The 55,414-nt window shown below is 65.4% G+C and carries 52 protein-coding genes (1 of these 52 cut by a window edge); 25 read left to right on the forward strand and 27 right to left on the reverse strand.

Annotated elements, in window-relative coordinates; translation table 11 throughout:
- Positions 1–102 precede the first annotated feature (102 nt).
- The 3 genes from gcvPA (at position 103) to SMA01S_RS08290 (ending at position 3,702) form a co-directional block, all read left to right on the forward strand.
- Positions 103–1,461 carry an aminomethyl-transferring glycine dehydrogenase subunit GcvPA gene (gcvPA, locus tag SMA01S_RS08280; protein WP_066820270.1) on the forward strand — a complete coding sequence of 453 codons (1,359 nt, stop codon included), beginning with the start codon at positions 103–105 and terminating at the stop codon, positions 1,459–1,461.
- A gap of 93 nt (positions 1,462–1,554) precedes the next feature.
- On the forward strand, positions 1,555–3,126 hold the full coding sequence (gene gcvPB, locus SMA01S_RS08285) for an aminomethyl-transferring glycine dehydrogenase subunit GcvPB (RefSeq protein WP_066820272.1): 1,572 nt from the start codon (positions 1,555–1,557) through the stop codon (positions 3,124–3,126).
- A gap of 60 nt (positions 3,127–3,186) precedes the next feature.
- On the forward strand, positions 3,187–3,702 hold the full coding sequence (locus SMA01S_RS08290) for a CcdC protein domain-containing protein (protein WP_066820274.1): 516 nt from the start codon (positions 3,187–3,189) through the stop codon (positions 3,700–3,702).
- Here SMA01S_RS08290 and SMA01S_RS08295 read toward each other — a convergent pair.
- Positions 3,699–4,619, reverse strand: coding sequence for a DMT family transporter (locus SMA01S_RS08295; RefSeq protein ID WP_066820459.1), 921 nt, complete (start codon positions 4,617–4,619; stop codon positions 3,699–3,701). The genes SMA01S_RS08290 and SMA01S_RS08295 overlap by 4 nt on opposite strands.
- Before the next feature lie 78 nt (positions 4,620–4,697).
- On the opposite strand from SMA01S_RS08295, the gene SMA01S_RS08300 reads away from it, so the two are divergent.
- From SMA01S_RS08300 to SMA01S_RS08310, 3 genes are all read left to right on the forward strand, one after another.
- Positions 4,698–6,233, forward strand: coding sequence for an aminoacyl--tRNA ligase-related protein (locus SMA01S_RS08300; RefSeq protein ID WP_066820276.1), 1,536 nt, complete (start codon positions 4,698–4,700; stop codon positions 6,231–6,233).
- Between the two features lie 97 nt (positions 6,234–6,330).
- Positions 6,331–6,759 carry a hotdog fold thioesterase gene (locus SMA01S_RS08305; protein ID WP_066820278.1) on the forward strand — a complete coding sequence of 143 codons (429 nt, stop codon included), beginning with the start codon at positions 6,331–6,333 and terminating at the stop codon, positions 6,757–6,759.
- Between the two features lie 58 nt (positions 6,760–6,817).
- Positions 6,818–7,714, forward strand: a complete 897-nt coding sequence (locus SMA01S_RS08310; RefSeq protein ID WP_169804215.1) for an extracellular catalytic domain type 1 short-chain-length polyhydroxyalkanoate depolymerase — start codon at positions 6,818–6,820, stop codon at positions 7,712–7,714.
- A 13-nt stretch (positions 7,715–7,727) separates the two neighbouring features.
- Here the strand turns inward: SMA01S_RS08310 and SMA01S_RS08315 are convergent, their stop codons facing one another.
- The 3 genes from SMA01S_RS08315 to glpD are packed head-to-tail and all read right to left on the reverse strand — an operon-like array spanning position 7,728 to position 10,498.
- The gene (locus SMA01S_RS08315; RefSeq protein ID WP_066820283.1) at positions 7,728–8,039 is read right to left on the reverse strand and encodes a PilZ domain-containing protein; all 312 of its coding nucleotides are present in this window, start codon (positions 8,037–8,039) and stop codon (positions 7,728–7,730) included.
- A gap of 57 nt (positions 8,040–8,096) precedes the next feature.
- Entirely contained in the window at positions 8,097–9,035 is a 939-nt protein-coding gene (gene trhO, locus SMA01S_RS08320; RefSeq protein WP_066820461.1) for an oxygen-dependent tRNA uridine(34) hydroxylase TrhO, read from the reverse strand.
- Complete coding sequence (glpD, locus tag SMA01S_RS08325) at positions 9,032–10,498, reverse strand: glycerol-3-phosphate dehydrogenase (RefSeq protein WP_066820285.1); 1,467 nt, start codon at positions 10,496–10,498, stop codon at positions 9,032–9,034. The genes trhO and glpD overlap by 4 nt, the downstream gene beginning before the upstream one ends.
- Before the next feature lie 116 nt (positions 10,499–10,614).
- Between glpD and SMA01S_RS08330 the strand changes: the two genes are divergently transcribed.
- The 3 genes from SMA01S_RS08330 (at position 10,615) to SMA01S_RS08340 (ending at position 13,610) form a co-directional block, all read left to right on the forward strand.
- Entirely contained in the window at positions 10,615–12,909 is a 2,295-nt protein-coding gene (locus SMA01S_RS08330; protein WP_066820287.1) for a ribonuclease R family protein, read from the forward strand.
- A gap of 105 nt (positions 12,910–13,014) precedes the next feature.
- Positions 13,015–13,260 carry a hypothetical protein gene (locus SMA01S_RS08335; protein WP_066820288.1) on the forward strand — a complete coding sequence of 82 codons (246 nt, stop codon included), beginning with the start codon at positions 13,015–13,017 and terminating at the stop codon, positions 13,258–13,260.
- On the forward strand, positions 13,257–13,610 hold the full coding sequence (locus SMA01S_RS08340) for a hypothetical protein (RefSeq protein ID WP_066820289.1): 354 nt from the start codon (positions 13,257–13,259) through the stop codon (positions 13,608–13,610). Before SMA01S_RS08335 ends, SMA01S_RS08340 begins: the two co-directional genes overlap by 4 nt.
- Positions 13,611–13,651: 41 nt before the next feature.
- Here SMA01S_RS08340 and SMA01S_RS08345 read toward each other — a convergent pair whose 3' ends face one another.
- On the reverse strand, positions 13,652–14,812 hold the full coding sequence (locus SMA01S_RS08345) for a saccharopine dehydrogenase family protein (protein WP_066820290.1): 1,161 nt from the start codon (positions 14,810–14,812) through the stop codon (positions 13,652–13,654).
- Between the two features lie 119 nt (positions 14,813–14,931).
- On the reverse strand, positions 14,932–16,713 hold the full coding sequence (locus tag SMA01S_RS08350; RefSeq protein WP_066820291.1) for an ABC transporter transmembrane domain-containing protein: 1,782 nt from the start codon (positions 16,711–16,713) through the stop codon (positions 14,932–14,934).
- Between the two features lie 191 nt (positions 16,714–16,904).
- Here SMA01S_RS08350 and SMA01S_RS08355 point away from each other — a divergent pair, with 191 nt between their 5' ends.
- Positions 16,905–18,122 (forward strand): polyhydroxyalkanoate depolymerase, encoded by a 1,218-nt coding sequence (locus SMA01S_RS08355; RefSeq protein ID WP_066820463.1) that lies wholly within the window; start codon positions 16,905–16,907, stop codon positions 18,120–18,122.
- A gap of 188 nt (positions 18,123–18,310) precedes the next feature.
- Here the strand turns inward: SMA01S_RS08355 and SMA01S_RS08360 are convergent, their stop codons facing one another.
- From SMA01S_RS08360 to SMA01S_RS08375, 4 genes are all read right to left on the reverse strand, one after another.
- A complete protein-coding gene (locus SMA01S_RS08360) occupies positions 18,311–18,787 on the reverse strand; it encodes a pyridoxamine 5'-phosphate oxidase family protein (protein WP_066820292.1) in 477 nt (158 codons plus the stop codon).
- An 83-nt stretch (positions 18,788–18,870) separates the two neighbouring features.
- Complete coding sequence (locus tag SMA01S_RS08365; protein WP_066820294.1) at positions 18,871–19,431, reverse strand: DUF805 domain-containing protein; 561 nt, start codon at positions 19,429–19,431, stop codon at positions 18,871–18,873.
- Positions 19,432–19,560: 129 nt separating this feature from the next.
- Entirely contained in the window at positions 19,561–20,739 is a 1,179-nt protein-coding gene (locus tag SMA01S_RS08370; RefSeq protein WP_066820296.1) for an acetyl-CoA C-acyltransferase, read from the reverse strand.
- A gap of 151 nt (positions 20,740–20,890) precedes the next feature.
- Positions 20,891–21,355, reverse strand: a complete 465-nt coding sequence (locus SMA01S_RS08375; RefSeq protein WP_066820298.1) for a MaoC family dehydratase — start codon at positions 21,353–21,355, stop codon at positions 20,891–20,893.
- 141 nt (positions 21,356–21,496) lie between these two features.
- Here SMA01S_RS08375 and SMA01S_RS08380 point away from each other — a divergent pair, with 141 nt between their 5' ends.
- On the forward strand, positions 21,497–24,421 hold the full coding sequence (locus SMA01S_RS08380) for an L-glutamate gamma-semialdehyde dehydrogenase (RefSeq protein ID WP_066820304.1): 2,925 nt from the start codon (positions 21,497–21,499) through the stop codon (positions 24,419–24,421).
- Between the two features lie 27 nt (positions 24,422–24,448).
- On the opposite strand, the gene SMA01S_RS08385 is transcribed toward SMA01S_RS08380, so the two are convergent.
- Entirely contained in the window at positions 24,449–25,063 is a 615-nt protein-coding gene (locus SMA01S_RS08385) for a TetR/AcrR family transcriptional regulator (protein WP_066820306.1), read from the reverse strand.
- 99 nt (positions 25,064–25,162) lie between these two features.
- On the opposite strand from SMA01S_RS08385, the gene SMA01S_RS08390 reads away from it, so the two are divergent.
- Complete coding sequence (locus SMA01S_RS08390) at positions 25,163–25,645, forward strand: hypothetical protein (RefSeq protein WP_066820308.1); 483 nt, start codon at positions 25,163–25,165, stop codon at positions 25,643–25,645.
- A gap of 59 nt (positions 25,646–25,704) precedes the next feature.
- Here SMA01S_RS08390 and SMA01S_RS08395 read toward each other — a convergent pair whose 3' ends face one another.
- Together SMA01S_RS08395 and SMA01S_RS08400 are read right to left on the reverse strand one after the other, a co-directional pair.
- Entirely contained in the window at positions 25,705–26,922 is a 1,218-nt protein-coding gene (locus tag SMA01S_RS08395; RefSeq protein ID WP_157093870.1) for a mechanosensitive ion channel family protein, read from the reverse strand.
- An 8-nt stretch (positions 26,923–26,930) separates the two neighbouring features.
- A complete protein-coding gene (locus tag SMA01S_RS08400) occupies positions 26,931–27,932 on the reverse strand; it encodes a DNA topoisomerase IB (protein ID WP_066820310.1) in 1,002 nt (333 codons plus the stop codon).
- 105 nt (positions 27,933–28,037) lie between these two features.
- Here SMA01S_RS08400 and SMA01S_RS08405 point away from each other — a divergent pair, with 105 nt between their 5' ends.
- Positions 28,038–28,589: a type 1 glutamine amidotransferase domain-containing protein gene (locus tag SMA01S_RS08405; RefSeq protein WP_066820312.1), complete on the forward strand. Its 552-nt coding sequence runs from the start codon at positions 28,038–28,040 to the stop codon at positions 28,587–28,589.
- A gap of 10 nt (positions 28,590–28,599) precedes the next feature.
- On the opposite strand, the gene SMA01S_RS08410 is transcribed toward SMA01S_RS08405, so the two are convergent.
- Genes SMA01S_RS08410 through SMA01S_RS25260 form a run of 3 tightly spaced genes read right to left on the reverse strand, consistent with a single transcriptional unit; the run spans position 28,600 to position 31,264 of the window.
- Positions 28,600–29,769: an acyltransferase family protein gene (locus tag SMA01S_RS08410; RefSeq protein ID WP_084250189.1), complete on the reverse strand. Its 1,170-nt coding sequence runs from the start codon at positions 29,767–29,769 to the stop codon at positions 28,600–28,602.
- Complete coding sequence (locus tag SMA01S_RS08415) at positions 29,766–31,139, reverse strand: putative O-glycosylation ligase, exosortase A system-associated (RefSeq protein ID WP_066820465.1); 1,374 nt, start codon at positions 31,137–31,139, stop codon at positions 29,766–29,768. The genes SMA01S_RS08410 and SMA01S_RS08415 overlap by 4 nt, the downstream gene beginning before the upstream one ends.
- Positions 31,139–31,264 (reverse strand): hypothetical protein, encoded by a 126-nt coding sequence (locus tag SMA01S_RS25260; RefSeq protein ID WP_281178807.1) that lies wholly within the window; start codon positions 31,262–31,264, stop codon positions 31,139–31,141. Before SMA01S_RS25260 ends, SMA01S_RS08415 begins: the two co-directional genes overlap by 1 nt.
- Before the next feature lie 126 nt (positions 31,265–31,390).
- Here SMA01S_RS25260 and SMA01S_RS08420 point away from each other — a divergent pair, with 126 nt between their 5' ends.
- Both SMA01S_RS08420 and SMA01S_RS08425 read left to right on the forward strand, forming a co-directional pair.
- Entirely contained in the window at positions 31,391–32,635 is a 1,245-nt protein-coding gene (locus tag SMA01S_RS08420; RefSeq protein WP_066820467.1) for a TIGR04063 family PEP-CTERM/XrtA system glycosyltransferase, read from the forward strand.
- Positions 32,605–33,609 (forward strand): hypothetical protein, encoded by a 1,005-nt coding sequence (locus SMA01S_RS08425; RefSeq protein ID WP_066820314.1) that lies wholly within the window; start codon positions 32,605–32,607, stop codon positions 33,607–33,609. The genes SMA01S_RS08420 and SMA01S_RS08425 overlap by 31 nt, the downstream gene beginning before the upstream one ends.
- A gap of 72 nt (positions 33,610–33,681) precedes the next feature.
- On the opposite strand, the gene SMA01S_RS08430 is transcribed toward SMA01S_RS08425, so the two are convergent.
- The gene (locus SMA01S_RS08430; protein WP_066820316.1) at positions 33,682–33,975 is read right to left on the reverse strand and encodes a hypothetical protein; all 294 of its coding nucleotides are present in this window, start codon (positions 33,973–33,975) and stop codon (positions 33,682–33,684) included.
- Positions 33,972–34,256, reverse strand: coding sequence for a hypothetical protein (locus SMA01S_RS25365; protein ID WP_369405663.1), 285 nt, complete (start codon positions 34,254–34,256; stop codon positions 33,972–33,974). Before SMA01S_RS25365 ends, SMA01S_RS08430 begins: the two co-directional genes overlap by 4 nt.
- On the opposite strand from SMA01S_RS25365, the gene SMA01S_RS08440 reads away from it, so the two are divergent.
- Positions 34,255–34,881 (forward strand): S24 family peptidase, encoded by a 627-nt coding sequence (locus SMA01S_RS08440; RefSeq protein ID WP_066820468.1) that lies wholly within the window; start codon positions 34,255–34,257, stop codon positions 34,879–34,881. The two genes, SMA01S_RS25365 and SMA01S_RS08440, sit on opposite strands and share 2 nt — an antisense overlap.
- Here SMA01S_RS08440 and SMA01S_RS08445 read toward each other — a convergent pair.
- Complete coding sequence (locus SMA01S_RS08445) at positions 34,878–35,060, reverse strand: hypothetical protein (RefSeq protein WP_066820320.1); 183 nt, start codon at positions 35,058–35,060, stop codon at positions 34,878–34,880. The genes SMA01S_RS08440 and SMA01S_RS08445 overlap by 4 nt on opposite strands.
- 178 nt (positions 35,061–35,238) lie before the next feature.
- Between SMA01S_RS08445 and SMA01S_RS08450 the strand changes: the two genes are divergently transcribed.
- The 3 genes from SMA01S_RS08450 to SMA01S_RS08460 all read left to right on the forward strand — a co-directional run bounded on the left by SMA01S_RS08450 (position 35,239) and on the right by SMA01S_RS08460 (position 37,976).
- Complete coding sequence (locus tag SMA01S_RS08450; protein ID WP_066820322.1) at positions 35,239–35,445, forward strand: hypothetical protein; 207 nt, start codon at positions 35,239–35,241, stop codon at positions 35,443–35,445.
- A gap of 87 nt (positions 35,446–35,532) precedes the next feature.
- A complete protein-coding gene (locus SMA01S_RS08455; RefSeq protein WP_066820324.1) occupies positions 35,533–37,308 on the forward strand; it encodes an SLC13 family permease in 1,776 nt (591 codons plus the stop codon).
- A gap of 98 nt (positions 37,309–37,406) precedes the next feature.
- Entirely contained in the window at positions 37,407–37,976 is a 570-nt protein-coding gene (locus SMA01S_RS08460) for a hypothetical protein (protein WP_066820325.1), read from the forward strand.
- Positions 37,977–38,025: 49 nt separating this feature from the next.
- Here SMA01S_RS08460 and SMA01S_RS08465 read toward each other — a convergent pair whose 3' ends face one another.
- Complete coding sequence (locus SMA01S_RS08465) at positions 38,026–39,450, reverse strand: aldehyde dehydrogenase family protein (RefSeq protein ID WP_066820327.1); 1,425 nt, start codon at positions 39,448–39,450, stop codon at positions 38,026–38,028.
- Between the two features lie 122 nt (positions 39,451–39,572).
- Between SMA01S_RS08465 and SMA01S_RS08470 the strand changes: the two genes are divergently transcribed.
- Positions 39,573–40,547, forward strand: a complete 975-nt coding sequence (locus SMA01S_RS08470) for a quinone oxidoreductase family protein (RefSeq protein WP_066820329.1) — start codon at positions 39,573–39,575, stop codon at positions 40,545–40,547.
- Positions 40,548–40,550: 3 nt separating this feature from the next.
- Here SMA01S_RS08470 and SMA01S_RS08475 read toward each other — a convergent pair whose 3' ends face one another.
- Positions 40,551–41,333, reverse strand: coding sequence for a hypothetical protein (locus SMA01S_RS08475; protein WP_066820332.1), 783 nt, complete (start codon positions 41,331–41,333; stop codon positions 40,551–40,553).
- Between the two features lie 235 nt (positions 41,334–41,568).
- Here SMA01S_RS08475 and SMA01S_RS08480 point away from each other — a divergent pair, with 235 nt between their 5' ends.
- The 3 genes from SMA01S_RS08480 to SMA01S_RS08490 all read left to right on the forward strand — a co-directional run bounded on the left by SMA01S_RS08480 (position 41,569) and on the right by SMA01S_RS08490 (position 45,821).
- Positions 41,569–41,952 carry a BlaI/MecI/CopY family transcriptional regulator gene (locus SMA01S_RS08480; RefSeq protein WP_066820334.1) on the forward strand — a complete coding sequence of 128 codons (384 nt, stop codon included), beginning with the start codon at positions 41,569–41,571 and terminating at the stop codon, positions 41,950–41,952.
- Between the two features lie 2 nt (positions 41,953–41,954).
- Positions 41,955–43,574 (forward strand): M56 family metallopeptidase, encoded by a 1,620-nt coding sequence (locus SMA01S_RS08485; protein ID WP_169804217.1) that lies wholly within the window; start codon positions 41,955–41,957, stop codon positions 43,572–43,574.
- 156 nt (positions 43,575–43,730) lie between these two features.
- On the forward strand, positions 43,731–45,821 hold the full coding sequence (locus SMA01S_RS08490) for a TonB-dependent receptor (protein WP_157093871.1): 2,091 nt from the start codon (positions 43,731–43,733) through the stop codon (positions 45,819–45,821).
- Between the two features lie 62 nt (positions 45,822–45,883).
- Here SMA01S_RS08490 and SMA01S_RS08495 read toward each other — a convergent pair whose 3' ends face one another.
- The 4 genes from SMA01S_RS08495 to SMA01S_RS08510 all read right to left on the reverse strand — a co-directional run bounded on the left by SMA01S_RS08495 (position 45,884) and on the right by SMA01S_RS08510 (position 50,456).
- Positions 45,884–47,686: a vWA domain-containing protein gene (locus tag SMA01S_RS08495; RefSeq protein ID WP_066820340.1), complete on the reverse strand. Its 1,803-nt coding sequence runs from the start codon at positions 47,684–47,686 to the stop codon at positions 45,884–45,886.
- 229 nt (positions 47,687–47,915) lie between these two features.
- On the reverse strand, positions 47,916–49,328 hold the full coding sequence (glnA, locus tag SMA01S_RS08500) for a type I glutamate--ammonia ligase (RefSeq protein WP_066820342.1): 1,413 nt from the start codon (positions 49,326–49,328) through the stop codon (positions 47,916–47,918).
- Between the two features lie 152 nt (positions 49,329–49,480).
- Complete coding sequence (locus SMA01S_RS08505) at positions 49,481–49,819, reverse strand: P-II family nitrogen regulator (protein ID WP_066590842.1); 339 nt, start codon at positions 49,817–49,819, stop codon at positions 49,481–49,483.
- 130 nt (positions 49,820–49,949) lie between these two features.
- Positions 49,950–50,456: a MarR family winged helix-turn-helix transcriptional regulator gene (locus tag SMA01S_RS08510; protein ID WP_066820343.1), complete on the reverse strand. Its 507-nt coding sequence runs from the start codon at positions 50,454–50,456 to the stop codon at positions 49,950–49,952.
- A gap of 81 nt (positions 50,457–50,537) precedes the next feature.
- Between SMA01S_RS08510 and SMA01S_RS08515 the strand changes: the two genes are divergently transcribed.
- Complete coding sequence (locus SMA01S_RS08515; RefSeq protein ID WP_066820345.1) at positions 50,538–51,605, forward strand: S41 family peptidase; 1,068 nt, start codon at positions 50,538–50,540, stop codon at positions 51,603–51,605.
- On the opposite strand, the gene SMA01S_RS08520 is transcribed toward SMA01S_RS08515, so the two are convergent.
- The gene (locus SMA01S_RS08520) at positions 51,602–52,447 is read right to left on the reverse strand and encodes an alpha/beta fold hydrolase (RefSeq protein ID WP_066820347.1); all 846 of its coding nucleotides are present in this window, start codon (positions 52,445–52,447) and stop codon (positions 51,602–51,604) included. The two genes, SMA01S_RS08515 and SMA01S_RS08520, sit on opposite strands and share 4 nt — an antisense overlap.
- 128 nt (positions 52,448–52,575) lie before the next feature.
- Here SMA01S_RS08520 and SMA01S_RS08525 point away from each other — a divergent pair, with 128 nt between their 5' ends.
- Entirely contained in the window at positions 52,576–53,361 is a 786-nt protein-coding gene (locus tag SMA01S_RS08525) for a helix-turn-helix domain-containing protein (RefSeq protein ID WP_245649205.1), read from the forward strand.
- 174 nt (positions 53,362–53,535) lie between these two features.
- On the opposite strand, the gene SMA01S_RS08530 is transcribed toward SMA01S_RS08525, so the two are convergent.
- Positions 53,536–55,414, reverse strand: partial view of a PQQ-dependent dehydrogenase, methanol/ethanol family gene (locus SMA01S_RS08530; protein WP_066820351.1) — the 3' portion only. Its footprint extends 302 nt past the window's final position; 1,879 of the gene's 2,181 nt are visible here — the last part of the coding sequence; the start codon falls outside the window, past its right edge — the gene reads right to left on this strand; it ends in the stop codon at positions 53,536–53,538.

Below are 55,414 nucleotides of genomic sequence, written 5' to 3' on the forward strand. Positions count from 1 at the left end.
GGGGGGGGGGGGGGGGGGGGGGCCCTCTCCACGGGCGATGTGCTTGAGGCACCGCCCCACCCCCAACCCCTCCCCTGAAGGGGAGGGGCTTTGGAGAATTCAATGCGCTACTTGCCCCTGACCCAGCCTGATCGCGAGGCGATGCTCGCCACGATCGGCGCCAAGAGCATCGACGATCTGTTCGTCGACGTGCCCGCGATCGCCCAGCTCGACGGGCCGATCCGCGATTTGCCGATGCATGCGTCGGAACTCGCGGTCGAACGCCACATGACCAGGCTGGCGAAGAAGAATCTGGCTGCGGGTGACGCGCCGTTCTTCCTTGGCTGCGGGGCGTATCGCCATCATGTGCCGGCATCGGTCGACCATCTGATCCAGCGCGGCGAGTTCCTGACTGCCTATACGCCGTATCAGCCGGAGATCGCGCAGGGCACGCTGCAGATGCTGTTCGAGTTCCAGACGCAGGTCGCGCGCCTGCTTGGAACCGATGTCGCCAATGCCTCGATGTACGACGGCTCGACCGCATGCTGGGAAGCGATCGGCATGGCACGGCGCATCACCAAGCGCGGTAAGGCGATCCTGTCGGGCGGGCTTCACCCGCATTACGTCTCGGTCGCCAAGACGATGGCCAAGTACACCGGCGATCATCTCGAAACGTCGCTGCCGTCGCTATCCGCCGAGACCGATATCGACAGCCTGATCGCGGCGATCGACGACGATACGTCGTGCGTCGTGGTCCAGTATCCGGACATTCTCGGCCGCATCGCCGACTTGCGCCCGCTGGCCGACGCCGCGCATGCGAAGAAGGCGCTGCTGATCGCGGTCGTCACCGAGCCGGTCGCGCTCGGCGCGCTCAAGTCGCCGGGCGAAATGGATGCGGACATCGTCGTCGGCGAGGGCCAGTCGATCGGCGTCGGGCTGCAATTCGGCGGTCCCTATGTCGGCCTGATGGGCTGCAAGGACAAATATATCCGCCAGATGCCTGGCCGCTTCTGCGGCGAGACCGTCGATGCCGAGGGCAAGCGCGGCTTCGTGCTGACGCTCTCCACCCGCGAGCAGCATATCCGCCGCGAAAAGGCGACGTCGAACATCTGCACCAATAGCGGGCTCTGCGCGCTCGCCTTCTCGATCCACATGACCTTGCTCGGCGAAGCGGGGTTGCGCGCGCTGGCCGCGACCAACCATGCCGGCGCGGTCGCCGCGGCGGAGCGGCTGGCCAAGGTGCCCGGCGTCGAGCTGGTCAACGACACCTTCTTCAACGAGTTCACGCTCAAGCTGTCCAAGGAAGCGCGGCCGATCGTGCGCACGTTGGCCGACAACGGCATCCTCGGCGGCGTGTCGCTGGGGAGGCTCTATCCGGGCGCCGACGATCTCGCCAACGGCCTGGTCGTCGCGGTCACCGAAACCACCACCACGGAGGACGTCGAGACGCTTGCCTCCGCGCTTCAGGAGGCGCTGGCATGAGCGCATCCCGCGATCCGTTCGCCCTGAGCTTGTCGAAGGGCGTTGAGACTCACCTGGGCTTCGACAAGCTCAGCCCGAACGGGGTTTTTTGAGATGACGATCAACCAGAGCGGCTGGCGCCCCGAAATGACCCCGGAGCGCCGTGCGAATGACGCGACCTTCACCGGCAACCGCGCGCTGATGCTCGAAGAGGCGCTGATCTTCGAGATCGGCTCGACCGAGACGACCGGCGTCGAAGTCGCCGAGCCGGCCAAGGTCGCCTCGCGGCTCGGCAGCCTCGCGCGGACGGCGCCGATCGGCCTGCCGGGCCTGTCCGAGCCCGAAGCGGTGCGCCATTATACCCGCCTCAGCCGCCAGAATTACGCGATCGATCTCGGTCTGTTTCCGCTCGGATCGTGCACGATGAAGCACAATCCGCGCTTGAACGAGAAGATGGCGCGTCTGCCCGGCTTCGCCGACGTCCATCCGCTCCAGCCGGTCGATACCGTGCAGGGCGCGCTGGGCGTCATCAACGAACTCGCAGTGTGGCTGATCGAGCTGACCGGCATGCACGGCGTGGCGATGACGCCCAAGGCCGGCGCGCATGGCGAATTGTGCGGCATCCTGTGCATCAAGGCCGCGCTCGAAGCGAAAGGCGAAGGCCACCGCAAGGTCATCCTGGTTCCCGAATCGGCGCATGGCACCAACCCGGCGACCGCCGCGTTCGCCGGCTATACCGTCGAGGACATTCCGGCGACCGCCGAAGGCCGTGTCGATGTCGAGGCGCTCAAGGCGCGGCTCGGACCCGATGTCGCGGGCGTGATGATCACCAATCCCAATACCTGCGGCCTGTTCGAGCGCGAGATGAAGACGATCTCGGATGCGGTTCATGCGGCCGGCGGGTTCGTCTATTGCGACGGCGCGAATTTCAACGCGATCGTCGGGCGGGTGCGCCCGGGCGACCTCGGCATCGACGCGATGCACATCAACCTGCACAAGACCTTCTCGACGCCGCACGGCGGCGGCGGCCCGGGGTCGGGACCGGTGGTGCTGTCCGAGGCATTGTCGCCTTACGGCCCCTTGCCGTTCACCGAGCGCCATGCCGATGGGCATATCACGCTGGTCGAGGAGGAAACCGTTGGTGACCGCCATCCGCACAGCTTCGGACGGATGTGCGCCTTCAACGGCCAGATGGGGATGTTCACCCGCGCGCTGACCTATATCCTCAGCCACGGCGCCGACGGCCTGCGCCAGGTTGCCGAGGATTCGGTGCTCAACGCCAATTACATCCTGCGCAGCCTGGAAGACACGCTTGACGCACCGTTCGCGGCGTCGGGGCCGTGCATGCATGAGGCGATCTTCTCCGACGACGGCCTGCCCGAGGGTTTCTCGACGATCGACATCGCCAAGGGGCTGATCGACGAGGGCTATCATCCGATGACGATGTACTTCCCGCTCGTCGTCCATGGCGCGATGCTGGTCGAACCGACCGAGACCGAATCGAAGGCGGCGCTCGATCAGTTCATCGGCGCGCTGCGGTCGGTTGCCGAACGCGCGAAGGCCGGAGACGAATCGCTGCGCTCCGCCCCGCATTTCGCCCCGCGTCGCCGCCTCGACGAGACGCTCGCGGCGCGCAAGCCGGTGCTGGTGTGGAAGGATCCGGAACTGGCGCAGGCGGCCGAATAGGGCTGGCGCGAGAGTGAGTTAGTTTGCTATGACAGTCTCCGGGGTTTCTCGGGGACTATCATGCAGCAGCAACAGCTTATCGGTTACGCCGTCACCACAGTCGTCGTTGTAGCATTGCTGGCATTCCGCTTGCGGCGGATGAGCCAATTGCGCCGATTGCGGCTGGAGACGCTCTGGATTGTTCCGGCGATCTATCTGATCTTCGCCGGCGTGATGTTCTACCAGTTTCCGCCGACGGCGATCGGCTGGGCAATCAGCGCCGCCGCCTTGCTGGCCGGCGCCGCGATCGGCTGGCAGCGCGGCAAGATGATGCAGATCCACGTCGATCCCGAAACGCATGTGCTCAACCAGAAGGCGTCACCTGCCGCGATGATCTTCATCGTCGTCCTGATCGCGGTGCGTATGAGCGCCAAAACCATCCTCGCGAGCGGGGTGGGGACCGGCTTTCATATCAGCGCGATGCTGGTCACCGACGTGCTGATCGCTCTGGCATTGGGGCTGTTCGCGACCACACGGCTGGAGATGTTCCTTCGCGCCCGCCAGATGCTCGACCAGGTGCGCGGCGCGCGCGCCTAATCCGCAATCGCCTCGCTGACCTGCGGATGGCGCGAGACGCGGTGCTCGCGCCAGACGATGTAGAGGCCACTGGCGACAATCACCGGCGCCCCGACCCAGGTCCAGGGCGTCGGCAGCATGCCGAACAATACCCAGCCGTAGAGCGTCGCCCAGATCAGGCTCGAATAGTCCATCGGCATCACGGCCGAGACCGGCGCGTATTTGAGCGCGGCGGTGAAGGCGATCTGCCCCAGCCCGCCGACCAGTCCCATCGCGATCAATACCGCGAAGGTCGTGGCGTCGTGGGCGTGTGCAAAGAACGGATAGATCAGCGTCATCGGGACCATCGACAGCGACGAGAACCAGAAGACCGTCGTCACCGGCGCGTCGACCTTGCCGATCTGGCGGAGCTGGATCGCGACCAGCGCGACGAACACCGACGAGGTGAGTCCGACCAGCGCGCCGCCGATCGGGAAATGGCCACTGCCGGGCTGGGTGACGATCAGCACGCCCGCAAACCCTGCCGCGACCGCGCCCCAGCGATGCCAGCCGGTCGGCTCCTTGAGCACCAGCGCGCCCAATATGGTCGCGAAGATCGGTACGGTGAAGGCGAGGGTGGTAGCCTCGGCCAATGGCAGCAACAGCACCGCGCCGAAGTTGAACGCCATTCCGGTCAGTCCCACCGAAGCGCGGATCACCTGACCGCGAACCGCCCGCGACCGGACAGCGCTCAGGCCCGGGCCGGCGACCATCATATAGGCCAGCACCACCGGCACGGCGCAGCCCTGACGAAAGAACATGATTTCGGCGAGGTTGGCGCCGCGCGTCTCGGCGACCTTGATCAGCGCCGACAGGCTCGACAGCAGCAACACCGCGAGCAACCGCATCGCGATGCCCAGCATCACGCGATCGTCATTCCCAGGCGCGGTATCCCCCATGAATTCGACATGCTCCGCGCCGTAGCCCAGCACAAGGCGGGGTGACGCAGCGGCGCGCGGGCGCTATCCGCCCGCGTCATGATCAAGCACGCTTTATCCGTCACCCGCGCTCAGAACTTCGCGGAATGGTATCAGACCGTCATTGCCGAGGCCGATATGGCCGAGGAGAGCGGGGTTCGCGGGTGCATGGTCATGCGGCCATGGGGCTATGGCATCTGGGAACGCATGCAGCGGTTGATCGACGACCGCATTCGCACGCTCGGCTATGACAATACCTATTTTCCTTTGTTCATCCCGCTCTCTTATTTCGAGAAGGAAGCGGAGCATGTCGAAGGCTTTGCCAAGGAAATGGCGGTCGTCACGCACCATCGCCTGATCCCCGACGGCAAGGGCGGGCTGGTGCCCGATCCCGCCGCCAAGCTCGAAGAGCCGCTGATCGTCCGACCGACCTCGGAAACGGTGATCGGCGCTGCCTTTGCGCGCTGGATCCAGTCGTGGCGCGATTTGCCGGTGCAGATCAACCAATGGGCCAATGTCGTCCGCTGGGAAATGCGCACGCGCATGTTTCTGCGCACGTCGGAATTCCTGTGGCAGGAAGGGCACGCAGCCTATGCCTCGGCCGAGCAGGCCAAGGCGGAAACCGCCAAGGCGCTGGAACTCTACCGTTCGTTTGCCGAGGAATGCGTCGCGATGCCGGTGATCGCCGGCGAGAAGCCCGAGAATGAGCGCTTCCCCGGCGCAGTCGAAACCTGGTCGATCGAGGCGATGATGCAGGACGGCAAGGCGCTCCAGGCGGGCACCAGCCACTTTCTCGGCACGCATTTCGCCGAAGCGCAGAACATCCGCTTCCAGAATACCGAGGGGCAGTTCGAGCCGGCCAACACGATCAGCTGGGGCATGTCGACGCGCATGGTCGGCGGCCTGATCATGACGCATGGCGATGACGACGGTCTGCGCGTGCCGCCGCAGGTCGCGCCGTGGCAGATCGTGATCGTGCCGATGCTGCGCGACAATGACGAGGATGCCGCGCTGATCGATTATTGCTCGGGGCTACGCGACGAACTCGTCAAGCAGAGCGCGTTCGGCGAGCCGCTGCGCGTGCTGCTCGACCTCAAGGCGACCAAGGCGACGACCAAGCGCTGGAACTGGATCAAGAAAGGCGCGCCGATCGTGATCGAGGTCGGCGGGCGCGATATGGCGGGCGGCAACGTCTCGCTGATCCGCCGCGACGCGCTGTATCGGGAGGACGGCAAGCTCGACAGCGCGGTGGTGGCGAAAAACGATTGCGTGGCGCAGTCGGCGGCGACGCTGGCAGAGATCCAGCACGGCCTCTACACCCAGGCTAAGCTGCGGCTGGACGGCAATATCGCGACCGACGTGACCGATATGGACGGGCTCAAGGCCTTCTTCGCCGACAGCGTCGAAAAGCCCGGCTGGGTGCTCGCGCAATGGTCGAAGCCGACCGGCGCGGCGCTCGACAAGGTCGAGGAGCAATTGAAGGCACTCAAGCTGACCTTGCGCAACACGCCGCGCGATGCCGCGCCGGCCGACGGCACCTGCATCTTCACCGGTGCGCCTGCGGTCGAACGCGTGCTCATAGCCCGGGCTTACTGAACCTCCTCCGTTCGCCCTGAGCTTGTCGAAGGGCGTGTTTCGGACATGTGCTTCGACAAGCTCAGCACGAACGGTGGGTAGAATGGGAGAATCCCAAATGATTTGGTTCGGCGGACAAAAGCCCGATCTCGCGGCAATGACCGCGATGGGCGGGAAGTCGATGCCCGGCCTGCTCGGGATCGAATTCCTCGAAGCGGGAGACGATTGGGTATCGGCGCGGATGCCGGTCGATCATCGCACGCACCAGCCGTTCGGGCGGCTGCACGGCGGCGCCTCGGTCGCCCTGGCGGAGACGGTGGCATCGATGGGCGGCGCGATGACGCTCGACCCGTCGAAGCAGGTCACGGTCGGCATGGAGATCAACGCCAACCACATTCGTCCGGCGATGTCGGGCCATGTCACAGCGACCGCCAGGGCGGAGTCGCTGGGCCGGACGACGCAGATCTGGACGATCCGCATCACCGACGATGCCGGCAAGCTGATTTGTCTGTCGCGCATTACCTTGGCGGTGATCGCGATCGCCTGACGCGAAGGGCGGCGCTCCCTCGCGCGTTGAACGTCGCATGAGGGCAAGGAGGGCCACCATGCGTTGGATATTGGTGTTGATGGGGATCGTCGGCATCGTGCTGCAGCTGCCGACGAGCGCGCCTGCGGCCGATGGGCCGCTCGCGCCGCATCGGATCGGCAATCGCACGTATCAATTGTTCGTCCCGCCCGGCGGCGGCCGGCGCCCGCTGGTCATCGCGCTCCACGGCGGCGGCGGTAACGGCGCACAGGTCGCCAAGTCGGCCGGGCTGATCGACAAGGCGGCCAGGGAAGGCTTCATCCTTGCCTTGCCCGAAGGATCGTCGCGCTTCGGCAAGCTCGAAACCTGGAATGCCGGCGGTTGCTGCGCTTATGCGATGCGCAAGAAGGTCGACGATATCGGCTTTATTCGATCGATGATCGACGAGCTCGAGCGCACCCAGTCGGTCGATCCCAACCGCGTCTATGTCGTCGGCATATCCAACGGCGGCATGATGGCCGAGCGCGTGGCGATCGAACTCGGCGATCGCATCGCCGGCGCGGCGGTATTCGTCGGCGCATTGTTCGGCAACGAGCCCAAACCGGTCGCCGCGGTGCCGATGCTGATCGTCAATGCCGAGAAGGACGAACAGGTGCCGGTCGCCGGTGGGACCAGCACGACGGGAATCGTCCGTCGCTCGCAGGGCATGCCGTACAAGCCCTCGCGCTACGCCGCGACATTCTGGGCGACGGCAAACCGTTGCACCAGGGGGCCGGCGAAGACCGAAACCGCCGATTATGTCCGCGAGCTATGGACCGGCTGCGCGAGCGGCGCGGACGTCGACTTCTACATCATGAAAGGTGCCGAGCATGGCTGGCCGGGCCGCGGTCTCGGTCGTCCGGGCGTGACGCGCAACACCGGCAAGATCGACGGCACGGCGCTGATGTGGGATTTCTTCGCGACGCATCGTCGCTGAGACGGAATGCGACTCAGCCGATGCGGAGAGTCAGCGAGCGCATCATCTCGCGCTCGATCGGTTGGTCGAAGCGTGCGCCGATCAGGCCGTCGGCACACCAGATCACCGTAGCGGCGATCGGCGCGCTGCGATCGAAACGGAGCGTCAGCGATTCGCCCTGCTCGGCCTCGATACGGCTGGCGAGGCGGCAGCCATAGATCGACAACTGATGGAGCGCGGCCTTTCGATGGCGTTTCACGCTGGCATGCGCGACCGACAGGACCGGTTCCCGATCATATTTGGCGTCGGTCGCCCGGCGGCGAAAATGCGAAAATGTCGTAGCCATCGTCCGGCCCCCGTCTGCCCTTGAAACGGCTATGCAACGAGGTCGGTTAATGACTGGCTAAATTGGATTTTTCGGGGGCTTGAGGGGTAGCCGCGCGCCGACATGCGCCTCGCCGCGCGCTTCGGCCAGCCGAGCCTGCCGGTGGCGTTCGGCATAGCCTGCACGCTGGGCGGCATCGCGAGTGCCATGGCAGGCGGGACAGCTCACCCCTTCCTCATAGAGCGGCGAACGGCGATCCTCGGTACTGACCGGCATGCGGCAGGCACGGCACAAGCCGTGCGTGCCGGGCGCGAGCCCGTGCCTGACCGCGACGCGCTCGTCGAACACGAAGCATTCGCCCTGCCAGCGGCTTTCGGCTGGCGGCACCTCTTCCAGATATTTCAGGATCCCGCCCTCCAGGTGATAGACCTGATCGATCCCCTCGGCCCTGAGCAGCGCGGTCGCCTTCTCGCAGCGTATGCCTCCGGTGCAGAACATCGCGACGCGCGGCGCGGCCGCAATCTCGTCGCGATGCGCGGCGACCCAGGCGGGAAAGTCGCGGAAGCTTTCGGTCTCCGGATCGATCGCACCAGCGAAGGTGCCGACCTTGACCTCGTAATCGTTGCGCGTGTCGATGATCATCGTGCCGGGTTGCTCGATCAGCGCGTTCCAGTCGGCTGGCGAGACGTAATGGCCGACTCCCGTTAGCGGGTCGATGTCGGGCATCCCCATCGTCACGATCTCGCGCTTCAGCCGGACTTTCAGCCGATGGAACGGCATTGTCTCGGCGGTAGCTGTCTTGACCTGCAGCGCGGCGCAATCGGGCAGCGCGCGGATATGGGCGATCACCGCGTCGATCCCTTCGGGCGGCCCGGCAATCGTGCCATTGATCCCCTCATGGGCTAGCAGCAACGTGCCCTTGATCCCTTCTGCTTCGCACAAGGCCAGCAGCTGCCCCCGGATCGCGTCGGGATCGGGGAAGCGAACGAACTGATACAAAGCGGCGACGCGGATCACGTCAGCGCGTCCCACGCCCCTTCGAATGCAGCGCGTTGCTCGTCGCTGAGATGCAGGCCGACCTTGCTCCGCCGCATCAGCGCGTCCTCGGCCGTCCGCGCCCATTCGTGGTCGCGCATCCACCGCGCCTCGATCTCGGTCAGTCCGCCGCCCAAATCGGCGCCCATGCCGGCTTCGTCGGTCACGCCGGCGAGCATGTCGCCGAGCATCGTGCCGTAAGCATGCGCCATCCGCAGCGACCGATCCTCGCCGAGGAACGGCCAGGTCGCGCGGACCTGGGCGACGAACTGGTCGAAGTCGGCGATCGCGCCTCCCGGAAAGACGCGCGCGCGTGACACCGGGCGGCGTTTGAGTCCCAGTTCCGGACCGAGCTTGCCCATCGCGTCCTCGGCCAGATGGCGCCCGGTGGTGATCTTGCCGCCGAATACGCTCAACAGCGGCGGCCCGTCGGTATCGAGTTCGAGCACGTAGTCGCGTGTCACCGCCTTCGCCTCGCTCGCACCATCGTCGTAGAGCGGACGCACGCCCGACCATTTATAGGTCACGTCCGCGGGCGTGATCTGCTTGACGAAATGATGGTTCGCACCCTGGCACAGATAGGCGATCTCGTCGTCCGTGATCGTCGCATCCTCGGGCGCATCGACCGGGATGTCGGTGGTGCCGATCTCGGTCCCGCCTTGCCACGGAATGGCGAAGATGATGCGGCGGTCGGGTAGCTGGAGGATATAAGCGTGATCGCCCTCATAGAGTTTGGGCACGACGATATGGCTGCCCTTGACCAACCGGACATTGGCCTTGCCGTTCAGCCCCAGGCGCTTGAGCATCAGATGGACCCAGGGGCCTGCCGCATTGACCAGCGCGCGCGCCTCGACCGTGCGCCCGTCGGACAGGGTTGCCGTCCAGCGATCGCCATCGCGCCGCGCCGCGTCGAGCGAGACGCGCGTGCAGATCTCGGCGCCATTGGCATGCGCGTCGACCGCATTGAGAAGCGTGAGCCGAGAATCGTCGACCTGGGCATCCGAGTAAACGAACCCGCGCTCGCCGCCCTTGAGCGGCGAGATATAGTCCTTGTCCGATGAGCGAAGTCCGCGCGAGCGAGGCAGGGTCATTTTCCCGCCCAGCATGTCGTAGAGGTAGAGCCCGATCCGGACCATCCACCACGGCCGCACGGCATTCTCCTGCGGCAGGACGAAGCGTAACGGGCGGATGATGTGCGGCGCGGCGTGGACCAACAATTCGCGCTCGCGCAACGCCTCGGCGACCAGCCGGAAGTCGTAATATTCCAGGTAGCGCAAACCGCCATGGATCAGCTTGGTCGAGGCCGACGAGGTGTGGCTGGCGAGATCGTCGCGTTCGACCAGCAGCACCTTCAAGCCCAGCAAAGATGCCTCGCGCGCGATCGCGCATCCATTGATCCCGCCGCCGGCGATGAGGAGGTCGTAGCGTAGAGGGTCGTTGGCCATTACCCCACTATCCGGTCGCGTCGAAAGAAGTCGAGCCGCGTTTTTAGATACCACTTCTCGATAGTCTCCAAGCCGACGGTTGGTGGTTGCGCAATTCCGCCGTATCTTGCCTCGACATGGCAAAACCAAAGCACAAACCCGGCCTTCCCACGCGACAGCAGATCCTCGATTTCATCGCCTCGTCCGATACGCCGGCAGGCAAGCGCGAAATCGCGCGCGCGTTCGGCCTGACCGCGCAGGAAAAGATCGCGCTCAAGGCGCTGCTCAAGGACATGGCCGATGAAGGCCTGATCGACAGCGCGCCGGGTCGCGCGTTCCACAAGATGGGCGGACTGCCCAAGGTGACCGTGCTCCGCATCTCCGATGTCGACGATGGCGGCAACGTCTGGGCGGTGCCTGAACGCTGGGAAGCCGAAGGCGTGCCGGTGCCGCGGCTGCGTGTGCGCGAACGGAGCAAGCGATCCGCTCTCGGCGTCGGCGACCGTATCCTCGCGCGCACCGAAGAAGCGGGCAAGGGCTGGATCGCGCACCCGATGAAGCACCTAGCCAAGGGCGAGGAGCTGATCCTCGGCGTGCTCAGGCGCGAAGGCGACAGGCTGTGGCTCGAAGGTGTCGAGAAGCGCGAGCGGCGGCATTATCAGGTGTCCGATGCGGGCGATGCCGAACCGGGCGACCTGGTGCTGGCCGAAAAAGCCGGGCGGCCGCCGCGCATCACCGCGCGGGTGACGCAGAGGCTGGGCGACCCCTTCGCGCCGCGCAGTTTCTCGCTGATCGCAATCCACGAACACGACATTCCCGACCGCTTTGCCGACGAGGCGCTGGAAGAAGCGGAGCGCGTCGCGAAGCAGCCGCTGGGCGAGGGCCGTGAGGACCTGACCGACCTGCCGATCGTCGCGATCGACCCGGCCGATGCGCGCGACCATGACGACGCGGTCTGGGCGGCACCCGACGACGATCCCAAGAATGTTGGGGGGTGGAAAGCGGTGGTCGCGATCGCCGATGTGTCCTTCTACGTCCGCCCCGGTTCGGCGCTCGATCGCGAGGCGCGGCGGCGCGGCAATTCGGTCTATTTCCCCGACCGCGTCGTGCCGATGTTGCCCGAGATCCTGTCGGCGGAGGTGTGCTCGCTCAAGACCGGCGAGGACCGCGCCGCGCTCGCCTGTCATCTTCAGATCGCCAAGGACGGGACGCTCAAGTCGTGGCGCTTCACCCGCGCGGTGGTGCGGATCGCGGCGAACATCGCGTATGAGGATGCGCAGGCGGCGATCGATGGGTTGGACGCGGGCCGACCAACCACCGTTCGTGCTGAGCCTGTCGAAGCACGGGATCTGGACACGCCCTTCGACAAGCTCAGGGCGAACGGGTTGTTGGAAGGCGCGCTGGTTCCCCTTTGGTCCTGCTGGGCCGCCCTCGCCAAGGCCCGCGACAAGCGCGAGCCGCTCGATCTCGACCTGCCCGAACGCCGCGTGATGCTCGACGAGCTGGGCCGCATCCTGTCGGTCGCGCCGCGCGAGCGGCTCGATGCGCACCGGCTGATCGAGGATTACATGATCGCGGCCAACGTGGCGGCGGCCAAGGCGCTCGAGGCGAAGAAGGCGCCGGTCATGTACCGCGTCCACGAACCGCCGGCGCGCGAGAAGCTGGTCGCGCTCAAGGATTATCTCGAGACCTGGGGCGTCAAGTTCGCGCTCGGCCAGGTGATCCAGCCGGCGACCTTCAACCACATCCTGAACAAGATCGGCGACGTGGATTTTCGTCCGCAAGTGATGGAACAGGTGCTGCGCACGCAGACCCAGGCTTATTACGCGCCGGAGAATCACGGCCATTTCGGCCTCGCGCTCGGCAGCTATGCGCATTTCACCTCGCCGATCCGCCGCTATGCCGATCTGATCGTCCACCGCTCGCTGGCCGCCGCTTATGGCCTCGGCCCTGGCGGGCTGACCGATGACGAAGCGGCAGGAATGGAACGGATCGGTGAATCGATCAGCCGGCTCGAGCGCCGCGCGATGGAAGCCGAGCGCGACACGATCGACCGCTATGTCGCGGCGTTCCTGGCCGAGAAGGTCGGCGAGATCGTCGAGACCCGCATCACCGGCGTGCAGAATTTCGGGATCTTCGCGACCGTCGCGGGGATCGGCGGCGATGGCTTGCTGCCGGTGCGCGACCTGGGCGGCGAATATTTCCGCTTCGACGAGGCGGCGAAGAAGCTGGTCGGCGAGGCCTCGGGTGACGAATATGCGATCGGCCAAGTGCTGCAATTGCGGTTGGCGGAAGCCAATCCGGTGTCGGGTGCCTTACGCTTCGAACTGCCCGAAGGGCGCTACGCGCCACCGCCGGGCAACAAGCCCGCGCGTGTCTTGAAACGCCGCGGCCGTCCGCCCAACATCCGCCATCAAGGGCGACGACGTTGATGGTATACAATATACAAAACGAAGGGTGAGCTTGTGGGTGGAGCAGCGGCAGGAGCAGCAGCGGGCGCGACGGCACGAGCGCGGCGCAGATTGGTGTCGCATTTCATGACGCAGAACGCCGTAGTTGCCGACAAGGCGATCTCCTATGTCCCGAGTCGCGGGATCGAACGCCGCCTACTCGAGCGCTTGATCGAGAACGGTGTCGTCCATGTCGGCAAGGCGGGCACCTATTGGCTCGATATTCCGGCCTTCGACAATTGGACCAGGTCGCGTCGCCGCCGCGCCGGGTTGGCGGTCGGTGCCGCGGTCGCGATCGGCGTCGCGCTCGGGTTCCTGGCGGGGGGCGGATGAGCGGCAAGCTCGACCTGATCGGCGTCGTGCCGCAACCTGGGCCAGCGGGGCCGCCGCCGATCCACCCGGCGATGTTGCGCACGCGCTCGCGGATCGCGCGCGCGATGATCCAGGCGCACGCGCTGGCACCCGACCAGGCGATCGCGTTCAGTCCGGGGCCGAGCGACGTCGCCGAGCTGATGAAGCTGAGGAAAGCCGGCGTCGTGCGGGAGACGCTGCCGGGCCATTATTGGCTCGACCTGGTCGCCAATCATTATCGCGAACAGCAAGCGGGACGCGTCCGCGCGATGTGGGCGGTCGGCATCTCGCTGGTGATCGCGGCGGTGGCGGTGCTGTTCTACCGCGGCTGACTTGACCGTGCTCGTGCCTTCACGGGAGCGCGAAAGGGATCTCAGCCGCAGCGGAACGTCAGCCCCGCCTTCGCGATGAGCCGCTCGCGTAGCGCATCGCCCATCAGCGCGCCGGGGGTCCAGATTCCACCGTCGCCCTGCACATCCTGCACCAGGCAGAGCGCCGCTTCGGCGATCATCTTGCTGGTCGACCCGTAACCCGGATCCTTGTCGCCGGTGACGACGCATTCGACCCGGCTGTCGTCGGGGAATTCGCCGATGAACAGGATGTCGTAATGGCCGCTGTCGCGCTCTTCCTTGGAAGGCCCTTCGCCCGGCTTGGGCCCCTTGTCGCCGGCGAGCGGATTGACCTTGGCGATCGCCTCGGCGGCGGCCTTGCCGAGATCGCCGAGGCCGGCGACCATCATCTCGTCATAGACGAAATTGGCGCCATATTTCTCGCCGAGCAGGAAGTTGGTGCGGTGGACGTTCTTGGTGTTGATCGGCGCCATGATGAACGGCGCGACCCAGGCGCCGACCGATTTGTCATATTCCGGCAGCAGCCCGGTCGGCTGGTGCGGCCCCGAAAAGCCGGGAGTCAATGCGAACGGGTTGGTCAGCAAGGCGACGATCCGCGGGTCCCTGGCGGCGGCGGCCAGCGTCGCCTTCAGGCTGGCCGCGGTGCCGCCCGAAAACCCGCCCTTCATCACCCGCACGCGGCATTTCACGCGCGGCGCCGGGCCGCCATGCTTGGCGATCGCGCATTGCTGCAAGGTCAGTACGCCGAGGTCGAAGGGAATCGAGTCGAACCCGCACGAAAAGACGATCCGGGCGCCGCTGCGCTTGGCGGTTTCGTGATGCGCGTCGATCATGTGGCGCATCCAGGCGGGTTCGCCGCACAGATCGAGATAAGCGGTACCGGTCTCGGCACAGGCGGCGACCAGATCGCTGCCATAGAGCTGGTAGGGGCCGACCGTGGTGATGACCGCGGTGGCGCGCTCGCACATTGCCTTCAGGCTGGCGGGATCGTCCGAATTCGCCGCGATCAGGGTGATGTCGGCGGGCGCGCCGATCTGGTCGCGCACTTCCTGGAGCTTGCTCAGCGAGCGCCCGGCCATCGCCCATTTGACGCCGCTGGGATAGGTTTCGGAGAGATATTCGGCAACCAGCCGCCCGGTGAACCCGGTGGCGCCATAGACGATGATATCGAACTCACGGGCCATCCTGTTTCTCCCCTCCTGCTCGCGGGAGGGGCCGGGGGAGGGCCGGTCGCGTGAGCGGGATCATTTCGTGGAGGAAACATGCCCTCCCAGCGGGGGGTGAAGCAAGCCCCCAGCTTGCTTCACGCCGCCTCGCTGAACTGAAGCGCGGCCAACCTGGCATACAGGCCGCCCTTGGCGTTGAGCGTGGCGTGGGTGCCTTCCTCGACGATTCGGCCGTCGTCCATCACGATGATCCGGTCCGCCGCGCGAACGGTCGCGAGGCGATGGGCGATGACGAGCGTGGTGCGCCCGTCCATCAGCCGGTCGAGCGCCTGCTGCACCAATTGTTCGCTTTCGGCGTCGAGCGCGCTAGTCGCCTCATCGAGCAGCAGGATCGGCGCGTCGCGCAGCAACGCGCGAGCAATCGCAACGCGCTGGCGCTGGCCGCCCGACAGCCGCGCGCCGCCTTCGCCCAGGAAGGTATCGAGCCCCTCAGGCAGCTTGCGCAGGAAATCGGCGGCATTGGCCGCCTCCGCCGCCGCCCAGATCGCGTCGTCGCTCGCGTCCCACTCGCCATAGCGCATATTGTCGCGCGCCGAGGCGCCGAAGATCACCGTTTCCTGCGGCACCATCGCGATGCGACCGCGGATATCGGCGGGATCGGCCAGGGGCAGGGGAACGCCATCGATCCGCACCTCACCCGATTGCGGATCGTAGAAGCGCTGGATGAGCTGGAAGAGAGTCGTCTTGCCGGCGCCCGACGGTCCGACCACCGCGACGGTTTCCCCGGGCGTCACGTCGAGCGAGAAATCGGCCAGTGCCGAAACATCGGGCCGCGTCGGATAGCGGAACACGACATGATCGAAGGTGATCGCGCCGCGCGCCGGCTCGGGCAAAGCCGCAGGGTGCGCGGGCGGTGCGATTTCGGGCTGTTCGGCGAGCAATTCGGCTAGGCGTTCGGCGGCGCCCGCGGCGCGGAGCAAGTCGCTATAGACATCGCTCAGCGCGGCAAAGGCGCCGGTGGTCAGGATGGAAGCGAGCACGAACCCGCCGAGCGATCCCGGCGACAATCGGCCGGCCGCGACATCCGACGCGGTGCTCCACAGCATCAGCGTCACCGCACCGAATACCAGGGTAATGAACATCGCGGTCAACAGCGCGCGCAGCAGGATCCGCCGCTTGGCGGTCGCGAAGCTGCGTTCGACGGTGGCGGCGAAGCGCGACCCTTCGCGCCGCTCCTGGCCGAAGGCTTGCACCACTTTCATCGCCGACAGGACTTCGACCGCCATCGCCCCGATATCGGCGACACGATCCTGACTAGTCCGCGAATAGCCGCGCAGCCGCCGTCCGATCAGCATGATCGGCCCGAGCACGACCGGAATGCCCAGCAGAATCATCCCCGCCAATTTGGGCGCCCAGACCAGCATCAGGGCGATCCCGCCGAACCCGGTAATGGCGTTGCGCAGGATGACCGATGCCGTCGTTCCGACCACCATTTCGATCTGCGCGGTGTCCGAGGTGAGTCGCGACGCGATCTCCGATGGCCTGTTTTCCTCGAAATAACGCGGTGCCAGGCGAAGCAGGTTGCGTTGCACGGCGATCCGCACGTCGGCCACGGTCCGCTCGCCCAGCCAGGAGACGAAATAGAACCGCACGGCGGTCGCCACGCCGAGCACGCCGGCTACCGCGAACAGCTGGTAAAAGACGCGATTGACGTGCGTCATGTCGCGGCCGCGAACGAACCCGCCGTCGATCACCGATCGCAGCGCGATCGGGAAATAGAGGGTCGCGGCCGAGGACAAGCCCAGGGCAAGCAGCGCAAGCAGCGCCTGGAGCTTGTAGCGGCTGGCATAATGCCAGACCATTTTGAGGCTGCTCAGCCTGCGACCGGGGCTGGGAGCGGCGGGGGCGGGATCGGCCATGGCCGGCACCTAGGGCGAACGAGCGTCAGCGGCAATGGGGCTGTAATGCCGCAGTGCGACAGCGCTCAAGCGGCCGATCGGAAGGGACATACCCGGACCCGCAACGATCCATCGCTTATTGCGTTGTGTGCGGTGCAACACGGGCCTAAGGGTTCATACCGGGGAAACGGTTTCTCATGTATCGGGGGCAGATGCTCTACAACGCTTACGAGATGCAGCGGTCGATGCTGGCGGGTGCCAGCGCCTGGGCCAATTTCAGTGCCGAGCTGCTCAGCAATCCCGCCAATCCCTTTGCCTATTTCGGCGGCGGGCCGGTGCTCGGCTCCGCGCTCGAAGTATTCGCGCACGCCTCGGCGCCGCGCGGCAAGCCCGAATTCGGGCTCGACCGGACGATGGTCGACGGCAAGGAAGTCGATGTCGTCGAGGAAATCGTCCTCCGCAAACCCTTCGGCCAGCTCAAGCGCTTCGTGCGCAAGGGCGTCGCGGGCGGACCCAAACTGCTCATCGTGGCGCCGATGTCGGGCCATTACGCGACGCTGTTGCGCGGGACGGTCGAGCGCATGTTGCCGTTCGCCGATGTCTACATCACCGACTGGCGCGACGCCCGGCAGGTGCCGCTCAGCGAAGGGCGTTTCGACCTCGACGATTATGTCGACTACATCATCGAATTCCTCGAGACGATTGGCGAGGGCGCGCACATGCTCGCGGTCTGCCAGCCGTCGGTGCCGTGCTATGCCGCGGCCTGCGTGATGAGCGCGGACAAGAATCCCTGTCGGCCGAAGACGCTGACAATGATGGGCGGCCCGATCGACACGCGCGAGGCGCCGACCGCAGTCAACACGCTGGCGACCGAGCGTCCGTTCGCTTGGTTCGAACAGAATGTCATCGCGACCATTCCGATCAATTATCCGGGCGCCGGTCGCCGCGTCTATCCGGGCTTCCTCCAGCTCGCCGGCTTCATGACGATGAATCTCGGCAACCACATGATTTCGCATTGGGAGATGTTCAAGCATCTCGTCCAGGGCGACGACGAAGGCGCTGACGCGACCAAGGATTTCTACGAGGAATATCGCTCGGTCTGCGACATGACCGCCGAATTCTACCTCCAGACGATCGAGGTCGTGTTCCAGCAGCATGCTTTGCCCAAGGGCGAGATGACGCATCGCGGCCGCAAGGTCGATCCGGGCGCGATCACCGACATCGCCTTGCTGGCGATCGAGGGCAAGCGCGACGACATTTCAGGGCTCGGCCAGACCAAGGCGGCGCTGACCATCGCGACCAATCTGCCCGCGTCGGAGAAGAAACACCTCGTCGCCGACGCCGGCCATTACGGCATCTTCAACGGCAGCAAATGGCGCACCCAGATCGCGCCGGTGCTGGAAGAGTGGATCACCGCGCACGGCGGATGAGGCCCGGATTCCCCTCCCGCTGGCGGGAGGGGCTAGGGGAGGGCAGGTGGCCTCCGCGCTAGTGTTCGGGGTGAGGCACAACAGGCCCTCCCCCGACCCCGTTCTGGGTGAACGGTCCCCCGGACCGTTCAGGTTGCGCCGGGGGCGCAACCGACCCGGAACGCGCCAGCGGGAGGGGAGAGGATCGGTCAGGCCGTCGTACTCACCTTCGCGTGGCTGCCTTCATCGCCGGCCTTGATCTTGCCGCCGAACAGCATCTTGACCTTGCCGGCGATCGACATGTCGGTTTCCCACGTCTCGGCATCGTCGACGTCGAAGCGCAACAGCGCGAGATTGGGGTCGTCCTTGCCGCCCGGAAACCAGGCCTCGACCTGGTTGTTCCACAATTTGTCGATCATCCCGAAATCGTTGTCGATCCGGACATTGCCTGCCAGGCAAGCGAAGAAATCGTGCCCCTTGGACACGAACTGCGCCATCGCCGCGCCGCCCCGGGCCAGGCGGTTGTCCTTCCCAATGAAGAAGAAGATCGTGTCGACCTGATCCTCGTCCAGCTGCGCGGTCAGCGGTTCGCTGTGCCGCCCGTCACCGTCCAGGCCGATCATCACGAACGGGCTGTCGGACAGTTTCTTCCAGAAATGCTGCTTGATCTCGGCGGCGTCGGCCATCGTATCTCTCCTGTAGGTCTCGACGCATAACGAGCCGCGCGCCGAGAGTTTCCGCGCCGACCGAGCCAGCTCCGCTTCCGGTGTCAGGCTTCGGCCAGGATAGCCTCCGTCCTGTCGGTCATGTCGGCCAGCCTTGGATCAGGACCGAACCGGTTGGCGCCCCGTGTCGGCTGCCAGAGAAATAGCAGCACATTCACGACCATCAGCGCGATAAGGATCACGATGAGCGAAATGGTCCATGGCGTCGCGGCCACACCTTTGTGGAGCTCCAACGGGCCGAAATGAAATGCCATCGAAGCGGCATGGCCAGCCGGCGCAGTAAACCACTCTATTACCGAGAGCGGCACGATCGACAGGGGGACCAACGCCCACCATCCGCTACGTCCCTGATCGTGCAGCCGCCGGACGAGCAACGGAATCCAAGGCCAGGCCCAGACCACGTCCCAAGCGACGCCAAGCGCATAGAATAAGGGCGGAGGCGGCGGCGGGTCATAGATGAGCGTGCCAGCCTGGGCCAGCGTACTCAGCAACCAGAAGGCGATCACCTCGTGTCTAGTCGACCGGCCACGAAACATGAAGGCATGCATCAGCGGTCGGAATGTCAGCCGCAAGCCGATCTTGTTCGCGGGATAGTCGCTTCGCATGGTCGAAAGGGTGCGCTTGCCGTGATCTCCGGTCAAGCAACTGGGGACCTGCCCCAAGTTCCCAGAATCGGGTGCGAAAAGAGCCGGCGGATCGCTCCACCGGCCCCTTTTTTGTATCGAGCGGTGAGCTCAGAGGACTTCGAACAGCCCCGCCGCGCCCTGTCCGCCGCCGATGCACATCGTCACGACGACATACTTGGCGCCACGGCGCTTGCCTTCGATCAGCGCGTGGCCGGTGCAGCGCGCGCCGGTCATGCCATAGGGATGGCCGATCGAGATCGAGCCGCCGTTGACGTTGAGCAGCTCGTTGGGAATGCCCAGCTTGTCGCGGCAATAGAGGACCTGCACCGCGAACGCTTCGTTGAGCTCCCACAGGCCGATATCGTCCATCTTGAGGCCGTTGCGCTCAAGCAGTTTGGGGATCGCGAACACCGGGCCGATGCCCATCTCGTCGGGCTCGGTGCCGGCGACCGCCATGCCGACATAGCGGCCGAGCGGGGTCAGGCCGCGCTTCTCGGCCAGTTTCTCTTCCATCAGCACGCTGGCCGAGGATCCGTCCGACAGCTGCGAGGCATTGCCCGCGGTGATGGTGAAATCGGGGCCGAGCACCGGCTGCAGACCGCGCAGACCCTCGATCGACGTCTCGGGACGATTGCCTTCGTCCTTGGTGACGGTCACCTCGTGGAGGGTGACTTCCTTGGTTTCCTTGTTGGTCATCGCCATCGTCGCGGTGACTGGCACGATCTCGGCGTCGAAATAGCCGGCTTGCTGCGCAGCGGCGGTGCGCTGCTGCGACTGGAGCGAATATTCGTCCATTGCGTCGCGGCTGATATTGTAGCGCTTCGCCACGACCTCGGCAGTCTGCAGCATCGGCATGTAGACGTCCTTGTGCATCGCGATCAGCTCGTCGTCCCGGCCGACACGCATCTGCGGAGTCTGCACCATCGAGATCGACTCGACGCCGCCGCCGATGGCGATGTCCATATTGTCGAGGACGATTTCCTTGGCGGCGGTGGCGATCGCCATCAGGCCCGAGGCGCACTGGCGGTCGACCGACATACCGGCGACGGTGACGGGCAGGCCGGCGCGAAGCAGCGCGAGGCGGGCGATGTTGCCGGCCTGCACACCCTGCTGCAGCGCGGCGCCGAACACGACGTCCTGCACTTCGGTGGGATCGATCTTGGCGCGTTCGACCGCGGCCCTGATCGAGTGGCTGGCGAGCGTCGGCGAGGGCAGATTGTTGAACCCGCCGCGATAGGCGCGGCCGATCGGGGTGCGGGCGGTGGAGACGATGACGGCGGAACGCATGGTTGGCCTCTTAATCTCCCCTCCCTGAAAGGGAGGGGCTGGGGGTGGGTGCCGGCGCGTCAGCGCCGGCGACTACGCTTGGGGCTTGCTTAGGACGCTCGCTGTGCTCGCGACCCACCCCCGACCCCTCCCTGGAAGGGAGGGGAGAAAGCTAAACGAAAATCTGGCTGATCCACTCGGCGATCAAGGCGGGCTTGTCCTCGCCTTCGATCTCGACGGTGAATTCGTTGGTCTGCTGCCACTGGCCCGGGCGCTTCTCGATCAGCTCCATCAGCTTGAAGCGGCCGCGCACGCGCTTGCCCGAGCGGACCGGGGTGATGAAGCGGACTTTGTTGCCGCCATAATTGACGCCCATCTTCACGCCCTCGATCTTGGGCTGGTCGGGGACCTTGGACGACAATAGCGGCATCAGCGACAGCGTCAGGAAGCCGTGCGCGATGGTGCCGCCGAACGGGGTCATCGCCGCCATCTGCGGGTTGACGTGGATGAACTGGTGGTCGCCCGTCGCGTCGGCGAACTTGTCGATCATTTCCTGGCTGACCTCGACCCAGTCAGAGACGCGCTCCCTACCGATCTGCGTTGCCAGCTCGTTGATAGAAATTGTATCATTGCTCATCGCCAGAACATTCCCTTTGAGCGTGTTTTGGCGCTAAGGCCATCGCGCATCCTCTAGGCTTGCCTCGGCCCGCGAAGCAAGTCCGACCCGACCGGAAACTGGAAAATGACCGCTGACGCTACGTCCTCCGCCCGCGCTTCCATGGCAAAGCTTTATCGCGCGGCCGAACCCGAAGTTCTAAAACCGCTTTTGGCGCGCGCCGCGCTGACTCCCGACTCGCGTGGACGGGTGCTGGGCCATGCCAGCGGGCTGCTCGCGGATTTGCGCGCGGCGCAGACAAAGGGGTGGGTGAATCAGTTTCTGCAGGAATATCGGCTGAACTCGTCGGAAGGCGTCGCGTTGCTCTCGCTGGCCGAGGCATTCCTGCGTGTGCCCGATCCCGAGACCGCGGATTTGCTGATCGCGGACAAGCTCGGCGACGCCGACTGGCGCGCGCATACGGGCGAATCCAATTCGTCCCTGGTCAACATCGCGACCTGGGGGCTGGTGGTCGGCCGCGCCCTGGTCGGCGAAGGCGAGGGCGGTCCCTTGCGCCGCCTGATCAGCCGGGCAGGCGAACCGTTCGTGCGTCAGGCGGTCGGCGCGGCAATGCGGATGATGGGCGAGATTTTCGTGATGGGTCGCACCATTGCCGAAGCCATGGACCGCATGAAGAAGCCCGAGAACCGCGGCTTCACCGCGAGCTTCGACATGCTGGGCGAAGCGGCGCGGACGGTCGAGGACGCCGCCCGCTATTTCAACGCCTATACCGATGCGATCGACGCGGTTGGACGCGATCCCGCCGCCGGTCATTCGATCTCGGTCAAGCTGTCGGCACTCCACCCGCGCTACGAAGTCACGCAATATGATCGCTGCGTCCCCGAGCTGACCGCGATGCTCGAAGCGCTCGCCGTCCAGGCGGCGAGCAAAGGCATCGCCCTGACCGTCGATGCCGAGGAAAGCGAGCGGCTGGAGATGAGCCTCGACATCATCGGCGCGGTCGCCGCTCTGCCCAGCTTGAAGGGCTGGGACGGGTTCGGGATGGCGGTGCAATCCTATGGCAAGCGCGCCCGCCTGGTGGTCGACTGGGCTAACAACCTCGATCGCCTGATGAACGTGCGGCTGGTCAAGGGCGCATATTGGGATAGCGAGATCAAGCGCACCCAGGTCGAGGGGCTGTCGGACTATCCGCTCTTCACCCGCAAGGCCTCGACCGACGTCTCGTACCTTGCGGTGGCGCGCGACATGCTCGACGCGAAGAATATCCGCCCGGCATTCGCCAGCCACAATGCGCTGACGGTGGCGACCTTGCTCGAATGGGCCGGCGACAACCGCGACTTCGAGTTCCAGCGGCTCCACGGCATGGGCGAGGGGCTGTACGAGCGGCTGGTCCGCGAACAAGGCTATCATTGCCGTATCTATGCGCCGGTCGGCGGGCATCGCGATCTACTCGCCTATCTCGTCCGCCGTCTGCTCGAGAACGGGGCCAATTCGAGCTTTGTTCATCAACTCGCCGACGAGCGGCTGACCGAGGCGGAGATCCTCGCCGATCCGGTCGAGAAGATCGCCGCCGTTGGTGGGGCCAGGCATCCGAGCATTCCGCTGCCGATCGACCTGTTCGGCGATCGCAAGAATTCGAGCGGAATCGACCTCAGCGATCGCGACGTGCTGGCGAAAACGGCGGCACGCGTCGCCACGATGCCGCCAGTGACGGCCGAAAAGGTCGATGTCGCCGCGGCAATCGCCCGCGCCCATGCCGCCTTCCCCGGCTGGTCGGCGACGCCGGTCGACGACCGCGCGGCGATTCTCGAACGTCTCGCCGATCTGCTCGAAACCAATCGCGACGAGCTGATGGCGATCTGCGTGCAGGAAGCGTTCAAGACGATCCCCGACGCGATCGGCGAAGTGCGTGAGGCTGCCGATTTCTGTCGCTATTATGCCCAGCAGGCGCGGTCGGGCCTCAAGTCGATCGAACTGCCGGGACCGACCGGCGAGCGCAACACGCTTCACCTCGACGGGCGCGGCGTGTGGGCGACGATCGCGCCGTGGAACTTTCCGTTGGCGATCTTCCTCGGCCAGACAGCGGCGGCGCTGGTCGCCGGCAATGCCGTGGTCGCCAAGCCCGCGCCGCAAACGCCGAAGATCGCCGCCGCCGCGGTCCGGCTCGCGCATCAGGCGGGCGTGCCTGAGGACGTATTGATCCTGGCGCCCGGCGGCCCCGAGGTCGGCGCGGCGTTGACCGCCGACCCGCGCATCATGGGCGTGGCGTTCACCGGCTCGACCGCGACCGCCAAGAAGATCGCCCGCACTTTGCTCGAAGACGATGCGCGTCCGATCGTGCCGCTGATTGCGGAAACCGGCGGGATCAACGCGATGATCGTCGATTCGACCGCACTGCCCGAGCAAGTGGTGATGGACGTGGTCACCTCGTCGTTCCGCTCGGCGGGCCAGCGCTGCTCGGCGCTGCGGCTGCTGCTGGTGCAGGAGGACGTGGCGGATAGCATCATCAAGATGCTCGACGGCGCGATGGACTTGCTCGTGCTTGGCGATCCGGCCGATCCCAGGACCGATATCGGCCCGGTGATCGATCAGGCCGCCTATGACAAATTGATGGCGTATCGCGAGAGCATGAAGGCGCGCATCGTCAAGACGATCGACGCGCCCGCCAGTGGTCTGTTCGTGCCGCCGACGCTCATCCGGCTGGACGCTATCGAGGATCTGCAGGCCGAATGGTTCGGCCCGATCCTCCATGTCGCTACCTGGCAGGCGGGCAAGCTTGCCGAGACGATCCGTCGGGTCAACGCCAAGGGCTATGGTCTCACTATGGGCCTGCACAGCCGTATCGCGCGGGCGGGCGACGTGATGGAAGCCGAAGCGCGCGTCGGCAATCTCTACGTCAACCGCAGCATGATCGGCGCGATCGTCGGTTCGCAGCCATTCGGGGGCGAAGGCCTTTCCGGCACCGGGCCCAAGGCCGGCGGCCCGCATTACCTCTACCGCTTTGTCGCCGAACGCGCAGTCTCGACCGACACGACCTCGGCAGGCGGCAACGCCACGCTGCTCAGCCTCGATGAGGGTGGCATTTGAGGTAATTCGGCCCGGCCGGCAGGATCGTCAGGCGGCGTCCTCCCGGTCGGCGGCTCCGGTGGCGAGCGGCTTGCCGCCACGCCGGCGCAGGTCCGCCATCAGCACGTCGATCGCCCAATTGGCGGCCGTCGCCATGCCGCGCGCGTCCATGTCCCATTGGTCGCGCATCTCGCGCCAGACGAACCCGCTCGACATCAACTGGATGGCGGCGAGTGCCCAGGTGCGGTCGGGCTCTGCCAGCCCGTCCACCGCCTTGCCGAACATGCCGCGATAGGCGGTCTCGCGCTCGGCCTTCATCTGGTTGCGCATCGCGCGGCCGTCCGCGCTGGCCAGCGCCACCGTCATCGCCGCGGCATTGCGGTCGAACTTCGCGAACCGCTCCTCCAGTCCGCCCAGCAGGTCGTCCAGCGTGTCGGGGATGCGTCCGCCCGGACTCATCCGCGCCCAGGCCGCGTGGCGCAGGGCGTCCTGATCGGGGAAATAGCGATAGACGGTGCGGCGCGACACGCCCGCGCGGTCGGCGACGGCGTCGTGGTTGAGGCGGTCGCCATCGGCCATCAATCCGATCATCGCGTCTTCGATCAAGGTGCGCGTATGATTGTTGCTGGAAACGGGCTCGCGGGGCTTGGCTGAGTCGGGCATGGTTTTCCAATAGGCGTGACACAAAAAGTGTCAAATTCCAGTTGACACATTTTGTGTCACGCGTAGTGAGCGGGCAATACACGAATCGGGGAGACTCATATGTTGTTCCATCTATCGATCGATGCCGACGACCCGCGTAACGTCGCCAACGTGATTGCCGAATTATGGGGCGGCCACGCCTTTCCGTTCCCGCCCGTGCTGACCGGCAGCTGGGTTGCGATGGCAGGCGACGATCGCGGCACCACGGTGGAGGTCTATCCGCGCGGGGCCGAATTGCACGAAGCGCCCGGAGACGCCGACGCGGTCGGCCGGATCGGTGCCAAGGACCGTTTCACCCCGACCCATTTCGCGATGGCGACCGCGCTCGATATCGAGGCCGTAACGGCGATCGCGGCGCGCGAAGGATGGCCGATCAAGTACCGCAAACGCGGCGGGATATTCGGCGTGCTGGAAATGTGGATCGAAGGTCGATCGATGGTCGAGGTGCTGACACCTGAAATGCAGCGCGAATATCTCGACGGTCTCACCATTCCGGCTTGGCAGGCGATGCTCGCCAAGGGGCCGCCTTCCGTCGCGGCGTAGGCTAGAATCGTTTTCAGGTTCGCCGTGCCGCGACCGTTTCAGCGTTGCTGAAACAGGCTCTAATCGCCGCCCCCCTGGTCGGCGACCGAGCGATCGCCGGAGGAGGGCGGGCGTGCGATCGTGTCGTCGCTGCTCTTCGCCTTCCTGCGCTTGGGCCAGGTCACGCCGGATTCCGCTGCCGGGATGCCGGTCTGGGCGGGATAGACGAGCGCAATGCCCTCCTCCTGGAAACGCTTGATGATCGTGAGCCCGATCGAATGGCGCGCATCGTACATGTCTTGGAACACCGCGGTGGGGGAATCGAATTCGACGTCGAATTCGTAGCTTTGCGCGGTGAAGGTGGTGAAGCCGGCGCGGACGAACTTCTGGCCGTGATCCTCGACGATCTGCTTGAGCATATGCGGGAGTTCTTCGAGCGCCGCGATCGGCGTGGTCTGGGCGATACCCAGCGTGAAGATCACGCGGCGATATTCGCGGCGCGAATTGTTGATGATCTCGAAATCGAGCAACTTCTTGTTGCCGATGATGCGTTCTTCGCCGTTGGTGCCGCGGATGCGGGTCGACCGCATGCCGATATATTCGACCGTGCCTGCCGACTTGTCGTAGGTGATCGCGTCGCCGCGCCGGAACGGGCGGTCGAAGATGATTGCGATCGCCGCGAACAAGTCGGCGAAGATGCTCTGCGCCGCGAGGCCAATGGCGATGCCGCCGACGCCCAGACCGGCAACCAGCCCGGTGACGTTCACGCCCAGATTGCCGAGCACCATCACCAGGGCGATCGCGAACAGCGCGAAGGTGACGAACAAGCGGATGAGACCCATCGCGTTCGTCAGGGTCTCGCCGTGGTAATCGCTGGCCGCGGTGCGATGCTCGATCGCACCGAGAATGATCTCGCGCGCCCAGATCGCACCCTGGAACACTGCGGCGACGGTGAACAGGAAGCGGATGATCGCCGCGACCGGGTAAGGTGCATCGCCGATGCCCACCACCAGTTCGGCCGAGGTCATGACGATGAAGAAATTGCCCGTCCTGGCGATCGCGCGGCCGAACACGGTGTACCAACCGGTGCCACTGCTGTCGCGATTGCACAGGTGATTGCCGAGCGACTTGATGAAGTGCAGGCCGAAGAAGATCACGATTCCGACGGCGACCGCGATCATCACCTGAAGCCAATGCGACGAGAGCCAAGCGAAGCTGGTGTCCCATATCGCCTGCGCTTGATGCTGCAGGTCGTGAGCGGTCAGCGTCCCTGCCTTGGGCATGGCGGTATTGTTCATCGATTCTCTCAGGCTGCCTTGGGACGTGATACCGTTTCACCGGCCAGAAAGGCGATCAGGCCGCGTTCGTAACGATCGAGATAGCGGGTTGCACGCGGCAGATCGAGATGTTCGCGAAAGCTTGTCTGATCGCCTTTGGCAAGCTCGATCAGTGCCGGATGGACATAGGATTTGCGCGCGATCGCCGGTGTGTTGCCGAGCGCTTCGGTCACCGGCTCGAGCATCGTCTTCAATCCGATATCGTGGTCCGCGCTGGCCAGCGTCTCGAACGCGATGACGCTCGCTCCCCAGGTGCGGAAATGCTTGGCGGTGAAATCGTCGCCGGTCGCCTCGCGGATATAATCGTTGACGTCGGTCGAACTGACGCCGTGCGGCTGGCCATCGCCATTGATGTACTGAAAAAGCTGCTGCCCGGGCAAATCCTGGCACTTCTTGACGAAGCGCGCGAGGCTGCGGTCGGTGATCACCAAGGTGCGCATCTTTCCAGATTTGGCGCGGTAGCACAGCTTTAGCCTCTGGCCCCGGATCTCCGCATGGCGATCGCGCAGGGTGGTCGCGCCGAAGCTCTTATTGGCCTTGGCATATCCTTCGTTGCCGACCCGCAGATAACCGATGTCGAGCAGCTTCACGATCGCCGCGACGGTGCGCTCCTTGTTGTGCCGGCGGGTCTGGAGATCGGCCTCGACCCGTGCGCGCAATCTCGGCAGCGCCAGGCCGAATGCGGCGCAGCGATCATATTTGGCGCTCTCCTGCGCGGCCCGGAAATCCGGGTGATAGCGATACTGCTTGCGCCCACGCTCGTCCCATCCGATCGCCTGGATATGGCCGTTGGGGTTGGGCGAGAACCAGGCATCGCGATAGGCCGGGGGCAGCCCGATACGGTTCAACCGGTCGATCTCCTCGCGGTCGGTGATGCGATTGCCTTGCGGATCCCAATAGCCCCAGCCGTGCCGTACCTTGCGCCGGGTGATCCCCGGCATGCTGTCATCGCAATAGACGATCCGGGGCATCAATCCTCCTTCCGCATGCCGTCCGAAATGCGCGGGTCATCGCTTCGTTCCGGAACGTCCCGGCCACGCGGTCGGTTTGAAGCGCGGTTTTCAAGGAGATTTGCCATGGCCGATTTGAGCGATGTGCGCGTGTTGATGATCGCGACCGACGGGTTCGAGAATGATGAATTGTTCAAACCTCGCCAGGCATTGATCGACGCCGGCGCGAAGGTGACTCTGGCCTCGATCTCCACCGATCCTATCCAGGGCGAGAAAGGCGGCGAGAAGGCCGACACGATCACGCCGGACATCACGCTGGGTGATGTGGATACCGAGGAATTCGACGCGCTGGTCATCCCCGGCGGCGTCGCCAACCCCGACAAGCTGCGGATGCAGGGCCGCGCGGTGCAGATCGTCGAGGAGTTCATGGACGACGGCAAGATCGTCGCGGCGATCTGTCACGGTCCGTGGTTGTTGGTCGAAGCCGATGTCGTGGATGGCCGCAAGGTGACCAGCTGGCCGTCGATCCGCACCGACCTGGAAAATGCCGGGGCCGAGGTGGTCGACGAGGAAGTGGTGGTCGACGACAAGCTGATCACCAGCCGCAAGCCGGATGATATCCCGGCGTTCAACAAGGCGATTATTGAGGCGTTGGCAGAGGAATTTGCGGAGGCGTGAGGCGAGGAGTTTAACTGTAATCGTCATGCCGGACCTGTTCCGGCATCCAACGTGCGACAACGGCTGGATTCCGTTGTGGCGGGTTGGACCCCGGAACAAGTCCGGGGTGACGAAGCAGTTCGTGCTTGCGCGACGACAGCCGCAGCCCATTCACGCATTTCTGCGCCGGCCGCTCGACAAGATGGTACAGCGCCACCGAGCTCGCCAGCACCATCGCCAGGTAGAGTCCGATCAGCGCGAGGGGCACGGCGTGCGCATCGCTGACGAAGGCCAGTTTGAACACCACGAACAGCATGAAGTGCGACAGATAGGTCGCGTAGCTGATCTCCCCGAGATAATGGAGCGGCGCCCAATCGAGCGGATTGCCGCGCATCCCCGACGTGAGCGCCAGGGCGAGGAGCAAGGCGGCAAAGGCAAAAGGCACGGCGAGCTGTTCGGGCAGGCCGATGGCCCAGCCGGCGAGCATCAGTCCGGCCAGCGCGAACGCCAGGATAGCAGGCAAAGCGGGCGCCTCTCGCCAGCGCAGCCAGAGCGCACAAAGCGCACTGCCCGCTGCGAACTCAGTCAGGCAGCGAACCAGGCCGTAATGCACGATATCATGGCCCAGCGTCGGCAAATGCGCCGTCGCCGCCGCCAGGATGACCAGGAAGGCGGCCGCCGCCAGCGCAACCAGCCAACTCGGCAACGCGCGCCAATCGACCGCGCGGACCAGCAGCGGAAACAGCAGATAGGCGGCAAGCTCGCAGCTGATCGACCAGGCCGGATCGTTCCAGGTCAGCGCGTCGGTGAATCCCCAATTCTGCAGCAGGAAGATGTGCAGCGGCAGCTCGCGAAACGGATATTCCACCGGATCGTGACGCCCGGCGGCGGTCAGCGCCAGCGCGAGCAGCACTGCTCCCGCCAGCACGACGAGGTGCAGCGGCCAGATTCGCGCGACGCGCTTGTGCAGAAACGCCGGAACGCCACGCCAGCCTTCGGTACGGAGGCGGTCGCCCCAGCTCAGCCAGATCACGAATCCGGACAGCAGGAAGAAGAAATCGACCGCGAGATACCCCTTGGCGAAGATGTGCAGCCAGAACGGCGGCAGGCCGTCGATCGTCAGCCGGATGTGATAGAGCACGACCATCCACGCGGCCACGCCGCGCACGCTGGTCAGCGCACGAAGCTCGGGCCGGGTCATGCCAGCGCGGGGTTGGGCGGCGCGTCGGCCGCCGGTCTTGCGCGCTTCATCGGCCGGAAGCTCTCTTCGGCGCGGCGGCGCTTGAGATAGGTGTCCAGCCCGATCTGCGCGCCGATCAGCATGAAGATGAACGGCTGGAACGCGATAGCGACGAAGCAGGCGCCGAGCATGTAGAGCAATTGGCCGGACTGGAGGGCGCCAGCGAGCGGCGCGACCCAGGCATAGTCCTCGCCCGCTTTCTTGTAGCGCTGGCGGATCACTTCCATCCGGATCAGCCCGCCAAGGCTGATGAACAGCCACATAATCAGCCCCGGCCAGCCCTGTTCGCCGAGCATCTCGAAATAGGCCGAGTGATAGGCGCGGGCGCGATCGACGGTCAGCGTGGTGTCGAGCTTGGCATTGCCGGCGGTACCGTCCGATTTCACGATGTCGTAGCGGATCTGATTCTGGCGATACATTTCGAAACCGCCGCCCAGCGGGTGCTGCTTGACGTAGTCCCAGGTCCATTTCCACACCGCGACGCGCGTCGCGGCGGACTCGTCCTGCTGGTAGCTCTTGATCGTGCTCATGCGGTCGGTGAACGACTTGGGCAGGAACGGCACTGCGACCAGCGTCAGTGTCGCGACCACGCCGAGATAGAGGAATTTGCGCTTCGAATCGCGCAGCATCAGCACGCCGAGCAGGCCGATGCAGAGCAGTCCAGTCCGGGTCGAGGTTCCGATCGGCATCAGCAGGCAAGCGAACACCAACGCGTAGCAGAACAGCTTGCGTTTCCAGTCATTGGGAAAGATCGTGCCGTATTTCTCGAGCCACAGGATGGCCGGGATGATCGCGATCGCCACGGTCGAGATGGTCGATCCCTCGTAAAGCCCCGAATTGTTCTCGACCATCAGGTTGAGCGAACCATAGCCGCCGCCGCCGGCCAGCGTCTTGATCCCGCCGACGATGATGATCGACGCGGCCGATAGAATCATGAAGGTCAGCAATGCCTCGAGCCTGAGGCGGGTGCGCAGGGTCAGCGGGAGGAAGGCGGCGAACGCCAGGCACTTCCAGACCCAGTCCCATTTATCCAATGCCTCGACCGGGAAATCGGCCCGCATGGTGGTCATCGCGCACCAGGCAAGGAGTAGCACGATAACGAACTGGCGCGGCGCGACCCGGCTGTCCTTCTTGTCGTCGATCAGCGCCCAGGAGCCGACCGCCAGCGCCACCGCGATCAGCGAGATCGGCACCGAATTGAGTAGCAGATAGGTCAGCCGCTGCGGCGAGACGATGTCGATATAGACATAGCTGAGGATGAACAGAAACGGCCGGCGAAACGCCAGCGCGAAGAACATCCCCAGGAATCCGACAAAGGCGAGATCGTGGATCATCGCCGCTTGATCTTGCTTGGCGGCTCGGGCCGTTCGTCGTCGAGGTCGCGGCGGCGCAGCAGGAGGAAGATGGCGAGCATCATCAGGCCATGCGTGATCGCGATCGCGAAATTGTCGATCATGCTACCGTCTTCCAGCCCATCCGAAGCGCGCGCCCTTCGACAAGCTCGGGGCGAACGGGTGTGGGTTGGTCCTACCGCCACCGGGTTGACGCGCCGTTAAACAGTCGCGTGGCATGGAAAATGACGATGAAAATCCTTCACGTCCTCGACCACGGTCTGCCGCTGCAGAGCGGCTATACCTTTCGCACCCGCGCCATCCTGAAGGCGCAGATCGCGCGCGGCTGGCAGGTCGCGGCGGTGACCGGGCCTCGCCATGGCGAGACCAAGGTCAATGCGGAGATGGTCGACGGACTCGATTTCTATCGTACCGAAATCCCCGCGCCGGCACGCAGCCCGCTCCGCGAGTGGCGCGAAATCGCCGCGCTCGCCGATCGCGTGACCGAGGTCGCGCGGATATTTCGCCCCGACGTGATCCATGCCCATTCGCCGGTGCTCGACGCCGTCGCCGCATTGCGCGCGGGCAAACGGCTCGGCGTGCCGGTGATGTACGAAATCCGCGCCTTCTGGGAAGATGCGGCGGTCGGCAACGGGACGGGCAGCGAGGGATCGCCACGCTACCGCGCGACGCGCTGGCTCGAGACGCGGGCAGTGCGCCAGGCCGATGCGGTCGCGGTGATTTGCGATGGTTTGAAGAGCGATTTGATCGATCGCGGCATCGATCCGGCGAAAATCATGGTGTCGCCCAATGGCGTCGACCTGACCTTGTTCGGCGAACCGCTGCCGCGCGACGTGGCGCTGGCGGCGGAATTGGGCTTGGCCGCGGACGATGACGTGGTCGGCTTCATCGGCAGCTTCTACGATTATGAAGGGCTCGACGATCTGATCGCGGCGATGCCGGCGCTGGTGGCAAATCGCCCGACGGCGAAGCTGCTGCTGGTCGGTGGCGGGCCGATGGAGCAGGCGTTGCGCGCGCAAGCCGCGGCGTCGTCGGTTGCCGGCGCGATCCGTTTCGTCGGGCGCGTTCCCCATACCGATGTGGAACGCTATTATAGCTTGGTGGATGTGCTCGCTTATCCCCGCAAGAAGATGCGGCTGACCGACCTGGTCACGCCGCTCAAGCCGCTCGAGGCGATGGCGCAGCGCCGCCTGGTCGCCGCCTCGGATGTCGGGGGGCATCGCGAGCTGATTCGCGACGGCGATACCGGCACGTTGTTCGCGCCCGACAGCCCCGCGGCGATCGCCGATGCGCTGGCCGGGATGTTCGCCGATCGCAGCGGCTGGGACGCGCGCCGGAGCCGGGCGCGGGCATTTGTCGAGCGCGATCGTAACTGGTCGTCAAACATTTCGCGTTACGCCCCCGTTTACCAAAGAATTATCGAAGCTCGGAAAACGGACCTCAAATGGACGCCACCCGCGGTCGCCAGCGCCTGAATTTCCCCTCGCCCTTCGCAGCGATCCTGGGCGAGGGCGGGGCGATGCGGTTCGCCGTGCCGCTGGCGCCGGTGATTGCCATGGTACTCGCCGCGCTCGGCGGACTGATGTTCCTGCTGATGCCGACCGCGGTGCTCGAGGATCTGGTGGTCGATAGTGGGATCGCGTCGCTGGTCACCGCCGCGCAGCCGCCGCTCGGAATGACCGCGCATTTCGCCATTGCCTTCCTGGTCGCGCTCAGCGTCGGCAGTGTCAGCTGGTTCGGACTGTTCCTGCTGATCGGCACGCGGGCGGTTGCCGTCGGCCGTAATGCTCGCGAGGACGGGGTTCCCATCTTGCGCCGGGCCGACGCGCATCCCGACGCGCCGCCGCGCCGCCCGGTCTTCGCCAATCGCGACCTCGGCACGCCATTCCTCGAAGTGACCGCCGATACGCCGCCCCCCATGTCGGCTGCGGACGCTATGGCGTACGCGCCACGGGTGATCGAGGAGCGCCCGATCCCGGTCGATCTCGACACGCCGCTCGCTACCTATCGCGGTCCACTCGATCCGCCGCTGCCCGCTCCCGATCCGCTGCCGATTGGCCGGATCGACGAGCCCGTCGCCGCGCCGGCGCCGATCATCGCACCGCTGCCAGTCCCGGAACCTGTGGTCGCTGTCGACCCGCGTCCGATCCGTGCCGTCCCCGAATCACCCGCTGTCGTTCCCCCCGCCGACGATCCCGCGCCACGCTTCGCGTCGCACGAGCGGATCGAGACGTTCGAACTGACGCCGATGGTACGCTCGTCCGAAACCTCGGCTCCGCTGCCGTCGGCGACGATCCACGATCTGCTCGACCGGCTGGAACGCGGTGTCGCCAAGCGCATGGAAGCTCCAGCGCCGGAGCCCGAAGCGCCGGAAGCGGAAGTCCCCGCTGCCGGATCGCTCGAGGAAACGCTCGGCGTGCTGCGCCAACTCGCTTCCCGGGTGGGCTGAGCGCCATTCACGTAGATTGATGAAATCCTGGTGCTCCCGCTTTCGCGGAAGCACTGAAAGCGGGGCCTTGCCCTAGCTCTCTTCGACCAGCAGGAATTCGACCACGGCCGCCCCGCTGCTCCGCTCGACCAAGTCAGCGCTCGCGACAAAATAGCCACGGACAGCGAATTCGGCTTCGGGTAGCCCGACCAGCCAGGTCTCGAACCTCTCGTCCTCGCCGGCGTTGATCTCGACGGTCAGCCGCACGCCGCTGAATAGCGACGACGACCAATCACGGCTGCGCACCAGCGATGCCGCCGCGCCGGGCACGGTCGCGGCGGCCGATTCGGTCACCGCCGTGATCAGATCACGCTCGAGTCGGCTCATTGCGCTGCATCCTGCGCGGCGATGAAATCGACGATGCGCTGAGCGACCCGGCGCCTGGGCTCGCGGCCGTTGCGCAGATCGCCGACCAGCCGGGGATCGTTGCAGGCCAGCCGGCCGAACCGGGTCGGCGGCATGTTCGACCGCCGCAAAAACTTCTCCACCTCGCGTCCGATATGCATTTGTCTGGCCTCTATTTTCTGCTGCCGAGTCGTTAGAAGTTCATGATCTGTTCCAAATTCCAACTTGTCTAGGAAATTTCCTACGACTATGGTGGCAATCATGGTTGACGTGCGATCGACGCTGGCGGGATTGGCTGACGAGGCAGGGACCAGCCTTGCCTGGCTGTCGCGCGCGCTCGGGCGCAACGACGCCTATCTGCAGCAGTTCGTGAAGCGCGGAACGCCGCGGCGGCTCGATGAGGAGGATCGGCGCTGGCTCGCCGCTTATTTCAATGTCGACGAACGCGCATTGGGTGGGACTGCCGGCGGCGCCGCGACGATGGTAGCGGTGCGGCGGATCGACGCGGAGGCGCATGCCGGCGCCGGTGGGCTGGTCGAGGATGACCGCAATGGCGGGGAAGAGCGGATCGATCCGCGCGTGGTGGCGCGACTGGGCGTGTCACCCGCGGCATTGACGATGATCACCGCGCATGGCGATTCGATGGAGCCGCTGATTCATGACGGCGACGCTCTGTTCGTCGACATGACCGATCGCCGCTTGTCGTCGCGTCCCGGCATCTTCGTGATCCGGTTGGACGATGCGTTGCTGGTGAAGCGCGTCGCGCGGATCGGGCTGGAGGTCCAGGTGACCAGCGACAACCCCGCTGCCCCGCTCATCGCGCCGGTCCGTGCCGACCGCGTGGCGGTGATCGGCCGCGTCGTGCGGCTCGCGCGTTCTTTACGTTAGCGCCGGCGGTCGATCAGGAAGATGATCGTCGCGGCGATCGCGCCGCCGGTGCCGCCGATCAGCACCCCCAATGTCGTCTGCCCATAAAGCACGCCGGCGACGGCGCCGCCGATCAGTCCAAGCGCGAGCAGGCATCCGCCAGCGGCGGGAGCGGTCGATTTCGGCGGATTCGGTCTCATGTCCGCTGCCTGCCATGTTCCAGTATCGGACGCCAGTGCCCCGACATGGGACAGGTGGGGCAGTCATATGCGTCGTGGTGCACGGCGGTTTACCACTGCCTTCCGCCGATTCCCGACGATCGCTTCGGGGTGGCACGCGCCTTGTAACGATCGGGTGCTGGCCAGTTCGGAGTATCGCATGCACCTCTATCTCGCTGATCGCTCGTCGGTGGACGCTGCGCAGGAGCTGATGGCGACGTTCGGCGACGATGCCGGGTTCGAGGCGGCCGCGCGTGCCGACAAGAGCCGCGACCTCGGCAACCACGTCAATTTCTGCCGCTGGCGCCAGATCGAGCGGCTGATCGTGCTGATGTCGCAGGGCCGCGCGGTGGGCACCGTCCACTAGGGGTCCTAATCCAAATCAGGCCGTTTCTGCGGGAGATTGTTTCGGGTTCGTTGGTTTCTGCTTTCAGGAAGCCAAAAACGAGGCCTGATGACCACACCCCAATATCTGTCGATCGCCCTCCTCGTTGCGATGATGGCGATGTTCGTCTGGGGACGCTTCCGCTACGATATCACCGCGATGCTGGCGCTGCTCGCGGGGCTGGCGCTCGGCATCGTCACGCCCAAGGCGGCATTCACCGGTTTTTCCGACGACATCGTGATCATCGTCGGCTCGGCGCTGGTGATTTCGGCCGCAGTGCAGCGGTCGGGGATGGTCGAGCGCGCGCTGAGTCTGATTGCCGGTCGCGTCACCCGGATTCGCACTCAATTGTTCGTACTGACTGCCTCGGTCGGCGTGACCTCCGCGCTGGTCAAGAATGTCGGCGCACTGGCGATGCTCATGCCCGCGGCGTTCCAGATGGCGAAGAAGAACAAGGCCTCGCCGTCAGTGTTCCTGATGCCGATGTCGTTCGCCTCGCTGCTCGGCGGACTGATGACCCTGGTCGGCACCTCGCCCAATATCATCGTCAGCCGCGTGCGGCAGGACATGGTCGGCCAGCCGTTCCGCATGTTCGACTATTTTCCGACCGGCTTCGGCCTGCTGGTGATCGGCCTGATCTTCCTGCGCTTCGGCTATCGGCTGCTTCCGCGCGATCGGCGCGGCGTGCCGACGATGGGCGAGGCGCTCGATATCCAGGATTACGTCACCGAAGTGACGATCGGCGGAGGCTCGCCGGCGATCGACGAGACGGTCGACCAGTTCACCGATCGCCATGATGGCGACGTCACCGTCACCAGCGTGATGCGCGCCGGCATGCGCAGCGAGCCACGGCCGTGGATGACCTTGCGCGAAGGGGACACGCTGATCCTGGGCGGCGAGCCCGACGTGCTCGAACGCGTCATCGCCACCAACAAGTTCGCGCTCGCCGGCTCCGAGCGCGACGTGCCTGAAGATCGCAAGGATGACGAGGTCGGTGTCATTGAGGCGGTGATCGCGACCAACTCGCCATTGATCGGCCGCACCGCCAGCCGGATGCAATTGCAGCGGCGGCTCGGCATCAACCTGATCGCGGTGTCGCGCGAAGGCGAGCGGCTGACGCATCGGCTGGGTGGTACCGTGCTGCGCGCGGGCGATGTCGTCGTGCTGCAGGGGCCGCTCAGCCTGCTGCCCGAACGCCTGGCGGAACTCGGCGCGTTGCCGCTGGCCGAGCGCGCGCTCCGGCTCGGCAATTCGGGCAGGGGAGTGTTGCCGGTGGCGATCCTGGCGGTGGCGATGATCGCGACGGCGACAGGCTATGTGCCCGTGGCAGTGGCGTTCTTTGCCGCCGCAGCGTTGATCCTCGCGGTCGGCGCGCTGCCGCTCGCAGAGGCCTATGCCAGTGTCGAATGGCCGATCCTGATCATGCTCGGCGCGCTGATCCCGGTCAGCGATACGTTGCGGACGACCGGCGCGTCACAAATCCTGGCGACCTGGCTCGCACATGTCGCCGCCGGGCTGCCTCCCTGGGGCGCGGTCGCGCTGATCCTGGTCGCGGCGATGGCGGTGACGCCGTTCCTCAACAATGCCGCGACGGTGCTGGTAATGGCGCCGATCGCCGCGGTGTTCGCACACGATCTCGGCTATCGGCCGGAAGCGTTCCTGATCGCCACCGCGATGGGCGCGGGATGCGATTTCCTCACCCCGATCGGGCATCAGTGCAATACCTTGGTCTTCGGCCCTGGCGGGTACAAGTTCGGCGACTATGCCAGGCTGGGCGCGCCGCTATCGCTGCTGGTGGTGCTGGTCGGCACGCCGCTGATCCTGATGACCTGGCCGCTGCATTGAGGCGATCGGACGCGTCGTTTCCCGCCAATACGCCGATCGCGTAACGACTTACCCCAGTCCTTCCCGGCGTGTCGCCGAGTCGATTCTGGGAGGACGTCATGCGCAAATCATGGGTGTTGCTCGGCGTGGTGATCGCCGCGCCCGCGCTGGCGGTCGCGACTCCGGCCAGCGATTTCGCGCCACAACCCTTGCCCGGCACCAGGGCGTCGCTCGATCCTTATCTGGCGGGGTCGGTGATCTACGACCGTGTCGTGCCCTTCGCTCCGACCGCGAGTACCCCCGGCCCGCGCGGGACCGTCCAGGTCCGCATCCTCAAGCGGGCCAGCGGGACGCTCGATTTCTATTGGCGCGTCACCAATGACGCCGGCTCGACCGCGCCGATCACCACAGCGCAGGTCCGCGGGTTTCCTCAGATCGGCTATGACGCCAATTGGCGGATCGACGGCGCCTCGGGTGCCGCGCCGCAGACGATCGCCGGGGCCATCAATCAAAACGTCTGGGTGCTCGCGTTCCAGTTCGGCCAGCCGATCGCGCCGGGCCAGTCGTCACGCTTCTTCTTCATCTCGTCGGGCTATCATTCCTGGGTTCCCGACCCGCACACGTCGCCGCGGATTCGGAGTCCCGGCACGGCCGGCCTCGACGTGCCGACGCCCTTGCCGCGGCCCTGATTTGGGGGAAGGCCCTCCCCGGTCCGGGGAGGGCCTGATGCTCAGGACACTAGGCCGGTTCGCCGACGATCGTCTTCAATTCCATGAAGTCGGCGATGCCGTATTTGCCGCCTTCGCGGCCATTGCCCGATTGCTTGTAGCCGCCGAATGGCGTGCCGCCGCCGCCTGCCCAGGCGTTGATCGTCACTAGCCCGGCGCGCAGCTTCGGTGCGACCTTCGCCGCCTCGGCGGGATCGCCCGAGATCGTCGCCGACAAGCCGTAATCGGTGTCGTTGGCCATCTCGACCGCGTCGTCGGCGTCGGTATACTTGGTGATCGTCGCGACCGGTCCGAACGTCTCCTCGCGATAGATGCGCATGTCGGGCGTCACATCGGTAAGCAGGGTTGGCTTGACGAAGAAGCCGGCATTGCGGCCGTCGGGGCGGCCGGTGCCGCCGGTGACCAGCGTCGCGCCCTCGTCGATCGCCGATTGGATCAGCCCCTGGATCTTCTCGTACTGCGCCTTGTTGACGACCGGGCCGATATGCGCGCCCATCACAGAGGCGGCGTCGACCTGGGTCGCTTCCATGATCCCCTTCACCACGTTGGTGGCGTCCGCGACCTGGCTTTCATGAACCAGCAGACGGGTAGGCGCGATGCAGCTCTGGCCGCTATTCGCCAGCACGCCGGCAATCGTCGGCGGCAGCACTTCGGGCAAATTGGCGCCCTTGAGCACCAAATTTGGTGCCTTGCCGCCCAGTTCCTGGTGGACCCGCTTGACGGTCGGGGCGGCGGCCTGCGCCACGGCAACGCCTGCACGGGTCGACCCGGTGAAGCTCACCATGTCGACGTCTTTGTGACTCGATAAGGCGGCACCGACCCCTGGACCGTTGCCATTGACCAAGTTGAACACCCCCGCAGGGACACCCGCCTTGTCGAGAATCTCGGCCAGGATCACGGCATTGCCCGGTGCTTCCTCGGAAGGCTTGAGCACCATCGTATCGCCGGCGGCGAGCGCGGGGGCGACCTTGGCGCAGATCTGGTTGAGCGGCCAGTTCCACGGCGTGATCATGGCCACCACGCCGACCGGCTCATGGACGACGCGGTTCTTGCCGACGCGCTCCTCGAACTCGAATTCCTTGAGCGCTGCGAGCGTGCCGATGAAATAGCCGAGGCCGGCAGGCGCCTGCGCCATCTGGGCGAAGCCGATCGGCGCGCCCATTTCCTCGCTGGTCGCCGCCGCCAGGTCGGGGATGCGTGCCTTATACTCCTCGATGATCCGCTCGAGCAGCGCGATGCGGTCGTTGACCGAGGTCTGCGAATAGCTCCTGAACGCCTTCTTGGCCGCGGCCACGGCCTTGTCGACGTCAGCCTTCGATCCCAGCATGATCTCGCTGACCGGCTGTTCGGTCGACGGATCGATCACTTCGTGGCGAATGCCGCCCTCGCTATCGACCCACTGGCCGTCGATATAATGCTTCAGGTAGCTCTTCATCCTCGCCTCCGCGTTTTTCAAATATCGGGTATGGTGTGCGCTTAGATGGCGCGCCGCGAGGTAGGTTGCAACCCGAAACGAGACTCCCCAGTTGATGGCTCGTCGCAACGGGAGAACGGGACATGGCACGCGTCGCACGGATCGAACAGCATGGTGGTCCGGAAGTGATCCAATGGGTCGATGTCGACCTGCCCGATCCCGGTCCAGGCGAGGTTCGAATTCGGTCTACGGCGGTCGGCCTCAACTTCATCGAAATCTATCAGCGCACCGGTCTCTACCCGCTCAAGCTGCCGAGCGGCCTCGGCACCGAGAGTGTCGGCGTGGTCGAGGCACTGGGCGAGGGCGTCACCGACGTCGCGGTGGGCGATCGCGTCGGGACGTTTGGCCCAACCATCGGCAGCTATGCCACGCATCGCAACCTGCTCGCCGAAAACCTGATCAAATTGCCCGACGGCGTCGACGATCGCACCGCGGCAGCGATCCTGCTCAAGGGCGGCACGACCGAATTCCTGATCGAACGCTGCGCCAGGGTGCAACCCGGCTGGACCGTTTTGGTTCACGCCGCTGCGGGCGGGGTCGGACATCTCGCGGTCGGTTGGCTGAAAGCGATCGGCGCGACAGTCATCGGCACCGTTGGATCGTCCGACAAGGCCGAGCGCGCGCGCCGCGCCGGCGCCGATCACGTCATCCAGTATCGCGAGCATGACATCGCCGAAAGCGTGCGCGAGGTCACCGGCGGCGCGGGCGTCGAGGTCGTCCTCGACGGCGTCGGCGCGGCGACCTGGGAAGCGTCGCTCAAGTCGACCAAAAGGCGCGGGCTCATCGTCAGCTATGGCAATGCCAGCGGCCCGGTAACCGGCGTCGCGCTCAGCCAGCTCAACACCAACGGCTCGTTGTTCGTCACGCGGCCGACGATGTTCCATTATTACGCGACGAAGGAGGAGCGCGACGCCGGCTTCGCGCGCGTGTTCGAAATGCTGGCCAAGGGCGCGATCAGCCCGGAGATCGGCCAGACCTTCGCGCTTGAGGATGCGGCCGAGGCGCATCGCCAGCTCGAGGCCGGCAAGACCGAAGGGGCGTCGGTGCTGCTGCCCTGACCGTCACTGCTCGGATGGCTGCGGCCCGCTTTCGCTTTTATCGGCCTTTGCCGGCCTGAGCGTGAAGTCGATGCGGATCTTGACCCAGGCGCCGACCAGCACCTTGCCGCCGCGGCGCGGGGGACGGACGAGGAATTGCCACGCCGCCTCGCGCATCGCGCGGCCAAGCCCCGATCCAACCGGCGATTCGCCGAGCGACCGGCAATTGTCGACATGGAATTGCGGCATCGTCTGGCACGCGATCAATGCCCAGCTATTGGGTGGCGCGCCCTTGGGCAGATAGCCGTTGAGTTGCGCATCGGTCGGCTCGCGATACCATTCGGCATTGTAGAGCGGCTGGCCGCCGGGGCCTTCGCCTGGTCCATAAGCGAGCTTGCTGTCGGTCCCGCTCTCAGCGCCATCGTCGTTGCTGGCACTCGACTTCAATTTGCTGATGTCGCTGGCGCCGAGCTGGATCGGCAGCACGCCGGGAAGCGCATTGGGAGGAGTCGGGACCTTGGGTGGCGTGATGACGGGCGGCATCGGCGGGATCGGCGTGATCTTTCCGGAAGCCTGCTTGGCCGCGGCGTGGGCCTTGGTGCGATGTTCGGGAGCGGTCGCCGCTTCCTTCTCGGATGGCGCAAGGCTGAAGCTCGTCGCGCGTCGTGGCTCGGGCTTGGGCCCCGGGACGAAATGCGGGCCGAACAGCACCAGCACCAGGATCAACAGCGCTTCGACGATAAGCGCCAGCACGAACGAGACGGTGCGGCGGCGGTCGGGCAAAGCGAAGGGCAGGGACAGCCGCATTGGCGAGCCGCCTAGGAGGGCAAGTCTCGCGCGGCAACGGCTGATCGCTCGGTTCGTCGCATTCTGCGGTGCAGATCGAGTAATGGCGGCCAGTCTTTTGCGGTAGGCTGACAGGCGAAATGCCGATGCGCGTTGCCAGCGAACGGTTTTTCCGTGATTTTTCCGCTTGCGGCCGCGCTACAAATGTAGCACGCTACAAATGTAGCACGCTACATTTGTAGCCAAGAGGTGAGTCATGCTTCCGCAATTGCCCCCGCGCGAACGTCAGATCGTCGACCTGCTCTATCAAGGCGGGTCGCGCACGGTGTCCGAGATCTGTGCCGCGCTACCCGATCCGCTGACCGGCTCGGCCGTCCGCGCGATGCTCAAGCGGCTCGAGGACAAGGGGTTCGTGTGCCGCGAAGATAGCGATCGCGGCTATGTCTATTCGCCGACCGTCCCGGACAATCAGGCGCGCCGAACCGCGCTCAGCCAGATCGTGCGGACCTTTTTCAAGGGATCGCCGGTCAGCGCGGCGAGTGCCCTGGTCGGCATGGCGGAGGAACTCGACACGAAAGAACTCGACGAGCTCGAAGCGGCGATCGCCCGCGCTCGCCAGGCGCGGGAGGACGGGAAATGACCATGACCCTGCTTCTCCTCGCGTTGAAATCCCTGCTGGTGGCGGCGGTCACGCTCGGTTTGCTGCGGTTGACCCGCGCGCGGTCGGCCGCCGAGCGTTCGACCATCGCCCATCTCGGGCTGTTCGCGCTCGTCGCCTTGCCGCTCGCCAGCCTTGCGCTGCCGGCGCTGGACTTGCCGTTGCCCGCGCCGATGGCGCAGATGGCCACGGTTGATCCGGTCGAGCGGACGACAGCTCCGCTCCCCGCACGCGATAAGGCGGCTCCGATCGCCGCCGCCATGTCGCCGGCCGTGCCCGCCGAGCCGGTTTGGGTAGGCGCCCTGTCCGGTGCGGCGCGATACGCCTTTCTGCTACCAACTCTCGTGCTGCTTGCGCTGACGCTTGCCGCCTTGCTCCGCCTGGTCGGGCTGCGCGCACGCGCCGATGTGCTGGTCGACCCCGACTGGTTGAGCGCACTTGCCCGCGCGCAACGGCGTATGGGATTCAAGAACGGCACCGCCTTACTCTGGAGCGACGAGCTCGGATCGCCGGTCAGCTGGGGTCTGATGCGCCCGGTCATTCTGCTCAACAACGCCGCGGTGGCAGCGCCCGAACAGGCCGAGGCGATCATCGCGCACGAACTCGCGCATGTCGTCCATTTCGACTGGGCGAAGCTGATCCTGGCGCGGGTCGCCACCGCCACCTTCTGGTTCAATCCCCTGGCCTGGGTGCTGGCGCGGGAGGCGCACCAATTGCGCGAGGAATCGGCCGACGACGCGGTGCTCGCGGCGAACATCGCAGGGCCCGATTATGCCGAATTGCTGATCGGCGTCGCCCGCCATCAATGCCGCGGCACGTTGCTGGGCGCGCATGGCGTCGCGCCGTCGAAAAGCTCGCTCGGCCGCCGCGTTCGGCGCGTACTCGACCAGAGCCCGGCGCGCGGCCGGTCCGGGCGCTCCTGGGTCGCGGGCTTCGCGACGGGCATGCTGAGCATGGCGGTGCCGCTTGCGGCCGTAACATTCGTGCCCAGCCATACTGCGCTGGCCACCATCCACACGCAGAGCGGGCAACCTCTGGGTGCCGGTACGCCGACCGAGGGGGCGTCGCGAGTAGCGACAAAAACTGGCGCAACGCGGTCGACGACCGTTGCGGTGGCCCCGAACCCGGCCAGTTCGACCTTGGGGTCGGCACCCGTGCCGATCGCTGCATGGCAGGGTCAGCAAGCCCAAACGTCGCGCCAGTCCGACAATGGCGATGACGCTGCTGAAATGCGCGTGCTGGGCATCAGCAGCGACTATCGGCGCGGCATGGCCGAGGCTGGATTCCCCAATCTGTCGAGCGACGAGCTGGCGGAAGCGCGTGCCGGCGGCGTCTCCCCGGAATATGCGCGCGACATGCGGGCGACCGGCATGCGCCTCAGCCTGGATGACGTGATCGAAGCGCGCAACATGGGCCTCAGTGCGGCCTATATCGCCGCGATGCGCAGGTTCGGGATCAAGGGTGATCTCGACGATTACCAGGGGATGCGGTCGGTGGGCGTTACTGCCGATTTCGTCCGCAGACTGAGATCGCGCGGCATCAAAACCACCGACCCGGATGAACTGACCTCGCTCCGAGCAGCGGGTTCCGCCGGCGATCCCTGAGCCCCAGCGCCAGTCCGTCCCCTAATCGATAGTTCGTAACGCCCCCCAAGGGGCGACCGGCCCCTCGCGACTGATTGCCCTCGCATTCGCCCGCACCCTGCGGCGCGGACCGATGGCGCGCGCCTAGGCCGCATCGCCCGACCGAAGGAGTAGATCATGCCTGTTCACTTGCAGCGCGCCGTTGGCCTTCTGGCGCTGGCGACCGGCCTTTGCGCCCCGACCGCCGCCTTGGCCGGCCAGGACACGCCCTCCGCATCGGCCGGTGGCGATACGGCCGCCAAGGATGCCAACGTCTTCACACCCGATTTTTTCGCGCGCTTCGCCCCGCAGACGGCCTATGACATGCTGTCGCAAGTGCCGGGCTTCACCATCCGCGCCGCCGACGATACGCGCGGACTGGGCCAGGCGTCGGAGAACGTGCTGATCAACGGCCAGCGCGTGACCGACAAATCGGGCGGCGCAGCAGCGCAATTGCAACGGATATCGGCCAACGAAGTGCTGCGCATCGAGCTCAGGGAAGCGGCCTCGTTCGGGATCGCCGGGCTGACCGGCCAGGTTGCCAACGTGATCCTCAAGACCAATCGCAAGGGCAGCGGCAATTTCAGCTGGAGCCCGCAAGTGCGCGCGCATTATGCCGAGCCGCGCTGGTTCGCCGGGTCGATCAGTTATAACGGCTCGACCGGCGGCCTGGACTATACAGTGTCGCTCGAGAACAAGCCGTCACGCGGCGCGCTCGGCGGCAACGACTATCGCGTGCTGTCGCCGACCGGCACCTTGCTCGAGCGCCGCGACCAGGTGAATTGGAACAGCAGCGACGACGCCAAGCTGTCCGCGATCCTCAAATATACCGGCAAGGACGGGATTCTTGCCAATTGGACGATGGATTATGATCCCTATTGGCAGCGCGGCGCCAACGATCAGCGCCGCATCCGCACCGACGGCAATGACGCTATGTGGATCAGCCTCAATCACACCTGGGGCTATCGCTACGACGTGAACGGGGACATCTCGGTGCCGCTGGGTGGCGGCCGGCTCAAGCTAATCGGCCTGCGCCATTTCGAGCACGCGCCGTTCCTCCTCGACCAACGCACCGATTATGACAGCGGGGCGCCCAGCGACGGTATCCGCTATGGCCAGGATGCCAAAACCAGCGAGACCGTGGGGCGGCTGGAATATCATTGGAAAGGCGGGCCGAACGACTGGACGATCTCGCTCGAGCGTGCCGACAATAGGTTCGAACAGCTCAGCACGCTCGCTAATCTCCAGCCCGATGGCAGCTATGTTTCCATTCCCTATCCGCAAGGCAGCGGTATCGTCGCCGAGACGCGCTACGAGGGTCTCGCGACGCTGAGCCGCTCGCTATCGCGCAATCTCGATCTGCAAGTGGCCGGCGGCGCCGAATATTCCGAGCTCGGCGAACGGAGCACCGGCGAAAAGCCCCGGCGCTTCTTCCGCCCCAAGGGGAGCCTGTTGCTGGCGTGGCGCCCGGCGCGCGGCTGGGATGCCAGCCTCAAGCTCGAACGCCGGGTCGGCCAGATCAGCTTTTCGGACTTCCTCGCCAATCAGGACGTCACCAACAATCGCGGCAACGACGCCAATCCCAATCTCGTCCCACCGCAAAGCTGGGAAGCGACCGCGGAAGTCGCGCGCAATTTCGGCCGCTGGGGCAAGACGCGGCTGAAATTCTATCACTATCGGATCGAGGACATCGTCGACCATATCCCCGTCGGGATCGACGGCGATGCCGTAGGCAATTTGCCGCGCGCGACGCGGACGGGAATCGAGAGCATCAGCACGATCCAGTTCGATCCCCTGGGCTGGAAGGGCGCGAAGCTCGACGCCGATATCGGCATCGAACGCGCCCGCGTCCGCGATCCGTTGACCGGATTGCCGCGTGTGATCAGCAATACCCATGATCGCTGGGCGCAGCTGACCTTGCGGCACGACGTGCCCGGCACCCAATTCGCCTGGGGCGGCGGCCTGTCGTTCGACCATTACAGCCCGGTTTATTATCTCGACGAGGCCAACCAGCAATGGGAAGGCCCCTATGCCAGCGCCTTTGTCGAGTTCAAGAATGTGCGCGGGATGAAGGTCAATTTCGAGGTGTTCAACCTCAATGACGGCCATGTCCGCTATTGGCGCGACGTCTATTCCGGCCGCCGTAACGCCGCGCCGCTGGCGTTCCTGGAGCGCCAGCATCAGCGGGTCGGGCCGATCTTTACGCTGACGGTCAGTGGGACGTTCTGAACACCGGTCTGGGGTCCGCCATCAACACGTGCGAAGTGCCGGAGGTGCAGGTCGTACAGACCCTAGCTGATCCGGCGCAGCGATAGCCGCGAACGACCGTCATTGTCGTTGATCGACATGGTCATGCTGTCGCCATTGACTGAGTAGCGCATGACCAGCCGCGACGAGACGAGATGGATCGCGTTCTCGTTGATCTCGTAACTCTCGGTGTCGTCCGCATCGTCCAATCCGGCTTTCTTGCGATACGTCATCATCTCGCGGTCGTCGGTGAATTCGAGCCGATCACCGCGCGCCAGATCGGCGAACCCATCGGCGCTGACGATCTCCCATTTACCGATCACGGCTAGATGTCGGATTGTCTTGGGCATCTCGCCGCTATAGCCAGCATAGAAGGCGGCCTGGCCGATCATCGTCGTGACCAGCTTGTCCTCCTTTTCCATCCCCGGCAGCCCGGAGCCACGCAACCGCGACTGTAGCCCCGTCAGCGTCGCGAACGCGCCCTTGGCGTCGTTACGCTGGTGGAAAGCGATGGTGGCGTCGCGCAGCGCGACATATTCGTCGACCAGCGCCATCGCCTGGCGCAGCGGCACGCTGGGTGTGCGATCGGATGCGAGCGCGGTCGCCTTGCCGGTGACCAAGCGATTCTCCTTACCCAGGCGATAGTCGAGCGACACGTCGGCGAGCGCTGTCCCAGGCGTTACCGCCGCGACGGGCAAATCGGCGCGATCGTCCGATTTGGCCATCGTCAGGAAGATGCCACCGCCATTCATCGACAAGAACACGGTCGGCACGGTCACAGTGATAGCGCCGTCCTTGCCCTCGGTCATCACGCCGTCGGGCACACCGAACACGCCCGAAACCTTCCAGCCGGTGGTCGGTGTGACAGTCAGATGGAGATCATAAGCAAGTTCGCTGACCATTGTGTCGAGTTGTTTGTCGAACACGCTCTTCACGTCCTGGTCGGAGGCGAGGAAGAACAGGTTGCCGCCACGCGCGCTCGATACCTTGCTCGCCAGGCTTGCGTCGAACTGGACGCCGACCCCAATCGTGGTCAGTCCGATGCCGCGCTTCGACGCTTCTTCCGCCATCGCGGTAAAACTACCAGCATCGGTGCGACCGACATTGGGCTGTTCGTCGGTGAACAGCATCATTCGCGTATTTCCCTTGAACGTCTCCGCTTCGGCGAACGCAGTCGCGTACCCGACCTTCAGCCCTTCCTCCATATAGGTCGAGCCTTCGCTCTTTATCCGGTCGATCGCGGCGAGCACATCGTCGCGGCCGGTCGCGATGTCGGTCGGTGCCAGGTAGACTGCGGCGGTGTCGCCGTAGAGGATAATGCCGATCCGGTCGCCGGCGCGCATTTGTCCGACGATCTGGCGCAAGCTTGCGCGGACGCGGGCGAGCGGCGCGCCGTCCATCGATCCCGATTTGTCGACCACCGCGATCAGGTCTAGCGGCGGGCGCTTCCACGTCTTCTCATCGATGTTCGATGCAAAGCCCAGGCCGACGAACTGACGGTCGCCCGGCCGGATCGCGAGCGAAGTAGGCGTGGCTTCGGTGACGATGCACATCAACTCCTTGCATCCCGCGTTTGTCGGCAGGGTGAGGTCATATTCGCCCATCAGGCCTTCAGCGGTGAGCGATTCGGGACGCGGCATACCAACCTCGTCGGCGATCGAGCGGAAATGCTTGATATCCTGGGCTCCGCCTTGGCGCACTTTCATGGCGGTAATGATGAGGTCGCCACCGCCGGCGTCGTCCTGATCCTGGTCGGGTGGGGGAGGGGGTGCGGTCTGCGCCAATGCCGCGGTGGACGTCAGCATGGCGGCCGCCAGGCCGAGGATGCGAAGCGAAACCACAGTCATCGCGCTCTCCCTCTTTTATGTTGGGAGATGAAATAACATGAAACCCAATTTGGGTGTGAGTCGAATCTTTTGGGGTGGATTGGCCATGGAAAAGGGCGCCGGGATTGCTCCTGGCGCCCTTCTTTGTTGGTCCCGCCGCGGCAAAGCCGCGTCGTCGGTTCTCGCAAGCGAGACCGGCCGACAGCGCGGATGCGAGTTTTGCTCGCACCCGCGCGGTCGCGGCCGCGCTTTACGCGCTGTAGTACATATCGAACTCGACCGGGCTCGGGGTCATCTCGAACCGCGCGACGTCGGCGCGCTTGATTTCGATATAGGCCTCGATCTGGTCCTTCGAGAACACGTCGCCCTTGAGCAGGAAGTCCATATCGGCTTCCAGGCTGTCGAGCGCCTCACGCAGCGATCCGCATACGGTCGGCACTTCGGCCAGCTCGGCCGGGGGCAGGTCGTACAGGTTCTTGTCCATCGCATCGCCCGGGTGGAGCTTGTTCTGGATGCCGTCGAGGCCAGCCATGAACAGCGCCGCATAAGCGAGGTACGGATTGGCCATCGCGTCGGGGAAGCGGACTTCGACGCGCTTGGCCTTGGCGCCGGTGCCGTACGGGATGCGGCACGACGCCGAGCGGTTGCGCGACGAATAGGCCAGCAGCACCGGCGCTTCATAGCCCGGCACCAGCCGCTTGTAGCTGTTGGTGGTCGGGTTGGTGAAGGCGTTGAGCGCCTTGGCGTGCTTGATGATGCCGCCGATGAAATACAGGCACATGTCCGACAGACCCGCATAGCCGTTGCCGGCGAACAGCGGCTCCTTGCCGTTCCAGATCGACAAGTGCGTGTGCATGCCCGAACCGTTATCTTCCTTGATCGGCTTGGGCATGAAGGTGGCCGACTTGCCATAGGCATGAGCCACCTGGTGCACGACGTACTTGTAAATCTGCATGCGGTCGGCGGTCTGGGTCAGCGTGCCGAAGGTCAGGCCGAGCTCATGCTGCGCGGCGGCCACTTCGTGGTGGTGCTTGTCGCACGGCAGGCCCATCTCGATCATGGTCGAGACCATCTCGCCGCGGATATCGACCGCCGAGTCGACCGGCGCGACGGGGAAATAGCCACCCTTGGCGCGCGGGCGGTGACCGAGATTGCCGCCTTCATATTCGCGGCCCGTATTGGTCGGCAGTTCGATATCGTCGATCTTGTAATAGGACGTCGAATAGCTCGTTTCGAACTGCACGTTGTCGAACATGAAGAACTCGGCCTCGGGGCCGACATAGACGGTGTCACCGATGCCCGTGGTCTTGAGATAGGCTTCGGCGCGCTTAGCGGTCGAGCGCGGGTCACGGGCATAGAGCTCGCCGGTCGACGGCTCGACGATGTCGCAGACCAGGATCAGCATCGGCGTCGCCGAGAACGGATCGACATAGATCGCGTCGAGATCCGGCTTCAGGATCATGTCCGACTCGTTGATCGCCTTCCAGCCTTCGATCGACGATCCGTCGAACATGAAGCCGTCGGTCAACTCGTCCTCGCCGACGACCGACGAGACCATGGTCAAATGCTGCCACTTGCCCTTGGGGTCGGTGAAGCGGAGGTCGACCCATTCGATCTCCTCGTCCTTGATCTTCTTCAGAACGTCACTGGCTGTCGTCGCCATAACCCCAGACCCTTTCTCTTTCAGTCGTAAATCCGGCGAACCGGAGAATCATGTTGCTCGTGCGTGAGCGCTGCTGTCACATTATGTTGCGGTGCGTCAAATAACATAGGTGCTCAAGTTGGGCGTCGGCCGTCCTTCTTCAGATCGCCGCCCTAGATCGCCGCCTCGTCGCGTTCGCCGGTGCGAATGCGCAACACGGTTTCGACCGGCATGACAAAGATCTTGCCGTCGCCGATGCGGCCGGTCTGCGCGGCTTGCGCGATCGCCTCGACCACACGCTCGGCCAAGGCGTCCTCGACCACCACTTCGAGTTTCACCTTGGGCAGGAAGTCGACGACATATTCGGCGCCGCGATAGAGTTCGGTATGTCCCTTCTGGCGGCCAAAGCCCTTGGCCTCGGTCACGGTGATGCCGCTGACACCGACTTCGTGCAACGCCTCCTTCACCTCGTCCAGCTTGAACGGCTTGATGATCGCCTCGATCTTCTTCACGCGGAATTGCCCCCGGTTTCTCGCCCTATGGGTTATATACGCACCAGCCTTACATGAAGCGTGCCAGAACCGCCGCGCGAAGGGCTTGGGCCGCGCGAGGGCTATCGCTGGTCTAGCAAATGCCTCGAAATTAGGCAGCCCTGTTTCGGTTGCCCGTTGGTGCGGCACGATCGGTGCGCACCGCGGCCAGCCGATCGCTGAAAGACCGGGCTTCCAATGCGGCATTGGCACGGTTGATCACCTCGACCAGCACGCCGCCGGTTTCGGTATCGAGCGAGGCGGTGGCAGCGCGCGCGGCTCGCCAATGATCCTCCAGCCGGGGGAGCAGCGCGGTGCCCGCGCGGGTCAGCGCGACGATTCGCTGGCGCGCATCCTCCTCGCCGCGCGTCACCGCGACCAGCCCAGCGGCGGCCATTTGCGACACCGTCTGGCTGACCGCCGAATGCGACACGCCGAGCCGGTCGGCGAGCGCGCGGATACCCTGCGGCCCATCGGCGACCAGCGCGCGGACAACCGGCGTATAGCGCGGGCGGAAATCGAGTCCGTCGTCGCGATATGCCTGTTCCAGCGCGCCGTCGAGATGCTCGATCAGGCGGCGGAGCGCGGTACCGAAACTGGCGGCGGTGTGCGTGGTCATACCCATTCTCTAGCCACTTTACACCCGACCGACAAAATGTATAAGCACTTACGCTTACAGATGTAAACGAAGGAGCGGGATATGGATCGGCGGGCTTTTCTCGGGCTGTCGGCGGCGGCGGTCGCGGCGTTGGGCAGCGGTGGCGCCGGTGCGTTCGAGGACGCGCCGCGCGCCGACCCCACGCTCGCGCTCGCCGACCTGCTCGAGACCGGTTATGTCATTCCCGAGATCGGCAAGCGCTACGCCGCGATGCTGCGGCAAAAGGCGGCGGCCGGTGCCTATAAGGATATCGCCGACCCGGCCGAACTCGGTCAGCGGCTGACCGCCGATTTGTTGGCGGTGTCGTCGGACCGCCATCTGCGTGTCGTACCCGCGGCGATGCTCGGCCCCAATGATGGGCCCAAACCGCCGGCAGGCACGGCCGCGCCGCAGCCTACCGCACCGGCCCCGCGCGCGCCGACGGGGCCGCAGCCGCCCCGCCGCGCGGTGATCGAGGATGCCGGCTGGGTCGCGAAGGACGTTGCCTATATCCGCTTCACCGGCTTTCCCGATGATGCCGACGTCGCCGCAGCGAGCGATCGCTTCATGCGCGAGCATGCGACGGCCAAGGCGGTGATCATTGATTGCCGGTACAATGGCGGCGGCGGGGTCGCGCAGATGAATGCGATACTGCCCTATCTCTTCGCCAAGCCGGCAGTACTGGTGCAGATGGAAATGGTCGAGTCGATCGCCAAGGCGCGCGGCAATCCCTTTGCCGAGGATGCTTTCATGCGTCCGGCGAGCGGCGCGGCGCCCGGGATCGTCCGTACCGAACATTATGTCGTGCCCAAAGCCGACGAGACCCGGCTGTTCGGCGCCAAGGTCTTCTATCTGACCTCGGCCCGGACCGCATCCGCCGCCGAACATCTTGCGCTCGCCTTCAAGCATACCGGCCGCGCCACCCTGGTCGGTGAAACCACCGCGGGCGCTAACCATTTCGGCGGGTTCGAACGGATCGGCGGCGGACTCGCGGTGTTCCTGCCGGTCGGCCGGACGATCGATCCGGCGACCGGCAAGGACTGGGAAGGGACTGGGATCGTCCCCGACGTCGCAGTGGCGCCGACACTCGCGCTCCAGGAAGCACTCAAACGCGCCGGTGCTATCGCCTAGCCGCGAACGAAGCGGGCGATATCGGCAGAGAGACGGTCGCTTCGCGTCAGCGGCAGCGCATGCGAGGCGCCTTCGTACACCAGCAACTCGCTATTCGGGATCATTGCATGCGCCAGTTCGGCGCTCTGCTCCAGCGGGCAACTCTGATCGGCGCTGCCATGGACGATCAGGGTCGGGCACGTGAATGCCGCCATGTCGGCGCGGACGTCGGCGTTGATGTTGGTGCGGGTATGCTCGATCGCCGCATGCAAGGTCGCGCGCAGCACCAGTCCGGTGCCCCAGGCGACCAGGTGCGGTGACACCTGCTCGGGTGCGAAGAACGGCTCGGCCATAGCCGCGACAAAGGCTGGCCTGTCGGCCATCAGCATGGTGACTTGCGCGGCAAGCGGCTCGGTGCGGCTGGCCGGATCGGGAAACAGGCCCGGCGCCGTGCCGGCGACCAGGACTGTCCCGGCCACCCGCGCGACGCCATGGCGCGATAGATAGCGCGCGACCTGGCAGGCGGCCATCGAATGCGCGACCAGCGTCACCCGATCGAGTCCGAGCCGCTCGATCACCGTGGCGAGATCGTCGGCCAGGCCATCCAGATCATGCCCGGCAACAGCCGGCGAGGATCGCCCGCAGCCGCGCTGATCGTACGCGACGCAGCGATGTCCCTGACGAACCAGGTCGGCGGTCTGGCGCTCCCAGAATTCGGTGTTCATCGTCCAGCCGTGCACGAACAACAGCGTCGGGCCGTGGCCCATATCCTCAAAGTAAAGCTGCTCGCCATCGGGGGTGGGGATCAGGCCGCGGCTCGGGCGGAGAGCCTGGCGGGGGGCGAGGTCGGTGATCGCGTACATGGCTGTTCTCCTTGAGGTTGGTGAGGCCATGATGCGGATTGCCGCAGCCGAACCAATTACCTGACAGGTAATGGCGCGTCGTCGCGACGCGGTTAGGATGGCTGTTGAAAGGATGGTTCATGGTGCAAATGGCGAGTGAGGTGGGGGCAATGCTGCGTGACTGGCGCGCGCGCCGGCGGGTGAGCCAGCTCGACCTCGCGCTCGACGCCGATGTTTCGGCGCGCCATCTGAGCTTCGTCGAGACCGGCCGCGCACGGCCCAGCCGCGACCTGTTGTTGCGCTTGTCCGAGCAGCTCGACGTGCCGCGGCGCGACCAGAATGCGCTGCTGCTGGCGGCGGGGTTCGCACCGGCTTTCCCCGAACGCGACCTCACCGATCCGGCGCTCGACGCGGTACGCGCGGCGCTCGAAACGGTGCTGACCGCGCACGAGCCTTTCCCCGCGCTGATCGTCGATCGTCACATGACGATGATCTCGGCCAATCGCGCGCTGGCACCGTTGATCGAGGGTGTCGATCCGGCCTTGCTCGAACCGCCGGTCAACGTGTTGCGGCTGACGCTCCACCCCGATGGCGTGTCGAAGAATATCGTCAATCTTGCCGAATGGCGGGGCTTTCTGCTGCGCGCGCTCGATCGCGAGATCGCGCAGAGCGGCGACACGACGCTGATCGCGTTGCGCGAAGAGATGGAGCTTTATCCCAAGGGCCCGGCGTCGGACGTCCGGCCGCGCGACTTCGCCGGGGTCGCGGTGCCGTTCCGATACCAGCGCGGCGACCGCATCCTGTCGTTCTACAGCGCGCGAACCGTGTTCGGCTCGCCGATCGACCTGACGCTCGACGACCTTGCGTTGGAAACTTTCCTGCCGGCCGACGCCCAAACGGCTGAGGCGATGCGGGTGCTGTGCCCGCCGGCATAAGCTCCCCTCCCTGCAAGGGAGGGGTAGCAGGTGGGTGCGCGCGTCTGCGCGCTCAAAAGACTCATTGGTCGATCGCCAAAACAGCGCCGGACGAGGCATCGAGCCTCGCCCGTCGCTAAACCCACCCCTTAATCCCCTCCCTGCAAGCAGGGAGGGGAGACTCGAAAGTCCGGCCTAGGGCTTTCCCGCCGGTTTCCCCGCCGCCCCTTGCGGCAAATTCTTCTTCGCCCAATTCGCTTCATCGATCACATAAAGCCGGATCAGCTGCGCCTGTTCCGGGCTCATCACCTTGGCGAAGCTGACCATGCCGTTCTTCGCCAGCGCGCCGTCGATCAGGATCGACTTCCAGGTATCGGCATCGGCCAGGACACCCGATCGCTGGAGATCGGGGAGAACACCGCCACCGCCGGCGCTTGCGCCGTGGCAGACCTGGCAATAGCGGCCGAACAATTGCTGGCCGGTGGCGATCTGTTCGGGCCGCGCGGTCGATGGCGGTGGATTGAACGGGCCCGCCGGAAGCGCGACGCGCGTCGGCAATTGCGCCGTTCCGCCCAGCTTGAACACCAGCAAGCGTGGCAGGTTGGGCACGTTCTTGGCGGCACCAATCGCATAGCCGATGGAGAGCGGCAGCGCGCCGCCCCGCCCGGTCAGTACCGCGACATATTGCTGCCCCTTGACCGTGAAGGTGGCGGCCCCGGCCATGATCCCTGATTGCGTCGGATAGGCCCAGAGCTGCTTGCCGCTATCGGCGGCGTACGCGCGGAACTCGCCGAGCGCGGTGCCCTGGAACACCAGATTGCCCGCGGTGGTCATCGTGCCGCCGTTCCACGGGGTCGGATAATCGACCCGCCAGCGCTCCTTGTTGGCGACCGGGTCCCAGGCGACCAGCGCGCCGGTCGCGCCGGCGGTGATCGCGCCGATGGTCTTGGCGTCGTGCGGGTACATGCCGGCCGACATATTGGTACCGACGTTGAAGCCGATCGGCTCGCGCGTGCCGCTAGCGGCATCGGGCGGGATATAGGCGAGCCCGACCTGTTCCTGAGCGGGCACATAGACCAGGCCCGCTTTCGGGTTGAAGCTCATCGGCTGCCAATTGTGCGCGGCGAGCGCCGAGGGCACCGCAAGGAACGGCTTGCCGGTCTTGTAGAAGCGCGCTGCGGGATTCTCGTTCGGCCGCCCTGTCCTGAGGTCGTAGCTGTCCGCCCAATTGACCGACTTGATGAATTTTCCGGCGTTGATCAGCTTGCCGTTGGTGCGGTCGACGACAAAGAAGAAGCCGTTCTTCGGCGCCTGCATCAGCACCTTGCGCTTCTGGCCGTTCATGGTGAGGTCGGCGAGGATGATCGGCTGGGTCGCGGTGAAGTCCCAGCTTTCCGCCGGCGTCTCCTGATAATGCCAGAGATATTCGCCGGTGTCGGGCTTCAGCGCCACGATCGACGACAGGAACAGATTGTCGCCCTGGCCCTCGGACCGCAGGCCGTGGTTCCAAGGGCTGCCGTTGCCGACGCCGAGATAGAGCTGGTCGAGCTCGGGATCGTAGATGATCGAATCCCACACCGTGCCGCCGCCGCCCGATTGCTTCCACTGGCCGTTCGCCGACCAGGTCGCGTTCGCGGCCCTGGAGAGTACCGCGTCGGACGCCTCGCCATCGGCGGCGAGAGTCGGGTTGGGCACCGTGTAGAAGCGCCAGCGCTTGGCGCCGGTATCGGCGTCATAGGCGGTGACATAGCCGCGCACGCCGAATTCGGCGCCGCCATTGCCGATGATCACCATGCCCTTCACCACGCGCGGCACGCCGGTGATCGTATAGGGTTTGGAATTGTCGGTGGTCTGGACGCTCCACAGCGGCTTGCCGGTCGGGGCGTCGATCGCGATCAGCCGGCCGTCGAGCGTGCCGAGATAGAGCTTCCCTTTCCACGCCGCGACGCCGCGATTGACGACGTCGCAGCACGCCTGGACGCCCTTGGTCTTGTCGACGCCGGGATCGTAGTCCCACAATTTCTTGCCGGAGAGGGCGTCGTACGCGAACAGCTTCGACCACGGCCCGGTGACG

Origin of the sequence: Sphingomonas mali NBRC 15500 (assembly GCF_001598415.1) — a bacterium.
GTDB classification, from domain to species: Bacteria; Pseudomonadota; Alphaproteobacteria; order Sphingomonadales; family Sphingomonadaceae; genus Sphingomonas; species Sphingomonas mali.

What these genes read in the sequence shown, in the direction of transcription:
- gcvPA (WP_066820270.1), top strand. Translation starts at nt 103, where the DNA reads ATGCGCTACTTGCCCCTGACCCAGCCTGATCGCGAGGCGATGCTCGCC.
- gcvPB (WP_066820272.1), top strand. Translation starts at nt 1,555, where the DNA reads ATGACGATCAACCAGAGCGGCTGGCGCCCCGAAATGACCCCGGAGCGC.
- SMA01S_RS08290 (WP_066820274.1), top strand. Translation starts at nt 3,187, where the DNA reads ATGCAGCAGCAACAGCTTATCGGTTACGCCGTCACCACAGTCGTCGTT.
- SMA01S_RS08295 (WP_066820459.1), bottom strand. Translation starts at nt 4,619, where the DNA reads ATGGGGGATACCGCGCCTGGGAATGACGATCGCGTGATGCTGGGCATC.
- SMA01S_RS08300 (WP_066820276.1), top strand. Translation starts at nt 4,698, where the DNA reads ATGATCAAGCACGCTTTATCCGTCACCCGCGCTCAGAACTTCGCGGAA.
- SMA01S_RS08305 (WP_066820278.1), top strand. Translation starts at nt 6,331, where the DNA reads ATGATTTGGTTCGGCGGACAAAAGCCCGATCTCGCGGCAATGACCGCG.
- SMA01S_RS08310 (WP_169804215.1), top strand. Translation starts at nt 6,818, where the DNA reads ATGCGTTGGATATTGGTGTTGATGGGGATCGTCGGCATCGTGCTGCAG.
- SMA01S_RS08315 (WP_066820283.1), bottom strand. Translation starts at nt 8,039, where the DNA reads ATGGCTACGACATTTTCGCATTTTCGCCGCCGGGCGACCGACGCCAAA.
- glpD (WP_066820285.1), bottom strand. Translation starts at nt 10,498, where the DNA reads ATGGCCAACGACCCTCTACGCTACGACCTCCTCATCGCCGGCGGCGGG.
- SMA01S_RS08330 (WP_066820287.1), top strand. Translation starts at nt 10,615, where the DNA reads ATGGCAAAACCAAAGCACAAACCCGGCCTTCCCACGCGACAGCAGATC.
- SMA01S_RS08335 (WP_066820288.1), top strand. Translation starts at nt 13,015, where the DNA reads ATGACGCAGAACGCCGTAGTTGCCGACAAGGCGATCTCCTATGTCCCG.
- SMA01S_RS08340 (WP_066820289.1), top strand. Translation starts at nt 13,257, where the DNA reads ATGAGCGGCAAGCTCGACCTGATCGGCGTCGTGCCGCAACCTGGGCCA.
- SMA01S_RS08345 (WP_066820290.1), bottom strand. Translation starts at nt 14,812, where the DNA reads ATGGCCCGTGAGTTCGATATCATCGTCTATGGCGCCACCGGGTTCACC.
- SMA01S_RS08350 (WP_066820291.1), bottom strand. Translation starts at nt 16,713, where the DNA reads ATGGCCGATCCCGCCCCCGCCGCTCCCAGCCCCGGTCGCAGGCTGAGC.
- SMA01S_RS08355 (WP_066820463.1), top strand. Translation starts at nt 16,905, where the DNA reads ATGCTCTACAACGCTTACGAGATGCAGCGGTCGATGCTGGCGGGTGCC.
- SMA01S_RS08360 (WP_066820292.1), bottom strand. Translation starts at nt 18,787, where the DNA reads ATGGCCGACGCCGCCGAGATCAAGCAGCATTTCTGGAAGAAACTGTCC.
- SMA01S_RS08365 (WP_066820294.1), bottom strand. Translation starts at nt 19,431, where the DNA reads ATGCGAAGCGACTATCCCGCGAACAAGATCGGCTTGCGGCTGACATTC.
- SMA01S_RS08370 (WP_066820296.1), bottom strand. Translation starts at nt 20,739, where the DNA reads ATGCGTTCCGCCGTCATCGTCTCCACCGCCCGCACCCCGATCGGCCGC.
- SMA01S_RS08375 (WP_066820298.1), bottom strand. Translation starts at nt 21,355, where the DNA reads ATGAGCAATGATACAATTTCTATCAACGAGCTGGCAACGCAGATCGGT.
- SMA01S_RS08380 (WP_066820304.1), top strand. Translation starts at nt 21,497, where the DNA reads ATGGCAAAGCTTTATCGCGCGGCCGAACCCGAAGTTCTAAAACCGCTT.
- SMA01S_RS08385 (WP_066820306.1), bottom strand. Translation starts at nt 25,063, where the DNA reads ATGCCCGACTCAGCCAAGCCCCGCGAGCCCGTTTCCAGCAACAATCAT.
- SMA01S_RS08390 (WP_066820308.1), top strand. Translation starts at nt 25,163, where the DNA reads ATGTTGTTCCATCTATCGATCGATGCCGACGACCCGCGTAACGTCGCC.
- SMA01S_RS08395 (WP_157093870.1), bottom strand. Translation starts at nt 26,922, where the DNA reads ATGAACAATACCGCCATGCCCAAGGCAGGGACGCTGACCGCTCACGAC.
- SMA01S_RS08400 (WP_066820310.1), bottom strand. Translation starts at nt 27,932, where the DNA reads ATGCCCCGGATCGTCTATTGCGATGACAGCATGCCGGGGATCACCCGG.
- SMA01S_RS08405 (WP_066820312.1), top strand. Translation starts at nt 28,038, where the DNA reads ATGGCCGATTTGAGCGATGTGCGCGTGTTGATGATCGCGACCGACGGG.
- SMA01S_RS08410 (WP_084250189.1), bottom strand. Translation starts at nt 29,769, where the DNA reads ATGACCCGGCCCGAGCTTCGTGCGCTGACCAGCGTGCGCGGCGTGGCC.
- SMA01S_RS25260 (WP_281178807.1), bottom strand. Translation starts at nt 31,264, where the DNA reads ATGATCGACAATTTCGCGATCGCGATCACGCATGGCCTGATGATGCTC.
- SMA01S_RS08420 (WP_066820467.1), top strand. Translation starts at nt 31,391, where the DNA reads ATGAAAATCCTTCACGTCCTCGACCACGGTCTGCCGCTGCAGAGCGGC.
- SMA01S_RS08425 (WP_066820314.1), top strand. Translation starts at nt 32,605, where the DNA reads ATGGACGCCACCCGCGGTCGCCAGCGCCTGAATTTCCCCTCGCCCTTC.
- SMA01S_RS08430 (WP_066820316.1), bottom strand. Translation starts at nt 33,975, where the DNA reads ATGAGCCGACTCGAGCGTGATCTGATCACGGCGGTGACCGAATCGGCC.
- SMA01S_RS08440 (WP_066820468.1), top strand. Translation starts at nt 34,255, where the DNA reads ATGGTTGACGTGCGATCGACGCTGGCGGGATTGGCTGACGAGGCAGGG.
- SMA01S_RS25365 (WP_369405663.1), bottom strand. Translation starts at nt 34,256, where the DNA reads ATGATTGCCACCATAGTCGTAGGAAATTTCCTAGACAAGTTGGAATTT.
- SMA01S_RS08445 (WP_066820320.1), bottom strand. Translation starts at nt 35,060, where the DNA reads ATGAGACCGAATCCGCCGAAATCGACCGCTCCCGCCGCTGGCGGATGC.
- SMA01S_RS08450 (WP_066820322.1), top strand. Translation starts at nt 35,239, where the DNA reads ATGCACCTCTATCTCGCTGATCGCTCGTCGGTGGACGCTGCGCAGGAG.
- SMA01S_RS08455 (WP_066820324.1), top strand. Translation starts at nt 35,533, where the DNA reads ATGACCACACCCCAATATCTGTCGATCGCCCTCCTCGTTGCGATGATG.
- SMA01S_RS08460 (WP_066820325.1), top strand. Translation starts at nt 37,407, where the DNA reads ATGCGCAAATCATGGGTGTTGCTCGGCGTGGTGATCGCCGCGCCCGCG.
- SMA01S_RS08465 (WP_066820327.1), bottom strand. Translation starts at nt 39,450, where the DNA reads ATGAAGAGCTACCTGAAGCATTATATCGACGGCCAGTGGGTCGATAGC.
- SMA01S_RS08470 (WP_066820329.1), top strand. Translation starts at nt 39,573, where the DNA reads ATGGCACGCGTCGCACGGATCGAACAGCATGGTGGTCCGGAAGTGATC.
- SMA01S_RS08475 (WP_066820332.1), bottom strand. Translation starts at nt 41,333, where the DNA reads ATGCGGCTGTCCCTGCCCTTCGCTTTGCCCGACCGCCGCCGCACCGTC.
- SMA01S_RS08480 (WP_066820334.1), top strand. Translation starts at nt 41,569, where the DNA reads ATGCTTCCGCAATTGCCCCCGCGCGAACGTCAGATCGTCGACCTGCTC.
- SMA01S_RS08485 (WP_169804217.1), top strand. Translation starts at nt 41,955, where the DNA reads ATGACCCTGCTTCTCCTCGCGTTGAAATCCCTGCTGGTGGCGGCGGTC.
- SMA01S_RS08490 (WP_157093871.1), top strand. Translation starts at nt 43,731, where the DNA reads ATGCCTGTTCACTTGCAGCGCGCCGTTGGCCTTCTGGCGCTGGCGACC.
- SMA01S_RS08495 (WP_066820340.1), bottom strand. Translation starts at nt 47,686, where the DNA reads ATGACTGTGGTTTCGCTTCGCATCCTCGGCCTGGCGGCCGCCATGCTG.
- glnA (WP_066820342.1), bottom strand. Translation starts at nt 49,328, where the DNA reads ATGGCGACGACAGCCAGTGACGTTCTGAAGAAGATCAAGGACGAGGAG.
- SMA01S_RS08510 (WP_066820343.1), bottom strand. Translation starts at nt 50,456, where the DNA reads ATGACCACGCACACCGCCGCCAGTTTCGGTACCGCGCTCCGCCGCCTG.
- SMA01S_RS08515 (WP_066820345.1), top strand. Translation starts at nt 50,538, where the DNA reads ATGGATCGGCGGGCTTTTCTCGGGCTGTCGGCGGCGGCGGTCGCGGCG.
- SMA01S_RS08520 (WP_066820347.1), bottom strand. Translation starts at nt 52,447, where the DNA reads ATGTACGCGATCACCGACCTCGCCCCCCGCCAGGCTCTCCGCCCGAGC.
- SMA01S_RS08525 (WP_245649205.1), top strand. Translation starts at nt 52,576, where the DNA reads ATGGCGAGTGAGGTGGGGGCAATGCTGCGTGACTGGCGCGCGCGCCGG.